The organism is Bacillus sp. CHD6a (genome assembly GCF_001293645.1).
Taxonomy (GTDB): domain Bacteria; phylum Bacillota; class Bacilli; order Bacillales; family Bacillaceae_I; genus Sutcliffiella_A.
The window spans coordinates 1-42,118 of sequence record NZ_LBMD01000034.1; the positions used below are offsets into that span (position 1 = coordinate 1).

Annotated in this window: 52 protein-coding genes and 1 pseudogene; 40 read left to right on the top strand and 13 right to left on the bottom strand. The window is 39.5% G+C overall.

Translation table 11 applies throughout. The annotated features are described in order from the left end of the window. Positions 1 to 45: 45 nt before the first annotated feature. Positions 46 to 255 carry a hypothetical protein gene (locus AAV98_RS18130; RefSeq protein ID WP_060666921.1) on the bottom strand — a complete coding sequence of 70 codons (210 nt, stop codon included), beginning with the start codon at positions 253 to 255 and terminating at the stop codon, positions 46 to 48. 165 nt (positions 256 to 420) lie between these two features. On the opposite strand from AAV98_RS18130, the gene AAV98_RS18135 reads away from it, so the two are divergent. Continuing rightward, on the top strand, positions 421 to 2,205 hold the full coding sequence (locus AAV98_RS18135; RefSeq protein ID WP_060666922.1) for a sulfatase-like hydrolase/transferase: 1,785 nt from the start codon (positions 421 to 423) through the stop codon (positions 2,203 to 2,205). Between the two features lie 48 nt (positions 2,206 to 2,253). Here the strand turns inward: AAV98_RS18135 and AAV98_RS18140 are convergent, their stop codons facing one another. After that, complete coding sequence (locus AAV98_RS18140) at positions 2,254 to 2,889, bottom strand: LysE family translocator (RefSeq protein ID WP_060666923.1); 636 nt, start codon at positions 2,887 to 2,889, stop codon at positions 2,254 to 2,256. 138 nt (positions 2,890 to 3,027) lie between these two features. Continuing rightward, positions 3,028 to 4,266: a helix-turn-helix domain-containing protein gene (locus tag AAV98_RS18145; RefSeq protein WP_060666924.1), complete on the bottom strand. Its 1,239-nt coding sequence runs from the start codon at positions 4,264 to 4,266 to the stop codon at positions 3,028 to 3,030. A gap of 146 nt (positions 4,267 to 4,412) precedes the next feature. Here AAV98_RS18145 and AAV98_RS18150 point away from each other — a divergent pair, with 146 nt between their 5' ends. Beyond that, positions 4,413 to 5,705 carry an MFS transporter gene (locus AAV98_RS18150; RefSeq protein WP_331456879.1) on the top strand — a complete coding sequence of 431 codons (1,293 nt, stop codon included), beginning with the start codon at positions 4,413 to 4,415 and terminating at the stop codon, positions 5,703 to 5,705. A gap of 184 nt (positions 5,706 to 5,889) precedes the next feature. On the opposite strand, the gene AAV98_RS18155 is transcribed toward AAV98_RS18150, so the two are convergent. Both AAV98_RS18155 and AAV98_RS18160 read right to left on the bottom strand, forming a co-directional pair. Beyond that, a complete protein-coding gene (locus AAV98_RS18155; protein ID WP_060666926.1) occupies positions 5,890 to 6,558 on the bottom strand; it encodes a class F sortase in 669 nt (222 codons plus the stop codon). A 70-nt stretch (positions 6,559 to 6,628) separates the two neighbouring features. Then, positions 6,629 to 7,987 carry a copper amine oxidase gene (locus AAV98_RS18160; RefSeq protein ID WP_060666927.1) on the bottom strand — a complete coding sequence of 453 codons (1,359 nt, stop codon included), beginning with the start codon at positions 7,985 to 7,987 and terminating at the stop codon, positions 6,629 to 6,631. A gap of 153 nt (positions 7,988 to 8,140) precedes the next feature. Between AAV98_RS18160 and AAV98_RS18165 the strand changes: the two genes are divergently transcribed. The 7 genes from AAV98_RS18165 (at position 8,141) to AAV98_RS18195 (ending at position 12,243) form a co-directional block, all read left to right on the top strand. Continuing rightward, positions 8,141 to 8,764 carry a YdcF family protein gene (locus AAV98_RS18165; protein ID WP_060666928.1) on the top strand — a complete coding sequence of 208 codons (624 nt, stop codon included), beginning with the start codon at positions 8,141 to 8,143 and terminating at the stop codon, positions 8,762 to 8,764. A 38-nt stretch (positions 8,765 to 8,802) separates the two neighbouring features. Beyond that, on the top strand, positions 8,803 to 9,387 hold the full coding sequence (locus tag AAV98_RS18170) for a hypothetical protein (RefSeq protein ID WP_060666929.1): 585 nt from the start codon (positions 8,803 to 8,805) through the stop codon (positions 9,385 to 9,387). 72 nt (positions 9,388 to 9,459) lie between these two features. Then, a complete protein-coding gene (locus AAV98_RS18175) occupies positions 9,460 to 9,897 on the top strand; it encodes a cell wall hydrolase (protein ID WP_060666930.1) in 438 nt (145 codons plus the stop codon). Positions 9,898 to 10,018: 121 nt separating this feature from the next. Further along, on the top strand, positions 10,019 to 10,777 hold the full coding sequence (locus tag AAV98_RS18180; RefSeq protein ID WP_060666931.1) for a hypothetical protein: 759 nt from the start codon (positions 10,019 to 10,021) through the stop codon (positions 10,775 to 10,777). Beyond that, positions 10,774 to 11,487, top strand: coding sequence for a hypothetical protein (locus tag AAV98_RS18185; protein WP_060666932.1), 714 nt, complete (start codon positions 10,774 to 10,776; stop codon positions 11,485 to 11,487). Before AAV98_RS18180 ends, AAV98_RS18185 begins: the two co-directional genes overlap by 4 nt. A 146-nt stretch (positions 11,488 to 11,633) precedes the next feature. Continuing rightward, the gene (locus AAV98_RS18190; protein WP_060666933.1) at positions 11,634 to 11,825 is read left to right on the top strand and encodes a hypothetical protein; all 192 of its coding nucleotides are present in this window, start codon (positions 11,634 to 11,636) and stop codon (positions 11,823 to 11,825) included. Then, positions 11,806 to 12,243, top strand: a complete 438-nt coding sequence (locus AAV98_RS18195) for a hypothetical protein (protein WP_060666934.1) — start codon at positions 11,806 to 11,808, stop codon at positions 12,241 to 12,243. Before AAV98_RS18190 ends, AAV98_RS18195 begins: the two co-directional genes overlap by 20 nt. A 22-nt stretch (positions 12,244 to 12,265) precedes the next feature. Here AAV98_RS18195 and AAV98_RS18200 read toward each other — a convergent pair whose 3' ends face one another. From AAV98_RS18200 to AAV98_RS18210, 3 genes are all read right to left on the bottom strand, one after another. Continuing rightward, positions 12,266 to 12,814 (bottom strand): CBO0543 family protein, encoded by a 549-nt coding sequence (locus AAV98_RS18200; protein ID WP_060666935.1) that lies wholly within the window; start codon positions 12,812 to 12,814, stop codon positions 12,266 to 12,268. Between the two features lie 136 nt (positions 12,815 to 12,950). After that, complete coding sequence (locus AAV98_RS18205) at positions 12,951 to 13,388, bottom strand: OsmC family protein (RefSeq protein ID WP_060666936.1); 438 nt, start codon at positions 13,386 to 13,388, stop codon at positions 12,951 to 12,953. Between the two features lie 94 nt (positions 13,389 to 13,482). Beyond that, entirely contained in the window at positions 13,483 to 13,701 is a 219-nt protein-coding gene (locus tag AAV98_RS18210; RefSeq protein ID WP_060666937.1) for a glutaredoxin family protein, read from the bottom strand. A gap of 159 nt (positions 13,702 to 13,860) precedes the next feature. Here AAV98_RS18210 and AAV98_RS18215 point away from each other — a divergent pair, with 159 nt between their 5' ends. After that, on the top strand, positions 13,861 to 14,541 hold the full coding sequence (locus tag AAV98_RS18215; protein WP_060666938.1) for a Crp/Fnr family transcriptional regulator: 681 nt from the start codon (positions 13,861 to 13,863) through the stop codon (positions 14,539 to 14,541). 41 nt (positions 14,542 to 14,582) lie between these two features. Here the strand turns inward: AAV98_RS18215 and AAV98_RS18220 are convergent, their stop codons facing one another. The 3 genes from AAV98_RS18220 to AAV98_RS18230 all read right to left on the bottom strand — a co-directional run bounded on the left by AAV98_RS18220 (position 14,583) and on the right by AAV98_RS18230 (position 17,642). Further along, the gene (locus tag AAV98_RS18220) at positions 14,583 to 16,022 is read right to left on the bottom strand and encodes a dihydrolipoyl dehydrogenase family protein (RefSeq protein ID WP_060666969.1); all 1,440 of its coding nucleotides are present in this window, start codon (positions 16,020 to 16,022) and stop codon (positions 14,583 to 14,585) included. Between the two features lie 16 nt (positions 16,023 to 16,038). Beyond that, positions 16,039 to 16,701: a TVP38/TMEM64 family protein gene (locus AAV98_RS18225; protein ID WP_060666939.1), complete on the bottom strand. Its 663-nt coding sequence runs from the start codon at positions 16,699 to 16,701 to the stop codon at positions 16,039 to 16,041. A 68-nt stretch (positions 16,702 to 16,769) separates the two neighbouring features. Beyond that, a complete protein-coding gene (locus AAV98_RS18230) occupies positions 16,770 to 17,642 on the bottom strand; it encodes an EamA family transporter (protein ID WP_060666940.1) in 873 nt (290 codons plus the stop codon). Between the two features lie 256 nt (positions 17,643 to 17,898). Here AAV98_RS18230 and AAV98_RS18235 point away from each other — a divergent pair, with 256 nt between their 5' ends. The 8 genes from AAV98_RS18235 (at position 17,899) to AAV98_RS18270 (ending at position 26,220) form a co-directional block, all read left to right on the top strand. Beyond that, on the top strand, positions 17,899 to 18,102 hold the full coding sequence (locus AAV98_RS18235; protein ID WP_060666941.1) for a hypothetical protein: 204 nt from the start codon (positions 17,899 to 17,901) through the stop codon (positions 18,100 to 18,102). 75 nt (positions 18,103 to 18,177) lie between these two features. After that, positions 18,178 to 20,073, top strand: coding sequence for a squalene--hopene cyclase (gene shc, locus AAV98_RS18240; protein WP_060666942.1), 1,896 nt, complete (start codon positions 18,178 to 18,180; stop codon positions 20,071 to 20,073). A 113-nt stretch (positions 20,074 to 20,186) separates the two neighbouring features. After that, the gene (locus AAV98_RS18245) at positions 20,187 to 21,164 is read left to right on the top strand and encodes a YncE family protein (protein ID WP_060666943.1); all 978 of its coding nucleotides are present in this window, start codon (positions 20,187 to 20,189) and stop codon (positions 21,162 to 21,164) included. Continuing rightward, a complete protein-coding gene (locus tag AAV98_RS18250) occupies positions 21,161 to 21,844 on the top strand; it encodes a response regulator transcription factor (RefSeq protein ID WP_060666944.1) in 684 nt (227 codons plus the stop codon). The genes AAV98_RS18245 and AAV98_RS18250 overlap by 4 nt, the downstream gene beginning before the upstream one ends. After that, on the top strand, positions 21,841 to 23,226 hold the full coding sequence (locus tag AAV98_RS18255) for a sensor histidine kinase (protein ID WP_060666945.1): 1,386 nt from the start codon (positions 21,841 to 21,843) through the stop codon (positions 23,224 to 23,226). The genes AAV98_RS18250 and AAV98_RS18255 overlap by 4 nt, the downstream gene beginning before the upstream one ends. 73 nt (positions 23,227 to 23,299) lie before the next feature. Next, a complete protein-coding gene (locus AAV98_RS18260; RefSeq protein WP_060666946.1) occupies positions 23,300 to 24,679 on the top strand; it encodes a PepSY-associated TM helix domain-containing protein in 1,380 nt (459 codons plus the stop codon). Positions 24,680 to 24,698: 19 nt separating this feature from the next. Beyond that, positions 24,699 to 25,169 (top strand): FixH family protein, encoded by a 471-nt coding sequence (locus tag AAV98_RS18265; protein WP_060666947.1) that lies wholly within the window; start codon positions 24,699 to 24,701, stop codon positions 25,167 to 25,169. Between the two features lie 328 nt (positions 25,170 to 25,497). Continuing rightward, positions 25,498 to 26,220: a D-Ala-D-Ala carboxypeptidase family metallohydrolase gene (locus tag AAV98_RS18270; RefSeq protein WP_060666948.1), complete on the top strand. Its 723-nt coding sequence runs from the start codon at positions 25,498 to 25,500 to the stop codon at positions 26,218 to 26,220. A 43-nt stretch (positions 26,221 to 26,263) separates the two neighbouring features. On the opposite strand, the gene AAV98_RS18275 is transcribed toward AAV98_RS18270, so the two are convergent. After that, a complete protein-coding gene (locus AAV98_RS18275) occupies positions 26,264 to 26,833 on the bottom strand; it encodes an MEDS domain-containing protein (protein ID WP_060666949.1) in 570 nt (189 codons plus the stop codon). Positions 26,834 to 27,055: 222 nt separating this feature from the next. On the opposite strand from AAV98_RS18275, the gene AAV98_RS18280 reads away from it, so the two are divergent. The 11 genes and pseudogenes from AAV98_RS18280 (at position 27,056) to AAV98_RS18335 (ending at position 33,661) form a co-directional block, all read left to right on the top strand. After that, on the top strand, positions 27,056 to 27,334 hold the full coding sequence (locus AAV98_RS18280) for a hypothetical protein (protein ID WP_060666950.1): 279 nt from the start codon (positions 27,056 to 27,058) through the stop codon (positions 27,332 to 27,334). A gap of 309 nt (positions 27,335 to 27,643) precedes the next feature. After that, positions 27,644 to 27,898 carry a hypothetical protein gene (locus tag AAV98_RS18290; RefSeq protein WP_060666952.1) on the top strand — a complete coding sequence of 85 codons (255 nt, stop codon included), beginning with the start codon at positions 27,644 to 27,646 and terminating at the stop codon, positions 27,896 to 27,898. A gap of 21 nt (positions 27,899 to 27,919) precedes the next feature. Next, on the top strand, positions 27,920 to 28,198 hold the full coding sequence (locus tag AAV98_RS18295; protein ID WP_060666953.1) for a hypothetical protein: 279 nt from the start codon (positions 27,920 to 27,922) through the stop codon (positions 28,196 to 28,198). A gap of 204 nt (positions 28,199 to 28,402) precedes the next feature. Continuing rightward, the gene (locus tag AAV98_RS18300) at positions 28,403 to 29,617 is read left to right on the top strand and encodes an MFS transporter (protein ID WP_060666954.1); all 1,215 of its coding nucleotides are present in this window, start codon (positions 28,403 to 28,405) and stop codon (positions 29,615 to 29,617) included. 12 nt (positions 29,618 to 29,629) lie between these two features. Then, positions 29,630 to 30,184 (top strand): annotated as a pseudogene (locus AAV98_RS18305) (histidine phosphatase family protein). A gap of 298 nt (positions 30,185 to 30,482) precedes the next feature. After that, the gene (locus AAV98_RS18310) at positions 30,483 to 31,004 is read left to right on the top strand and encodes a GNAT family N-acetyltransferase (RefSeq protein WP_197284330.1); all 522 of its coding nucleotides are present in this window, start codon (positions 30,483 to 30,485) and stop codon (positions 31,002 to 31,004) included. Continuing rightward, positions 31,004 to 31,429: an NUDIX hydrolase gene (locus tag AAV98_RS18315; protein WP_060666955.1), complete on the top strand. Its 426-nt coding sequence runs from the start codon at positions 31,004 to 31,006 to the stop codon at positions 31,427 to 31,429. Before AAV98_RS18310 ends, AAV98_RS18315 begins: the two co-directional genes overlap by 1 nt. 10 nt (positions 31,430 to 31,439) lie before the next feature. Then, on the top strand, positions 31,440 to 32,225 hold the full coding sequence (locus tag AAV98_RS18320; protein ID WP_060666956.1) for a phosphotransferase family protein: 786 nt from the start codon (positions 31,440 to 31,442) through the stop codon (positions 32,223 to 32,225). Positions 32,226 to 32,240: 15 nt separating this feature from the next. Continuing rightward, the gene (locus AAV98_RS18325) at positions 32,241 to 33,020 is read left to right on the top strand and encodes a phosphotransferase family protein (protein WP_060666957.1); all 780 of its coding nucleotides are present in this window, start codon (positions 32,241 to 32,243) and stop codon (positions 33,018 to 33,020) included. Then, on the top strand, positions 32,989 to 33,444 hold the full coding sequence (locus tag AAV98_RS18330; RefSeq protein ID WP_060666958.1) for an ASCH domain-containing protein: 456 nt from the start codon (positions 32,989 to 32,991) through the stop codon (positions 33,442 to 33,444). Before AAV98_RS18325 ends, AAV98_RS18330 begins: the two co-directional genes overlap by 32 nt. Before the next feature lie 16 nt (positions 33,445 to 33,460). After that, positions 33,461 to 33,661, top strand: coding sequence for a hypothetical protein (locus AAV98_RS18335; RefSeq protein WP_156317855.1), 201 nt, complete (start codon positions 33,461 to 33,463; stop codon positions 33,659 to 33,661). A 262-nt stretch (positions 33,662 to 33,923) separates the two neighbouring features. Here the strand turns inward: AAV98_RS18335 and AAV98_RS18340 are convergent, their stop codons facing one another. Further along, positions 33,924 to 34,571, bottom strand: a complete 648-nt coding sequence (locus AAV98_RS18340; RefSeq protein WP_060666960.1) for a C40 family peptidase — start codon at positions 34,569 to 34,571, stop codon at positions 33,924 to 33,926. Positions 34,572 to 35,031: 460 nt separating this feature from the next. Here AAV98_RS18340 and AAV98_RS18345 point away from each other — a divergent pair, with 460 nt between their 5' ends. From AAV98_RS18345 to AAV98_RS18395, 11 genes are all read left to right on the top strand, one after another. Then, on the top strand, positions 35,032 to 35,571 hold the full coding sequence (locus AAV98_RS18345) for a GNAT family N-acetyltransferase (RefSeq protein ID WP_060666961.1): 540 nt from the start codon (positions 35,032 to 35,034) through the stop codon (positions 35,569 to 35,571). Between the two features lie 172 nt (positions 35,572 to 35,743). Continuing rightward, positions 35,744 to 36,391 carry a 2OG-Fe(II) oxygenase gene (locus AAV98_RS18350; protein ID WP_060666971.1) on the top strand — a complete coding sequence of 216 codons (648 nt, stop codon included), beginning with the start codon at positions 35,744 to 35,746 and terminating at the stop codon, positions 36,389 to 36,391. A 290-nt stretch (positions 36,392 to 36,681) separates the two neighbouring features. Then, entirely contained in the window at positions 36,682 to 36,966 is a 285-nt protein-coding gene (locus AAV98_RS18355; RefSeq protein WP_082380953.1) for an NUDIX domain-containing protein, read from the top strand. A 20-nt stretch (positions 36,967 to 36,986) separates the two neighbouring features. Then, positions 36,987 to 37,448, top strand: coding sequence for an NUDIX domain-containing protein (locus AAV98_RS18360; RefSeq protein ID WP_060666962.1), 462 nt, complete (start codon positions 36,987 to 36,989; stop codon positions 37,446 to 37,448). Further along, positions 37,441 to 37,833 (top strand): nucleoside 2-deoxyribosyltransferase, encoded by a 393-nt coding sequence (locus AAV98_RS18365; protein ID WP_060666963.1) that lies wholly within the window; start codon positions 37,441 to 37,443, stop codon positions 37,831 to 37,833. Before AAV98_RS18360 ends, AAV98_RS18365 begins: the two co-directional genes overlap by 8 nt. Positions 37,834 to 37,839: 6 nt before the next feature. Beyond that, positions 37,840 to 38,289, top strand: a complete 450-nt coding sequence (locus AAV98_RS18370; protein ID WP_060666964.1) for a hypothetical protein — start codon at positions 37,840 to 37,842, stop codon at positions 38,287 to 38,289. A 126-nt stretch (positions 38,290 to 38,415) separates the two neighbouring features. Continuing rightward, positions 38,416 to 38,904: a hypothetical protein gene (locus AAV98_RS18375; RefSeq protein WP_060666965.1), complete on the top strand. Its 489-nt coding sequence runs from the start codon at positions 38,416 to 38,418 to the stop codon at positions 38,902 to 38,904. Positions 38,905 to 39,085: 181 nt separating this feature from the next. Continuing rightward, positions 39,086 to 39,562 (top strand): GyrI-like domain-containing protein, encoded by a 477-nt coding sequence (locus AAV98_RS18380; RefSeq protein ID WP_082380954.1) that lies wholly within the window; start codon positions 39,086 to 39,088, stop codon positions 39,560 to 39,562. A gap of 14 nt (positions 39,563 to 39,576) precedes the next feature. Next, on the top strand, positions 39,577 to 39,996 hold the full coding sequence (locus tag AAV98_RS18385; protein WP_060666966.1) for a VOC family protein: 420 nt from the start codon (positions 39,577 to 39,579) through the stop codon (positions 39,994 to 39,996). A 65-nt stretch (positions 39,997 to 40,061) separates the two neighbouring features. Continuing rightward, positions 40,062 to 40,637, top strand: coding sequence for a DUF4256 domain-containing protein (locus AAV98_RS18390; RefSeq protein WP_060666967.1), 576 nt, complete (start codon positions 40,062 to 40,064; stop codon positions 40,635 to 40,637). 143 nt (positions 40,638 to 40,780) lie between these two features. Next, the gene (locus tag AAV98_RS18395; RefSeq protein ID WP_060666968.1) at positions 40,781 to 42,070 is read left to right on the top strand and encodes a DUF2268 domain-containing protein; all 1,290 of its coding nucleotides are present in this window, start codon (positions 40,781 to 40,783) and stop codon (positions 42,068 to 42,070) included. Positions 42,071 to 42,118: the final 48 nt, after the last annotated feature.

Below are 42,118 nucleotides of genomic sequence, written 5' to 3' on the forward strand. Positions count from 1 at the left end.
AAACAAAAAAGTGCCAAATTTAATTGGCACTTCTAACAGTATCTATTAACGGGAAGCCTTTGGTGGCTGACACACGTCACATTTGCGTTGGTTATTATTTTTAAATTTTGTAAAAGTCTTTTCAAAATTGCTGCCACAGGCACATTTAAACTGTAACTTCTGAGAGAATCCGTGGTATTCAGTCGATAACAGTTTACTATCTGAATTCTTCTCCACGAATTCATTTATTTTACCAATAGTCCATCGTTTATTCATTTTCTAACACCTCACATCCGGTCTTATTATATCATTGTCGTGGGTAAAAGGGACAGGACAGGCAATTCGACTGTCTAAGCGTTACAGTGCCTGTCCCTGAAATAAGCTTAAAACACTGTGCATATAGTTAAGAAGAAACATAATGAACAGTAAAGGGGGACAACGATGGCTAAAGAATCACGGTCAATCAAGAAACCAAACTTTCTCATCCTTATGGTGGATCAGCAGCGTTATCCAAGTGTCTATGAAAATGAAGAGCTTAGAAAGTGGCAAAGGGAAAACTTGCACACTCAAGAGCTCCTGAAGAAGAACGGCTTTGAGTTTACGAAACACTATGCCGGAAGCACTGCCTGCTCTCCAAGCAGAACTACTTTATATACTGGGCAATATCCATCCCTCCATGGGGTGACACAAACGAGTGGTGCAGCGAAAACCTCGTTTGACCCAGACATGTTTTGGCTTGATCCTAATACTGTTCCGACGATGGGTGAATATTTCCGAGCAGCAGGCTATAAAACCTATTGGAAAGGGAAATGGCATGCTTCGGAGGAGGATATTCTCATTCCCGGAACCAAAAACTCTCTGCCAAGCTATACCTCTACAGGCAGACCGGACAAGAGGAATGTGGAAAAATACCTAGCTTCAAACCGCCTTGGTGGTTACGGATTTGATGGTTGGGTGGGACCGGAACCGCACGGCTCATCCCCTCGTAATTCAGGTAGCTCAGCAGCAATCGGATTAAGCGGAAGGGATGTAATCTATGCCCAGGAAACAGTGGAACTCCTTCAGTCATTGGAACATGATTGTGATAGAGATTCTCCTCCTTGGTTTGTGATGTGCTCTTTTGTCAACCCACATGATATTGCGATTTATGGCATTTACACAGAACTAAGTCCTTTGTTTAATTTTGAAATTGATCCGTCTGTGCCTTTCATCCCGCCACCGCCGACTGCCAATGAATCATTAAGTACCAAACCATCTGCCCAAGAAAGCTACAAAAAGATCTATCCAAAGGCACTTCAGCCAATAAGGGATAACGTCTCATACAGGCAGCTCTATTATTCCTTGCAAAAAAAAGCAGACCAAAACATGGGCAGAGTATTCCGTACCTTACAAGATTCCACCTTTTATGAAAATACCATTGTGATCTTCCTTTCTGACCACGGAGAACTGCTTGGTGCGCATGGAGGCCTTTATCAAAAATGGTATAACACTTATGAGGAATCTATCCATGTGCCATTGATTATCCATAGTCCAAAACTCTTTTCTGGAAAAGAAACCACTGATATGTTAACAAGCCATGTTGATGTACTGCCGACCATGTTAGGACTCGCAGACATCGACGTGGAAGAGGTTCAAAAACAACTAAAACGCGATCACACAGAAGTTCACCCTTTAGTAGGTCGTGACCTAACACCGCTACTCAGGGGGAAAAACAAATTTTACCGTGCCGATGAACCACTTTATTTTATGAGTGATGATGATGTCACCCAAGGTCTCAATCAAGTGTCTGCTACAGGGGAACCCTACCATTCTGTCATTCAACCAAATCACACCGAAGCTATTTTCACCAAACTCTCCACAGGTGAAAATGGAATGAAAGAAATTTGGAAACTTACACGTTACTACGACAACCCACAATTTTGGAGTGATCCTGGGGTCGAGAACGTCACAACTACTCAAGTTTCACAAACATCAACCGGTGAGCATGTTGACTGTTCATTATGTATCACTACCACTAAAACGAGACCAGTCCCGGACCAATATGAATTATATAATTTGACTAGTGATCCGTTAGAAGAAACCAACCTTGCATATCCATCCAATCGTACACCGGAAACAATAGCCATTCAGAAGCTCCTGATGGCGGGACTCGAGGAACAATGCAAGCAAAAGAGGTTGGAGCCTTCGAGCGGGGAAGTACCTGGAATGCCTTCATGTAAAAACTAAAAAAAGCCAAACGGCCTAATCACATAGGTTGTTTGGCTTATTATTATATTACTGAGAGCCCTTCTCCAATGCCAATTTCACCCCAAAACCAATCAACACGATACCTGTAATCGACTCAATTACAGTGGTTGTCCGTGGCCTTTTCATGAATGTACTTATTTGATCAACTAGATAGATATAAAGGACAAACCAAATGGCTGTCAAGATCGCGTAGGTAACTCCCATCAGGAGAAATGGTACAATGGTGTTCGTTCCTGGGTCCACAAATTGTGGCAGGAAGGTCAGGAAGAAGACGGCAACTTTTGGATTAAGCATATTCGTTAGGAAGCCTTGTTTAAAATGAGATTGATTGATAAATTCATTAGCAACGTTGCTGTCTATTGGAATTTCCTCTTTCTTGTTGCGAAGTGCCCAAATTGTCTTAACCCCTAAATAGACAAGGTAAATAGCACCAACATACTTGAAAACAGAGAACAAAAATGCAGATTTAACAATGAGTGCGGATAGACCAACCACTGCTGCAATGGTATGGATGAGAATGGCGCAAAAAGTACCTGATACGGTTTTGAATCCGCCAACTCTCCCGGCAGATAGAGTGTTTTTCGTTGCGATGGCAGTGTCAGGTCCAGGCAGAATGATAAGCAGCATACTCATAACAACAAACAGCAAAAAGTTCTCCACAATGAAAACCCCATTCCTCTTGAAATGTTTTAAAAATATCTTAACAGATTTTCGGAAATTTAAAATAGTCTTTCAGAAAAAAGGAGGTTCCTAATTTGCAAAATAAGAACCTCCTTCTATTGTGCAGCTAACTTATTTTTCCTATAAAGAATTCTTCTTTTCCAGAACTTTCTCCAACACCCACTTGCTGAAATCCTTCATTTTTGACTCGAGGAGAGGCTTGTAGTTGGCCACGGCTTTTTGGGCGGCTGTGACGGCTTCTTCCATTTTACCGAGCTCCATAAGGATGAGTGCTTGATAAGATTCTTTTACATATATGTTAGAGAGGTCGATTGGATGGTATACGTCTGGCATGACAACCATTTCAATTGTCTCCCATGCTTCTTTATATCGCCCTAGATAGTAGAGTGCTTTAGCTTTTTCTAGATAAAACCATGGGGAATAGAATTGTTTAAGTTCCTCTGTGGAAAGAGAATCATCAATTTTAGTGATCGCTTTTTCATATTCCTTTTTTTCGGCAATTAAATCCATGATATCGAACAAATCGCAGAAATAAAGGGAAGAGGAATGATCTGCAAACTCAGCATATTGCTTTAATTTATTAAGATAATAATCCTTTTCCTTTTCATTTCCCTCCATTAGCGCGTGGGCAGCTGCCAGCCGGTAGAGGTCATCTGTCAGATAAAATATTCGTTTTTCTTTGGAGTAGGTAAGTGCCTTTTCCATCGATTCTATCGCAGCCTTGGAATCCCCGACAGCATATAAAAAAATAGCCTCGCTATAATCAAGATCAAGTCTTGCCATTGGTTCCATGTAAGCGTGTTTGGCTTCAATTTCTTTCCGCTCTTTCAAAAATATGCGGAGCGCTTCCGTAAAGTTATGTTCCATGAAGGCGATAGAGGAACGAAATATACCAATCGATGTGCGGTTGGAAGAGATGTTCATCTCATCAAACATATCGGAAGCAGTGTTCAGCAGGGGTTCCCATCCCGGTTTATTCTCTCTTTGAAGGGAGTAAGAGTATATTTCCATTAGTCTTGCGCTCTCATAGCCTTTTGAAAGATTTCCGATATGAGGTTCAATTAGTTTAATTAATTGCTTATACTTATCAGGGAAATCAGGGTTCATCAACGGTTTGTTAAAAATATGTTCTACCCGTTCCAATGTTTTCCTTAATTCCTCGGTGCTAGCCGCTTCTCCCATTAAGTCTGCCATATCCACTCCAAGCTGCTGGGCAATATAGGAGAGACTTTCCATGGAAGGATTTGCTTTGTTGTTTTCAATCAGGCTGAGCATCCCTTTCGTAAGCTCTGTCCCAGCAAGTGCTTCTAATGTCATTTTCTTTTGTTTTCTTAATTTTTTTATCCGTTCTCCGAGCATGGATGTGTGCACTCCTTGAAGAAACAATTTATTTGTTTAATTATATTAAACTTTTCCTTGAATTGGAATACCTTAATATGGTACGATTTGTTTAATTAAATTAAACTTTTGAAAACGGGGTGCTTTTAATGGAGGAAACCTTAAAGTTGAAAAGAGCCACATATCATCTGTACACCTTTATGATAAGCAAATTAATCTCGACGTTTGGATCACAGGTGTATGCATTTGCCATTAGTTTTTATATTTTGCAGCTAACTGGATCTGCTACAAGTTTTGCGACAAATCTTCTATGTAATATTCTCCCTCGAACACTAGCTGGACCATTTGCCGGAGCAATCACAGACCGGTATTCCAGGAAAATGATTGTTATCGTCTCACAGATTGCCACCACACTTGCTATCACAGGACTTCTCATCTACACCCTTACATCTGGTCTTTCCCTCTTAGCGATTTACACAACAACTAGTATCCTTTCTTTGACGTCCATGTTCTCTGGAATTGCATTTACTTCATCTATTACAGGCTTAATTGATCAGGCTCGAATTCAAAAAGCAATGGCGATGAACCAGATGGCCATTTCCTTTGCCGCAATAGGAAGCCCAGCTGTTGGAGGCCTATTGTATGGGACTGTTCCAATTCCTGTATTTCTCGTGTTGTTTATTGTTGCATCCGTCATTGCAGTCATTTTAGAATCAACCATGAACTTCCGTTTGTTTGCTGCTGTAAAGAGTAACGAAGAAGCAGAGGAGAAAAAAGAATCGATGTGGCAAAGCATGAAAGCTGGTTTAAGTTATTTACGACTGCAAAAAACCATCTTGGTCATGCTTTGGATTAGCTTGCTCATCAATTTCCTATTTGGCGCTTATGAAGTGGGATATTCGTATATTCTGATTGAGGAATTAAAAATGAAGTCACAACATTTCGGTTTCACTCAAGGTGCTTTATCTCTTGGTATGTTAATAATGTCGGTGTATTTTTCTGCAAGGAAAGAAGTGCAGTTTCCACTGCTTGTTTCCAAGAGGGGCATTATTGGTCTCGGGACAGTGATGGGCGCAATCTCGCTCCCTCTTCTTTTGCCCATGAATTATCTGATGATGTTTTGCTATTATCTAATGTTAATGTTCAGCTTCGGTTCGCTAATTATTATCGTCAATACGCCATTACAAGTGATGCTTCAAAAGACCATTGCCGATGAATTCAAAGGGCGTGTATTTTCTATTATTGAAACGATGGCGATGGCACTTATTCCACTTGGTATGATAATTTACGGGGTATTGTATGATATCTTTCCTGGGGAGTGGATCTTGCTATTATCTGCGGGGATGCTCGTTATCATTACGGCGATCATGGCGAGACCGTCCGTCATTCGAAAAGTGCATCCGGAAATTGGTGAGAAGAAGGGGGGCCGTGTTGTAGAGGCGAGGAGTGTGGCTCGTTAAATTAAGAGAGTATGAAGACCTCTGTTGGCGAGAATAGAGGTCAGAGAAGTCTTGATAAACAGTATAAAGACCTGGGAGACAAAAAATCCAAGTCATAAAGGTCTTAATGAAGCTTACAAGATTTTCCTCACACAATAACAAACAAAACGAGGTCTTCAATACACACGAAGACCTCGTTCTATTCTTACTTCTTTAAACTACTATACACAACCAATCGGTCTGAATAATTCCTGCTTTCACGATTAAAGGTACCGGTACAGGTAATCAGGTTTAAATTACTTTGAAAAGAGTAATCAAAAATGGCTTCAACAGGTGACTCATCCTCGGGATAGGTTTCAATCTTATCCACCACATAGGTTATAGCTTCTCCCTCTTTGTTTGAAACAACAATCTCGTCACCGACCTCTAAATTTTTCAGGTTAAAAAACACTGCAGGACCATTGCGGCTATCCACATGCCCGGATATGACGGAGTTTCCGCGCTCTCCTGGCATGGGGCCTTCATTGTACCAACCAACAGTTTCAAAAGATTCAGGTACGCCCATCTGACCGTTTTCGATAACGCCTACTTGTTCCACAAGTGCATCGACTCCGATTGAGGGGATTTCGATTCGGTGAGGTTCGATGCTGATAGATTCGTCTTTAATAACTTTCCCGTTTTCATTCGTGGTTTGGGTACGGGTGGGGATGGGAATTTTTTTGTTGGTAGGGGCTGTTGTTTCGCTTGATGCAGTTGTTTCGTTTGTTGATTCTATTCCGGTAGATTGTTCAGCAGTTGTATCCGGAGTGTTCTCGGCACTGCATCCCACAACCAGTAAAAGAAGCATGAAGGATAAAGTGGTTAATAGTCTCATAGTTATACTCCTTCTAGAAAATGATAGTAGGAAAGAGAGGGATAAGCCCCTCTCTTCTTAGCTAAAACGATTATTCTTGTGTAGCTTTTCTTCTATATGCAATGATTTGGGTTAAAACAATCGCGGAAATCAGTCCAGCAACCGTCCATGCAATAGCAGCGTTCATTCCATTGTCCGCTGCACCACCCATACCTGCTGCAGGCATGTCAGTAGGCATATCTTTTTCAAAGTTCTCTGGGAATTGATCAACAATAGCACCAGACATCATTTCGCCTACACCGAACATGTGGGCATAGGATTCACGGATTGTGTTATAAGTAGTTTCATAGTCTGCTTCATTGTAGCTATTGAAAGCTAGAAGCAGCTCATCAACGTGCATTTGCAAGCCTTTTTCAAGGTCTGCGGCTTTCAAACGGCCCTCTGTAGCTGTGTCTAAGAATGCAGCTTGTTCAACTTTATACTCTTCTAATTCAGCGATTGCTGCTTCACGACCTTCTTCATTGTCCTCACCAGTTGCTACTACATAATCTACGAAATATCCGATATGGCTGCTCCAAATCTCTTCAAATGCAGCTCCGCCTTCTTCATCATAAACAGAAGCTACAGCAGCAGATAGGTCAGCTGTGTTTGCATTTAAAGCTCCAGCGGCATTTTCAAAATCTCCAGCTCCATCTATTCCTTTTTGCATTGCAAGTACTGCTAATGCAGCGTGCTCAGCAAAAAGGTGGTTCAAGTCAGCGCGTAAGTCTGCTGCTGGTGTGTCAACACTAGTATTCTCGAATTTTTCAGGGAATTGGTCTGTAATTGCCCAAGATAACCCTTTTCCAGGTGCGTACATGTGCTCAATTGCATGACGCATGTTTTCATATGCTTTTTCAAAATCACCTGCCACATAGTTGTCAAAGGCCCATACTAGCTGCTCGACATGCATTTTCAGTCCAGCTTCCAGTTCACTAGCTTTTAGGCGACTTTCTGTAGCAGTGTCAAGAAACGCTGCTTGTTCTACTGTATATTCATCTAATTCGGCTAACGCCTGTTGTCTGCCTTCTTCATTGTCTTCTGCAGTTGCTGTTACATAATCGACGAAGTAACCAATATGGCTGCTCCAAATTTCTTTAAATGCTGCTCCGCCTTCTTCCCCGTAAACGGAAGCGACTGCTGCGGACAAGTCATCTGTGTTTGCATTTAGTGCACCAGCTGCTTGATCGAAGTCTTCTGCTCCGTCAATTCCCTTTTGCATGGCTACGACTGCCAAGAAAGCGTGCTCTGATAATAATGCATCCAAGGAAGCTCTTAAGTCCGATGCCGGGGTGGATACAGATGCCTTGTGTTGATGTGCTCCATGGTCATGTGCACTTGCTACTTGAAAAGTCGGTACTAATAATCCTACGCTAAGTGGTACAGCTACCATTGCTTTTTTCCAGTTCATGTTCTAAGCACTCCTTTATAGTTGGTTTCACTTACCTAACGGAGTGGATTAGAAACTGGATCACTTTTTTTAAAAAAATAAAAAAGTCTCTAATTTAGTATGTATAATGGGAAGAAGAGCTAGTAAAAAAATACATATCGTGGGAGAAATACCATGAAACTACCTATATCACATTTGAATGGAAGTAATCTCACTGATGAGCAAATGACGGACCTTCTCTTTAAAAATATTAAAGATGACAACAGAAATGGTGACTGTATTTTCGTCCCAGGTAGTAGCAAGGCTGTCGTTTACCGTTTGCCTCCAGCTATTGAGCTGTACAAGGCAGGAAGAGCAGGGAAAATATTATTTTCTGGTGGGGTAGTTTGGAAAGGTAACCAGCTTAGCGAAGCGCAGCTACTGGCAGAGAAGGCCATGGAATTAGGGGTGCCATCTAAGGATATTATCATCGAGAACCAGTCCCTTCATACAAAGGAAAATGTATTGGCTTCTTTACTAGTATTGGATAGGGCGCTTCACCTCCACAAGATAAGACGGTTACTCGTGGTGACAAGTCATTACCATATGAGGAGAATGAGCCTCAGTCTAAAAACCTATATGCCAAATTGGATTGACTATACTCTTTGTCCTGTGAATGACAAGACTACTAGGGAAAACAATTGGTTTCTTAATCCTTATGGTAGACAACGGGTCGAGGCAGAGTCTGTTAAGCTCGTAAGTTATGTGAAACAGGGAATTATTATGGATCAGCAACTGGAATTTACCAGTCATCCATAAGAGGCGCGAACATTCTATAAGACATCAGGAGGTACACATTGAAAAAAAATATATCCTTTCAATTTCCAATTAAAAAACAAGATTACACCGAACTATCCCAGTATATGCCGTACACTAAGTCCATCTTTAAGATGGCCACTGTCGGAAACTTGATAGCACTCTTCTTTTTTTGCGGCTACAACATAATTGCCAACTTTCAAATTGCACAAGATGGCACGCAGTTTTTAACTTTAAACATCGTTACCGTTGTTATTGGATTTGTCATGTATTATGTCATTCTTTTCTTCATCCGTTTATTTTTTAGGAAGATTATAGAGAATAGAAGCAATAAACTCCACTCTCTATATTTTGACTCCAATCCTACCTATTATATTGGGTTCGATCCTCGTTTTGATTCCTTTATTCTTGGTAAGGAAAAGGTGAAAATTCCTGTTGACCAATCCTTAACGATCATTGAAACAGAACGTAATTTATTGTTTTATGTGGGAAAAGGAAAAGGGAAGGATGAGAAGTTCTTCATTTCAAAAGCAGTTGCATCTCCTGAACATGCGCTGAAACTCGAACGTGTCACCAATATGTTACAAGAGAAGGGACTTGCCATTCAATCAACAAAACCAATCTAATCCTTTTGGCTTTTTGTAAATATCAGAAACCAAACTAGGCGTTTTTTCATACTATGGTGTTGAGGTGAAATTATGGCTAGAGTTAAGTTTACGGAATCAGATGTAGCGTTGGTGGCAAGGATGATGAGAGCGGAAGCAGAAGGTGAAGGCAAGCAGGGAATGCTCTATGTCGGAAATGTTATAACTAATCGTGCAGTTGCCGATTGTTTGGACTTCAAAGAAGTAAGAACCATTCCTCAAGTCATTTATCAAGTACAGGGCGGAAACTATTCATTTGAAGCCGTTCAAAAGGGTAATTTATTTTATAACAGGGCAAGATCGGTTGAAAAAAACTTAGCTAGAAAAACGTTGACTTCTTGGAGAGAGCATCCGGCAAAATACGCTTTATGGTATTTCAATCCATACGCACCATGTCCTCCAACCTGGTATGATCAACCTTTTGCCGGTCAATACAAGCAGCATTGTTATTATGAACCAATTGCTGGGACATGTGCTAGTGTTTATTCGTAAAGTTTATTACTTATCAGGAACTCATTGTAGGCTTAATTGAGTTCCTTTTTTTATTTCCTGATATTGGGTTAATATCCCTGAAATGGTAGAATAATAGGGAGAGGTTTACAGGGGGATGGGAGTGTGGAAATTGGATTTTTATATGGAGTATGAGGGGAATATTATCGATTTGCTTAGTGTCATTTTTGCATGGGGAGTTATTGCTGTAATTATTGTTCGTATCTACCGTGTGCAAAATGCGGAAGAACGACCGAGAATATGGAAAATAGTAATGGCTGTTTTGTTGGGACTTTTTTCATTTTCCTTCACTTTTCCGCTGTTTAATGAAAATTTTTCTATTGCCATTCTTCCGCTTGGAGTCTGGATATTATATGGACTATTGAATAGAAGAGAGCGTTGGGAAGCATACAGTAAATATGCTTGGACTGGATTTTTAGGAAATTTCATATTCTTAGGAACGGCTCTTCTTGCCATTGGATTAGCTGCTGTGTATTATCCAAAGGATGAGGTAAGGACGTATCTAACAGATGTTTCAGATGTGGAATTGTTAGTGACTCATCCATCCGGTGAAGATGCTGTACTAGATATAACAAGGCTGGATGACGCCTTGTCAACTTTTAGGTATGAAGACTCAGATGTCATTCAGTGGTTTGAAGAAATTAGAGAACAAATTTGGTCAGAAGAAGAAAGCAAAGAGCCTGTGAACGTACAAGAGAAGTTTCCTTATTTGTTAACTGGCGTAAAAACGAAAACCAGAGAAAAAATGCACGTGTACCTGGAACAGGACGGTAAGGGATTGCTTATCACGACAAAGAGTAACCAATACTATTTTAAATCTAAAACTGCTTCCTTTTTAGAAGTTAGGGGGCATGCTGAATGAATAAAAAATTTGTAGTGATGATGACTTCATTTGCAGTTTTACTGATTGGTGCAATTGTCATGTACTTAATGATGACTCCCAAAGCATTTTATTCTAAAGATGAAATCCTTGATAACATGGGTGCTTTGACTCAAGAAATGGAAGTCCAAGATGTTATGCAGTTGGATGAAAAAACTTATTTTGTTCCCATACTTTCAAATAATCAAGCATATGGTACTAGCATATGGATTTGGAATGGTTGGAGATGGGAGTGTGTTAGTGAATCAAACGGTTCTGGTCCACAAATAGTAGTAAATGAAGGGAACTCTTATATATATTGGAATGTACACCCAAAAGACGAAATAAGACAATGGGAATTTTACTTAACACATGAGCGGAATTACAATGTGAGGTCGGTGGGCGATAATAAACAAGTGGAAGTTTATTATCCCAAAATTCAATTGAAACAGACAGTAGAGTTAGGAAAAGGAAGTTATGGGTATATAAAAATGCCAAGTGAATGGAAAGAGGTTATAGGATCCTTTGAGCTGTATCCAACTGAAACAGGTTACATTCCTTCTAGCCAATCTTATCATTTTCAATGGGTAGCTTATAATGATAAAGAGGACTCAGTCCGTCTTGAGCATACGTATCGTAATGGTGGAGGAGGAACTTCCACGGGAAATTATGTTCAATATATGCAACAGTTAGATCCTGTAGAGTTGGAATAAAGGCGGGGGTATAAGCCCAAAGCATCCAGCAAGACGATTGGTTCCTACAAATAATAATTAACAGAATATTTAAATAAAACGAAACTTTTCAACACCCACAACGTATTTAAGGTATATAAAAACGTTAGAAAAAGGGGGCACCTCTCATGATCTGGTTATTCATCATCGTACCATTATTACTTTTGATAGGAATCACGCTCTACATGGACAAAAAGAATAAAGGAATGAACCATCCCCCGGATGTAAACAGAGGAAATCAAAATATTGAATCGGAAACAACTAGGTATCAGTGGTACAACAACCACGGTGGGGGAAGTGATGGCGGAGGATCAAACTAATATGGATTGCGCAATCCAATATAACCATGAAAATTTGAAAATTTTGCAGGCTTCCAAAGATCATTTTGGAAGCCATCTTAAACTTGAAGTTACGTTTCCTGATGGGACTATAGTAATTCGGTGGGGGCTTGATGACATTGATTATTTAAAAATTATAGATATTGTCAAAAGTAACTATTTTGATAGTCTAGAAAAAGATTATTATTTTGAGTTAATGCCTTATGTTGTTGTAAGTCTCGACAAACCATATGGTCAGCAAAAGCTTCTTGCCAACCTCCGTTGCATAGAGCCGAAAAAGGCTGCAAAAATTCAATTTGAATGCTCCGATAGGTTTGCAGGAAATTTAGAATGGTTTAAAAAGGAAGTAAGATGTTTGCAAGATTTAGATCATCTTAGATGGGAGAAATTAAAAGATTAATGTAGTCTCTCGGCATTTTGTTTCAAGTTTTAATGTATCCATAAGCCTCTCTTGTTGTTAGCCAATTCGCTATTAGATAAATCACCATATAAAATGGCACAGAGAAGATATATTGCCAATTGTATGGGTTATAGACTTTTAGGAAATAAACAATAGGCTCTCCTACATATGCAGTCAGTATGCCGAATACGATAGCTTTCATTATTGGAGATGATTTTGGTTTAAATTGAATTAAACTCATTACTACTACGGGCATCAATGCTAGGTTATACGGAAGATAAGCTAAAATAAATGGAATCACTTCAAAGCGATAAGACCATAAGCCCAATTGGACTCCAATTGAATCCAAAATTAGTGAGGCAGTCATTACAAAGAACCCAGCATTTAATAATCGATACCTACTCTCTTTTTTGTGATAGACAACCCAAAACAGCCAAGAGAAGACGGTAAGACCTACCCCAACCCACCAACGCCAAGTAAATAACACTTCTTGAAACCATAAATCAATAACTTTATTATATAGTTCAGATTGACGGATAATTATTTGATCAATTTTTTCCAAGGTGTTCATTTGTTTCAACTCCTTCTTCCACCAGCTTTAGGACTAGTATTAGTTAATATGAAAATTTTATGATGTTACACAGGAACTAAATAATCTTCATTTCAAACAAAAAAACAGAAGGGACCCGCCCTTCTGTTTTTTATATTTACGCCTTTTTCCACTCCGTCAATAGCTCTACTCCTGCAGCTTTAAAGCCTGTATAGACAGGGCAGCGTTTATCTGTCATCTCTTTTAATTCTTGTATGCGTTCATTGGATTCTGTTGTTTTGACAAGAGCTTGGATGGAGATCTTTTCAAAATACGGTCGCACTCCTTCTTCTCCCATTAGACCACGTGTGTCTAATTCGCCGGTAATGGTAAATGACATACCTTGTAGGTCAAATCCTATTTCTTTAGCTACAAAATTTGCAATAACATTTTCACATCCAGCTAAAGAGGCAAGCATAGTGGAAAGGGGGTCAGCGCCAGTATCTTTACCGCCCATAGATGCAGGTTCATCAATGATTATTGTGTGTTTACCTGCTTTAATATCTGACCTCATCCCAGCTGATTCCGCTGTTACATTAAATGTTGCTTTTGCCATGGTTATCTTCCTCCTTCAACTAGTAACTTCACTTTTGATTATAGTGGGCATCACGCAAAAAAACTGTAAGATGGATTACGTTCAGGTTGCTACATTATTTTGTAATATTTAGCGAAAATATTTCCTGCTGAACTAAATATTTCTCTTTCACAACAAGAACTGGTAATAACATTTCTCCTACTTTTTGCTTAATGTCAACGATATATTCAGGGTTTTCCAGAACATCAACCTCTTTATATTGGACTTCTAAGGATTTCAGAAAGAGTTTTGCTGCATGACATTTATGACATCCTGGCATAGTATATAAAATCATGTGGTTCTACCTTACCTCCTCTGTTATCGTTATAGTCGTACTTTTACTATAATGAGAAATAGAAGTATATACTGTAAGTTAGCTTACAGTACTTAGATAAGAAGGATTCTACAATTAGGTTGCAAAATATTAGATGTAACATTTGAGGAAGGTGAGAAAATGGATGATAAATTGTTTTTACTTTCACAGATAAGTTTATTGGATGAGCTGCCGATAGATGATTTAAAAGTGATAGATGAAATGAGTCAAATGAAACCAGTGAAAAAAGGGACCATCATCTTGTCTCCAGAAAAACAAATGGAGGCACTTTTCTTGTTGAAAAAGGGACAGGTCCGTTTGTATCGTCTGAATTCGAAAGGGAAACAATTTACGGTGGATATACTCGTAGATGGTAATATCTTTGGTGAAACTTCTACCATGTCTCTAACAGATGATCAAGTCTATGCGGAAGCGATGACAGATACTTATTTATGCATATTGGGTAAGGAGGAATTTGAGGAGTTCATTGAAAATAACCCGAAGATCGCGTTGAAGTTTATCAATATCCTCTCTGCTCGGTTAAAAGAGGTTTACAGCCTCAGCGAAAAAATAGCATTAGGGGATGTAAAATATCGCATTCTCTACCTTTTACTCAAATTGAGTGAAAAGACGGGCAAAAGAAAAAAAGAATGGCAAACGATAGAAATGAGAGTAACACATCAAGATATGGCAAATATGATTGGTTCTACTCGTGAGACCACAAGTGCTGTTATCAGTCAGTTGAAAAAAGAAGGAATAGTCAAGAAAACGATACTTTTTTCTGTGCATGTGGATAAAGCTTTAGAACTATTAAATCGTTAGTAAAAGGTAAGCGTAGGCACTCGTTTGTCCTACGCTTAAAGTTATCTAAACCACCTAATATACTTTTCCATCACCTTAGGCAAGAACCCATCAAACAGCTTCTTCCTCCAAAATGCATCTGCTGTACGTTGAACCGCTGCACTATGATTTGGATATGGATGAATGACATTGGATATGCTGCCGATTTTCTTTTTAAACTGTTTAGAAAACACTACCTCTTGCATCCAATCTCCAGCATGGTTTCCAACGGCATGGGCGCCAATAATTCGGCCTTTTTTATCCGTTAGGATTTTTACAAATCCAGTGGTTTGATGATCTGTTACGAAACGATCAACTTCCGACAGATCGACCTTATAAGCATCATAATCCAGACTTTTTTCTTTTGCTTCTTCTTCTGTTAAACCTAGATGAAATACTTCTGGGGAAGTATAGGTGACCCAAGGAACATTGGAATAATCTATTTTTCTCCTTAGCCCAATGAGTGCGTTTTGAACGACTTGTTTACCTTCCATTCCTGCTACATGAGTAAAGGGTAATGTTCCGTTTACATCTCCTATAGCATAAATGTGAGGGATGTTGGTTTGTAGACGTTCATTCACTTTAATATGCCCTCTGTCATCCGTTTGTACATTGGCTCTATCTAGTTGAAGTTTGTCAGAATTAGGTGTTCTTCCTGTTGCAACCAGTATTTCATCGACTTCTATAGAGACTTCCTCTTCGCCATTGGCAGTTTCTATGGTAAGGTGGACGATTTTTCCGTTTTGTCCGGCCTCAATGGTGTTGACGTTAGCATGATAGAGTAACTTCATTTCATCGGATAGGACCTCGTTCATGAGATGCTGTACTTCCTTGTCCTCTTTTACTAAAATACCACCAGACCTCTCGATAACCGTCACGTCACTTCCTAATCTCGCCATCGCCTGAGCCAACTCGATTCCAATGGGTCCACCTCCTAACACTAACAGCCTTTTTGGTAAAGTGGATAAAGAAAAAATGGTTTCATTAGTGATAAATCCATTCTCTTTTAAACCCGGAACTGGTGGAACGAAGGGCCTTGAACCTGTTGAAATGACAATTCTCTTTCCATATACAATTTCACTATTGTTAATAATAATTTCGTTCTTGTTGTGAAAAGCCCCTGTTCCAATATAAACATCGACCCCTAGTTTCCGAAAACGATCGGCATCATCATGCACTTGAATATGGTCAATAGCTTTCTTCACTTTTTTCATGACAGATTCCATTTGAATATTCTCGTCTGAAACGTGAACTCCGAACTCTTCTAGGGAACGGGCGCTTTTGATGCGATTTGCAATCTCAATTAGAGCCTTGGATGGAACGCAACCGAAATGTAAGCAGTCACCGCCAGGTTGCTCTTCTTTTTCAATTAACGCAACTTTTCCTCCTAAAGAAGCGGCACCGGCTGCTACCGTTAATCCTCCGGCTCCTCCTCCAATGACAATAAGATCATACTTTTTCATCGTGAACATTCACCTCTCATCCTCCATTTTTAGTAAAACCTAATTTTCCACGTACCTTTTTACTGAAAATTAGTGGTAGTACACTTATTAAAACAAAAACGATAATTGCTAGGATAATGACAAGCTTATTATCGCCGACAAAACTAGACCCTAGAAAATTGTAAGCAAAAGTACCTGGAATAATCCCAATCACAGTCGCCAACATAAAATGCGACACCTTCACCTTGGAAAGCCCAGCTAAGTAACTTATTAGGTCGAAGTTGAAAAGGGGGATTAAACGAAGGAGGAGTACATAAAAAAATCCATTTTCCTCCATTTGCGATTGAATTTTTTGGACTCTTACATTTGAAGTTTGGCTTTTTACGATACTTTTACCAAACTTCTTTGCAACCAGGAAAGAAACGATTGCCCCTAATGTAGCACCAATGACTGTATAGACTGTTCCCCAAAGCGCCCCAAAAGCAAGTCCTGCTGCTAGAGAGAGAATAGAGGCTGGGAACAAGATAAGTGGGCGAATCGTATATAAGACAATGTAGATAACAGGTGCGAATATTCCAAAGGATAGAATCCATTGTCGAATTCCTTCTGGGCTGATATTTAGATAGTTGTGGTTAATGAACAATAAGGAGCCTACTAAAACTGCTATTATTATTCCTTTTATCCAATTTTTTTTCGTCATGGAATCCTTCCTCTCAAGCTTCTTTATTCTATCTTATAGAATATAAGTCACCAATGCTGTAAGCTGCCTTACATTTCTTTTTGTTTCACATTACTTACCCCAATACCTCCTAATATAATACCAACCCCAGCCCATTGATACATACTGATATGTTCTGATAATACCAAGGCGGACATGATTACTGCGACAGGGAGCTCTGAGGCTGTAAGAATGGTCCCAAGGCCAGGCCCCACATGCGGCATCCCGATGGAAAAGAGAATTGGGGGAAGCACTACACCAAAGATACCTAGAACAAACCCATAAGGAGCGATGCCTAATACTGCTGGTAGATCGACTAAAAAGAAAGGGGGATACAATATAAACGTAACAATTAAGCCCCCAGTGGAAAGCAGAGCACTTTTTTGAATGGCAGGAATGTCCTTACCGATGATACCGCTCAAAAATATAAAAATAGAAAATGTGAAAGCGGAAAGTATACCCCATAGTACTCCCAGGTATGAAATCGACTCTACCTTGTCCTCAAAAAGTCCTGCAGCTAAAACAGATCCGGAAAGTAATATCACAATAGAGAGAATCTTACCTGAAGAAGGACGTTTTTTATAAAAGATCCATTCCATTAATGTGCCAATCCAAATAAATTGAAACAAACAAATGATAGCAAGGGATGCTTCTAGTGTTTGTAAGGATTGATAATACAGCAATCCTGTTAGCCCCATTGGTATCCCTGCTAACACAAGCTTCAGTGTTTGCGTGATATGTAATTTTTTCTTTCTAATAAATATAGTGACGATCCAGATTATGAGGGTACCAACTAACACTTGGCTACCTGTTACCTCACTCGTAGAATAACCGGCAGCATAAGCAAGCTTCACAAATGTAGACAGTATGCCAAGACAACATCCTCCCAAAAATACCATTAACGCGTAATGCCAAGTTTTCATATTACTTACCCTCTTTCCATGATGTGAAATACAAAAAAACCACACAACTGCCCGGAGACAATTGTGTGGCGAAAATAGAGATAGCTCTAGAAAAATCCACAATAAACCATTTTATTATTCATTTCCTCACCAAATTATACTGGAATGATTGTTTCAGGGCAATTGATTTTTTCACGCTTCAAACAACACATTAATAGTTGTTTTTCTAGCAAAATAGGAGCAAAGTTAGAACTAACAGAAGAGGGGGGCGGATAGGGTGAATTATAAAAATTCCATAGCAGATACAAAGTTAAAGATGGTCCAATTAGAAAGAGAATTAAAAAGGCTGGAACATCTGAAACGAGAGCAAGATGTTAAAACATTACATGAGCGATTGAAAAGAATTAATAAAGAGATCGATTCGTTAATCCTTGAAGCAAATAAGCGAACGGGAAGAGTTAATGATGGAATGTTGATTTAAGGTTTATTGGTTAGTCTTCTAAATTGTGTAAACGTACATAAGTTTTAGTAAGACGTGAACATAGTGGAGGGAACTATGAAGCCAGTAGATAAAATAAACGAAAAGCTGAAAGATATGATTAACAATCTTCTCGATACACAAACGGAAAAAGGTACTTGGAATTTTTGCTTTGAAGGAAGCATTATGACAGATGCTTATATGATTATATTGATTAGAATTCTTGAATTGACGGACGAGGAATTATTGGTAAAAAGCCTCGTGGAACGAATCAAGTCAAAGCAAGAGTCCAACGGAGCTTGGAAAGTGTACCCGGATGAGGATGGAGGCAACCTTAGTGCCACTATAGAGGGGTACTTTTCTTTATTGCATTCAGGATACGTTGCCAAAGATGCTGCCAATATGCGCAAAGCGGAGCGCTTTATTCAAGAAAATGGAGGGTTGGCAGAGAGTGATTGGTTGACGAAAATGATGCTAGCGTTAACAGGTCAAATCAAGTGGCCGAGTATCATAAAAATAATACCGATAGAAATCATGTTATTGCCTAACTGGTCTCCAATCTCCATTTATCAGTTTGTCGGGTATGCAAGAGCGCACTGGATACCAATACTAATCTGTAGTAATCTGAATTATTCCTATCTCCATTCACGAACGCCGAACCTTATTCACTTACAGGGAGTAGGCAGTGATTCTGAGGATCAACGGTTTGTAGAAGATAGGCAGCACCTTCAACTTTATTTTAAAAATGCTTTAAAAAAGCTCACAGGCTCACCAGAAGTTCTCAAGCGAAAAGCTTTTATCAAAGCAGAAGATTATATTCTAGAAAGAATCGAAGAAAATGGGACACTGTATAGTTATTTTAGTGCAAGTTTCTTTATGGTTTTTGCATTTCTTGCCCTAGGTTATGATAAAAAGAATCCTCTCATACAAAACGCATTTCAAGGGATGAAAGCCTATCTTTGCCGAAATGCTGACCATGCTTTTATACAAAATTCTCCCTCCACTGTCTGGGACACTGCCCTGCTCTCAGCAGCTTTGCAGCAAGCTGGAGTTCCACATCAACATGCTTCCATCATGAAAGCAAGCAACTATCTTCTTTCTAAACAACAACAAAAATACGGGGATTGGGCTATCAAAAATCCAGATGTCACACCAGGTGGATGGGGGTTTTCGGACACCAACACCTTTGTCCCTGACATTGATGATACCACCGCTGCTTTGAGGGCTATCACTCCTTTGGCAGGTACAGAAAACCACTTCAAACATGCTTGGAATAAGGGAGTGGAGTGGGTCTTGACCATGCAGAATGATGATGGTGGCTGGTCGGCTTTTGAAAAGAATACGGATAACTATCTATTATCTTTCATCCCTTTTAAATATGAAGACAGGGTGCTATTCGATCCTTCAACTGCTGATTTAACAGGAAGAACTTTATATTTTCTGGGAGAGTATACAACCATTCCTCAGGAGTCCGATGTTTTTCGAAAAGCAATGGAGTGGTTGGAGTACAATCAGGAAGATAACGGTTCCTGGTACGGTAGATGGGGGAACTGTTATATTTATGGAACTTGGGCCGCCATTACAGGCTTGAAGGCAATCGGGGTATCAAGTGATGATCCTCTAATCAGACGTGCTGTGAAATGGCTGTTGTCCATACAAAATGAGGACGGTGGATGGGGAGAATCTTGTGAGAGTGATAGCAAGAAACGTTATATTCCTTTGCATCACAGTACTCCTTCTCAAACCGCCTGGGCTTTAGATGCTCTTATTTCTGCCTCAGAAAATCCAACACCTAAAATAGAAAAAGGAATTCACTCGCTATTAAGGTTGCTAAAAGCAGATGATTGGAGAACCACCTATCCAACTGGCGCAGGAATTCCAGGGGGTTACTATATCCATTATCATAGCTATCAGTATATTTGGCCATTGCTTGCGCTTAGCCACTATAAGAATAAATATGATGAAACGGAATGATGCAAGTGTAAAAGGTGATTCTAATAAACGGAATCATCTTTTTCTTTACTCACACTTTATTCACATTTTTGAAGTAAAATAAAGGTTAATATTTCTGTTTAGGAGTGTTACGGTTGAGAAATCCTTTTATCATAATTTCCTTTATCATGATACTGATGTTATCAGGGTGTACAAGCACGGATATTGCATTGCCGAAAATAAAAAACGAAGATTCCGTCCTATACATCAGCCATTTAAAAGAAAATGCTATAACTGCACTAGATTTATCAACAGGAAGTGAAGAGAAAGTAAATTTGCCAATACGTTTTTCCTCGATTGTGGAAATAAAATCAGGAATATATGTGGCTTCTGTCAAGGAAGAAGAAAGCCTTTATGAAATAAATACTAATGAAGATAAAATTTCTCCATACATGGATATAGACGAAGGAATTCTGGAATTAACATATGATCAAGATAATGGTCTTCTTTACACGTCAAATGGTAAGACCGATCACATACAAGTGATAAATGCGGAAAAGAAAAAAATTATTAACGAAGTAAGTGTGGGAGAGTATCCTTCAAAAATGGTGCATCACGGAAAGCGTTTATTTGTACTTGCTGCGGGAAGCGGGGAAGTGTATGTGATGGACACTTCTACGAACAAAATAACGAACTCTTTTCCAGTGAATGAGAGGCCGGAAGGGTTGCACTTCGATGGAAGGTATATATGGACAGGCGGCCATGGAGCTACAGGTGAAATGAATGAAAATGTATTCGCCTATGACCCGGAAACAGGCAAGGAAGTAAAAGCTGTGACAACCGGACTGATGCCCATTCAAATTGCACAGGTTAACGAAAATTCCTCCATATATGTTCTTAGTCATGGGGACCACAGCCTCACCAAATTTAACGCAGACACCTATGAGGTAGAAAAGAAAATACCTGTTGGGGATAACCCAAGCTATATGATTGCTGATGGAATCCACTTGTATGTTTCAAGTCTAGATGGAGATGAGATACTTGTACTAGATCAAAATAGTTTAGATGTTGTAAATAAATATGCCATTACAAATGGTCCCTATCTTTTATTTAAAGGAGGCGAGGAAAGATGAGAGATGCCTTTCAAGTATTGGTGGTGGACGATGAAGCGGATATGAGGGAAATGCTAGACATGTACCTTCAGAAGGAAAACTATCAAGTACTTCATGCGGAAAATGGAGAAGAGGCGCTTGATTTGCTTTACGATTACGAGGTAGATCTCATCATCCTGGATGTAATGATGCCCGTTATGGACGGCTTTACTGCCTGTAAAAAAATCCGTGAAAAATACATGATTCCTATCTTGATGCTGACAGCTAAAAGTGATGAATGGGATAAGGTTAGAGGCTTGAAGCTTGGGGCGGATGATTATGTTATGAAGCCATTCAGTCCTAAAGAACTTTTAGCCAGGGTGGAGGCATTGCTTCGCCGCTCCAATCAAGCATTCTTTGATGTGGTTTCCCATTCCGAAATAACCGTTCAGAAAAGCGCTCGGCAAGTGCTTTTAGGAGGGGAACGGGTGAACCTTGCAAGAAGAGAATATGACCTCTTACTGTTTTTAATGGAGCATGAAGGGAAGGTATTTTCAAGAGAACAGCTGCATGATGTCATTTGGGGGCTAGATACTGAAAAGGGCTCATTCCGTACAGTGGATACTCACGTGAAGACGTTGAGATTTAAGCTTAAAGATGCAGGAGCAAAAATTAAAACAGTATGGGGCATTGGTTATAAATTTGATGGAGAAGATGCATGAAGACTTTATCCATTCGTAATAAAATCTGGTTAACCATCTTATCTGTCTCTTTATTGACTATCATCCTTGTGGGGGGAGTCTCCTACTATCTTTATCAAACATTATATATTGAAAAGCAGACGGATATGTTGATGAGGCAAGGTCAATCTCTGGAACAGGTATACGATAAAGAGAGTCGGAAGACATTTCTAGATCGTCTGGAGTGGTTGGAGATCAGTTCAGAAACTTCTATCATCTTCTCAGATGATCCTATGCTGCTTGCTAGTGGGGCTCCTTTTGATTCGTTTGCAGAAGAGAACCTTATTACTTTTGGTGAAAGGCAGGAATTGATGAAGGGAGAAACCTTGACCTTTACGAAATACCATACAGCGTTAGAACAGGAAATTCGTGCAGTTGTTATTCCGTTAAGAATAGATGACAGACTGGAAGCTGTTATTTTCCTATATATGCCTCTAACAGCAATTACCGAGGCTTTTCAACCAATAAGAAACTTACTATTGATTGGAATGATTATACTGATTCTACTTCTTACGTATGTTGGAACGAAGATGACCAATAGAATTGTTCGTCCTATTAAGCAGATGGAGAAAGTAGCAAAAGACATTGCCCAAGGGGATTTTTCTAAAAAATTATCCATAAAAGGCGATGACGAGATTGCAAGCCTTGGCAGGTCCATTAATAAGATGTCATCTAATCTTGATGAAGTCGACAGGAACAGACGTGAATTCTTAGGCAATGTATCCCACGAGTTAAGGACGCCAATCAGCTACCTTAAAGGATACAGTGAAGCATTGGAAGAAGGTTTGATTCCCACTGAAAAGTTTGCAGAAACTATAAAGAAAGAAACGGATAGAATGGAGCGCCTTGTTCATGATCTGTTAGATCTTGCTCAACTTGAGGGAGACTCGTATCCGATGAACAAAGAACCGGTCATCCTTGCCGAACTGGTTAAAGAGGTGCTGGACCGTTTGCGTTTAAAGCTTGATGACAAGAATCTTGCTACAGAAGTCCAACTGGATGAAGGGGTAGTCGTAGATGGCGATTATCGGAGACTCGATCAAGTAATGGAAAACCTTTTAAGCAATGCAATAAAATTCACTTCCAATAAGAAAACGATCCGTATCTCAGTCCAAGAAGGAAAAACGATGGGAGTCCTGAAAATCGAAGATGAAGGCATAGGGATTCCTAAAGAGGACCTTCCATATATTTTTGATAGGTTTTACCGAGTAGATAAAGCCCGGACTAGGAAAAGCGGTGGAACAGGATTGGGGCTTTCCATCGTGCAACAGATTGTCAGCAAGCATGAAGGAAACATTAAGATGGACTCACAACTTGGGAAAGGCACCGTTGCCACAGTAGAAATTCCATTGTTCCTTTTTTAATCCTCCTTCATTCTTTCTTCACATTTGCCCGTCAGAATATAAGCATACGAAGAAAATTTGAAGGAGTATGCTTATGGAGAATACTGAACATCAAGATAAAAGCAAAAACCAGACCAGAAATGGCCTCTATCAAACCATGTGGAGATGGCATTTTTATGCTGGAATTATTTTTGCTCCTTTTTTAATCATCCTGGCATTTAGTGGTGCCGTTTACTTATTTAAACCTCAGATTGAATCCTATTTGTATCAGGATCTTTATTATGTGGAAGAAACAAAAGCGACAACCTTTTCTGTAAATGCACAAGCTGAAAAAGTTCGCGAAGAATATCCTGATGCTTCCATTAGCAGAGTGTCCATTTTGGATGAAGAAGATCGTACAACTAAGTTTTCTACCATACAAGATGGGCAACCTGTCAGTGTTTTTGTAGATCCCTATTCCGGTAAGGTATTGGGAGATCTTCCTGTTGAGAAAGAATGGATGACGATCTTTGTGAAATTGCACAGTGAATTGCTTATAGGAGGGACTGTAGCGAACCGTATTGTGGAGCTTGCGGCTTGCTGGGCCATTATTCTTATACTAACAGGACTCTATATTTGGTGGCCTCGCAACCGTGCCTCCATTTGGGGAACCATTCTTCCAAGATTAAGAAGCAAAGGCCGTGTGTTCTGGCGTGACATGCATGCAGTACCAGCATTCTGGCTGTCTATTGGACTTTTAGTCTTAATTTTGACAGGTCTACCATGGTCAGGTGTCATGGGAGAACAAATTAATCGGTTGGCAACAGCGACGAATACCGGATATCCCGCTTTCTCTTTTAGCTTTGGACCGAAGCCAGAATCTGTTACGGTGACAAAGGATGTTGCAGAAGATGTACCATGGGCTACTGAGAATGTGCCCGTTCCTGCTTCGGAAAATAATCAATATGTCCCATTAACTCTAAATGATGCAGCAGGAATTGCAGAGATGAAAGATGTTCAAAAGCCATATTCCATCTCCATGCCTCAAGGGGAAACGGGAGTGTTTACCATTTCTACTTCCCACTCCAAGCCCTTTGATAATGCTACGTTGCATGTGGATCAATATAGTGGAGCGGTACTGACAGATGTCAGGTATGCGGATTATGGATGGATGGGGAAAGCAATTACGCTTGGAATCGCCCTCCACGAAGGAAAATTATTCGACTTTGCTAACCAACTGATAGGCCTTTTACTATGTATCGGACTTATTGGAATGATGGTAAGCTCCCTGATTATGTGGCGAAAAAGGAAACCGGAAAACAGTTCAGGTGCACCAGGTCGACACGTGGATATCAAGATAAAAAGGGCTGTTACCATTATTATGCTGCTTCTAGGACTGGTCATGCCGTTGGTTGGAATCTCTATTATTGTGATACTTTTATTAGATAAGCTTGTATTTGTTAGAATAAAACGTCTAAAAGCCTGGTTAGGGTAAGAAAGGTGTCTTGTTTATAATGAAGAAATTATGGTTTGTTGTTCCGTTTTTATTATTGTTGGTCGGGTGTACAAGTGCACCGGAAGAAGAAACATCACTGGAAATTGTAGAGGTTCAAATGGAACTTCCGGAAAATGTGCAAGCACAAGAGGAAGTTGCAGTTAAAACCTTAGTAACGCAAGGTGATGAAAAAGTGGAAGATGCAAAAGAAGTGCAATTTGAGATTTGGAATGTAGAAAAAGGAAAAGAAAACAGTGTCCTACTGGATGCGGAACATGTTGGTGATGGGGTTTACGAAGTGAATCATTCCTTTGAAGATAAAGGAGTGTACCGAGTACAATCCCATGTGACCGCTCGTGACATGCATGTGATGCCTACCAAGCAAATGGTAGTAGGGGATCTGAGTCAAGAAGAAATTGACGCTATCTTGGCAAGTGAAGTGGAAGAGGAAGAACATGAAGATCATGGAGATCATGATCATCATCATTAAGAGTATCGAAGGGACAGGCACGTCGACCCACATATTATTATGTGAGTCGCGGTACCTGTCCCTTTCATTTTACCAAGGTACTTGAAAAACGACAGATGCGCGAAAAATTTTCCATTCTTATAGGAATAAATGAATTTTTTTTATTTGAAATACTTTACTATGTTAATAGAATACCGAATGTAAATGCCAGTATTCAAAAAATAGAGTAAAGGAGGACTTCATACATACTTTTTATAATCTCTAATTCTAGCAATCAATCGTTGTCGCAGCTTCAGTTTTATTTGAACAAATCATTCAAAAAACTATTGTGATTGGGAGAGATGGAAAGATGGTAAAAGTGTATCAGAAGATGTTGGCGTTCAGCTTTACTTTAATGTTTGGGTTGATTTTGTCCTTGGTAACGGCAGAAGAGGCTTCGGCATATAACTGGACAAGAACTTTAAGTGAAGGTTCTAGTGGTTCGGATGTGCAGGAGTTACAGATTCGTGTAGCGGGTTGGGCAGCGGATTCACCTCAACAAACAGTTGTAAGTGTAGATGGACAGTTTGGAGCAGGAACAAAAGCTGCGGTCATACGTTTCCAACGTGCATATGGATTGACGGCAGATGGGGTAGTCGGACCACAGACGCAAGCCAAGTTAAATGAGTTGGAATCGCCAAATGGAACGAAACACTTCAATTACACTGAATTTTATTCTAAAGACGGAAGCGGATTTAACGGAGGGAATGTATCGGCTGCTACTGTAAAAGAGAACGTGCGTCGAATGATGTACAAACTTGAGGCAGTCCGAGTAAAAATTGGAAACCGTTCAATGAATGTTAACTCCGGCTTTAGAAGCATCTCTCACAATCGCAATGTAGGAGGAGCATCCAATAGCCAACATACGTATGGGATTGCGGCAGACATCAGCGTATCTGGTGTGAGTACTACTACTGTTCGAAATGCGGCAAAAAGCTCAGGATTCAGCGGAATCTACAGCGAAGGCAGCTTTACACATATGGATAGCCGAGTCGAGTATCCTTATGGCACGCAGTCTTGGTGGTGGGAATAAGTAATAAAAAGGGGGGCTTATCATTTCGGTAAGCCCCCTTTTCTCAGCCTTTTATAGTAGGTTTGTAGAAATCTGATTCAACCAATTTATCTTCCACTAGTATATAGGGGTGTGTTTCTAATAATATATTTCTTAGATAATCCGGCATTTTAGCTCCTTCATAAGCACACACCAAAGGAAAATCAAGCTGATGGACGGCATCATCCACAATACGCTCAAGGTCTTCCACGATATGCAAAGGACCGTCCATAGTTGCCCACTCTACATGTGCCCATGAGCGGAACGGAAGCTTTTTATCTACTAAATGCTGAACACTACTTACGAAGTAATTATAGATGGCCGGGGGATGGTAACTTCCACTAGAAAAATAGAAATCAAAATTGTTCACCCATTGAACTAACGTCATTTGCTCTTCTGATAAGCAAGTTCTCAGCTTCTGTTTTAGCATGGGATAAATCCGTTGATTTTCAATAACAATGACATAATCTCCCGCAGCTACCCCAGATTGAACAAAATCTACTAACTTCTTCAAGTATTCTTCTCGTCCTTCATAGGAATAAAGAACATGGATATTTCTGTGCTCTTTAAACAGATCGTTCATTCTGTTTTTCAAGTAATCACCCCTTTATATCTTTTTTCTTACTACTTACTACTTACTACTTACTACTTACTACTTACTATACTACTAGAAATCATAGGGAATAGCGATGGGTAGAGGATAGATAAATCTATTCCCCAATAGCAGGAAAAATCAACCACTTTATGGAATATATATAGGTTGGATTCATTTAAAAATAGAGAGGCTGTGAACATAAATATAGAGGGAGTTGTTGAGATGCCATTTATCGTGATTGTATTGGTATTGTCTATTGGGTTGGGTGTCTTTCTAAGTCGGAAATATCATAATAAGGTGTTAATCATCTGGGGACTTATTACCATGCTTTCCATTGCGCCATTTTTCAGCTGGATTGTTGCAATGCTAGTTGCAGTAAATGCAGGAGATGGATTTGCCGGAGTGGCAGTTATGTGGTTAATGTTTCCGGTTTTGTTTTTGATCGGAGTTGGGATGGTAGGTGCTGGGGTGTATAAGAAGGTGACGGGGGAGAACCTGTAGGGGGATTTAATCTTTTTTATTAATAATTGCACCAATTCTAGCCCAAATTCTCCTTTAAAAAATGGTTTGGACATTTTAGAGGCAGCTTCGGACATTTCGGCTACGTTTTAGAAGGTGGTTTGGACAATTATTTTGGGGCCTTCGGTCAATATATTAGTATGTTCGGTCATTTGAAAAATTGGTTCGGTCAATTTTCCCGAATCTTCGGTCAAATTTCAAAAATGTTCGGTCAACTTTCAAAAAACTTCGGTCAAAATCACGAAAACTTCGGACATTTAACAAAATGTTGGTCCGAGGAAGGACAAAAAAATGAGCAATATAGATAAAAGAAACCGTTTGGATGGATCACCTTTCAGCTACCGCGTCTCCAAGGACAATACCGTTTTCCTTGATTATGAAAACCGCCAAGTGAAAATTCTAAAAGGAAAAGAAGCGAATAAATTTCTTGAGAGGATGGAAGCTGCCGAGGGTGATAAAGCGAAACAATTGATAATGGCAAAAATAACAGGAAATTTCAAAAGAGGCAATGAGAGAAGTGCAGACTCTGATAAACAAAATAAGTAGGGAATAGGGGAGGAATTACAATTGAATCTAAAAATCCGTTGGGTAGTCTCTATCTTACTGGTCATTTTCACGATTTTATTTATTTCAAAAGGTCTCCAACTTTGGTCATACGGATCAAATGTTGATGGAGGAGGTATTGGAGTGTATTTCCTAGGATTGGAAATTAACGATAAAGTATTAGAAGTCAACATCCCAGTTTATGCGATTGGATTCTTTATTGCAGGGCTATCCACATTACTAATGAGCATAATAAATATTACAAGATTAATATTAAAGTTAACTTCACGGACGGCAGTTTAATAACTGGGGAATTTCATTTATGAAAAAGAATCTAATCATACTACTCTCTCTAATTGGTATTCTTCTCTTGCTGCACTCAACTCCCCACACGGCTCTAAGTACCTACGTCTTTTTCAGAGGCTATCCCTTGTAAAATGAGAGACATACGCATCGGGGGACCTCCGATGTTTTTATTTTGAGTGATTATTAGAAAAGGGTGATCGCATGTCTTCTTGGAAGTACCCCGTCTTATTGATTTCCGGAATCGGTATATCTTATTTGGGGAGTTGGATTTACTTAATCGCACTAAATATATCCATTTTAACTATGACTGGTTCTGCAGCGGCGGTTGCGGGATTATACATAATCAGGCCTATCGCGATTTTATTAACCAATACGTGGGCTGGAAGTGTCATTGATAGGGTGAACAAAAGGAAGCTGATGATCTGGGTGGATGTTGCTCGTGGGGGATTGGTGTTCCTCATTCCATTCATTGATTCCCTTTGGACTATCTACTTTATTTTATTAATGATCAATATGGTCGGGGCATTTTTTGGTCCGAGTTCTTCTGTCTACATAACGAAACTTATTCCAATCACCGAACGTAAAAGATTTAACTCATTCATGAGCATGACAAGTTCTGGGGCATTCCTTTTGGGACCGGCTATTGCCGGATTCTTAATCCTGTATGTGAGTACAGACATTTGTATCATAATCAATGCTGTAACGTTTTTAGTATGTGCATTCTTCATTTTCTTGCTGCCGGATGTGGATGAAAAGATGGAAAGCGTGCGGGAACCTATCCGTTTTGCTACGCTGTTGAGAGATTGGATTGTAGTTAAGGATTTCTCCAAGAAAGCCAGATTTTTCATAACCGTCTATCTCTTGTTTCAATCTGCTATGCTACTCGGATTTGCTTTGGATTCGCAAGAGGTGACTTTTATCAAACAAGTCCTAGAATTGTCCGACCGTGATTATGGATTAATTGTTAGTCTAACTGGACTCGGGGCCTTGGGCGGTGCGTTTGTGTCGGCACTCGTCGCAAAAAAAGTGCCATTAAAGGTTTATTTGGGAGTCGGCATGTTTTTAACCTCAGTGGGATATTTAGCCTTCTATGCATCTTATAACTTTTTAACCGCTACCGCTGCCTTTGTTTTCCTCGGTTTCTTTATGGCATTTGCCAATGCAGGGTACGCGACATTTTTCCAGAACACTGTCCCTGTTGACATCATGGGAAGATTCGCGAGTTTAACAGAAATGTTCCAAGGTATCGTACAAATAGTACTTACCTTGCTCCTGGGATTTGCAGCTGAAGTGTTCACTTTACAACTTGTATGCTTGATATTTTCAGCTGTATCTACCCTTTTTGCATTAGGTTTATTACTTACTATTTTAAGACCGTCGAAAGCAAGTTATTTTAGCGAAGAGATTTCCGTTTAATAAGGGGGAGATATGTTGACTAATTTGTATTTTATTAGGCATGCTGATTCCATTTACACACCTGATGAATGGGAGCGGCCCTTATCAGAAAAAGGTTACAGAGATGCTGAGAAAATACTAGCTTTCATTCAACCTGACAATATTGATGTGGTAGTTTCCAGTCCTTATAAAAGAGCTGTTCAAACAGTGGAAGGCGTGGCGAAACACTATAATCTGGAGATTGAGATCTTTGAGGACATGAAAGAACGCAAGTTGACAGCTAAGCCTGCTACAGATTTCACAGCTGCCATCACAAAAGTCTGGTAGGAACCGAACTTTGCATGGAAAGGCGGAGAATCTAATTTGGAGGCACAGGCTAGGGGTGTGAAGGTCATTCATCATCTACTTAAAAAGTACGAAGGAAAGAATATAGCGATCGGAACGCATGGAAACATCATGGTACTAATCATGAACTATTTTGACAAACAGTATGATTTCTCATTTTGGAATAGTTTGGACATGCCAGATATTTACAAGCTAACTTTTGATGGAGATGTGTTGGTTAGGGTAAGGCGGTTGTGGAATTAAACAGTAGAATGAAGAAGGTGTGGGGGATATATGTTATTACATACTGAAGTTTTTGGAGATGGAGAACCAATCGTCTTTTTACATACAGGCTTGCAGCGTGGTTAGTGCAAGTAATTAGTGAAAATAGCCTTTAATCGGAAGGAGCCTACCTCAACCTGAGAGGGAGCAGAGTGTCAGGGCAATATATCAAGAAATCTGGCAATATATCAATAATTCTCGAAAATATATCAATAAAATTTAGGATATATCAAGAAATCTAGGGATTTATCAATAAATCAACCGAGAGGGTGTGTAATCAGTGAAGCCTACCGGAACCAAGTATCAGCCTATTACACTAAGAGCCCTTCTAATTGAAGATTTCCCTGTAGTAGTAAAATGGAGCAAAGATAATGCGTTCTGCCTTGCGAATGGATGGGCAATTGGTAGAAACGAGGATGAACTTTCTTCATGGTGGGACAATTGTGTACAGAACCCGTCCCAAACCTTTTTAAGATTAGGAATCCTATATGAATCAAGGTTAATTGGATATGCAGATCTGGCATACATCAAAGCTAATAGCGCCGAGCTTGGCATCGCAATAGGGGACAGCAAAGTATGGGGACATGGAGTCGGTACGGAAGCTTTGAAGCAATTAATGAACTATGCAACCGAAGAGTTTGGCATTGAACATTTTGATGTAGAAACGCATAAAGCCAACACGCGCCCAAGAAAAATGCTAGAGAAACTAGAATTCATGGAGATTAGTAGAATTGGGTCTGAAGTATACATGGGGATAGAAAGTCAGTTGATTCAGTATAGATATAACAGGGGGAATAAATAATGGTACAAACAGAAAGAGTGACACCAAAACACATCATTTCGGCAGCGACAGTTGTTTTAAATGACAAGAATGAAGTCTTGTTAATAAAGGGTCCACACCGTGGATGGGAGATGCCCGGCGGACAAGTGGAAGAGGGAGAATCACTAAAGGATGCTGCCATTAGGGAAACGAAGGAAGAGTCGGGAATCGACGTGGAAATCGTGAAATTTTGTGGAGTTTTCCAAAATGTCAGTGACTCCATATGTAATACGCTATTTTTGGCAAGAGCAGTTGGCGGTACACCTACCACTTCACCGGAGAGTTTGGAAGTTGGTTTCTATCCAGTGGAGCAGGCATTGGAGATGGTGACTTATAAGAATTTTAGAGAGCGGATTGACTATTGTTTAAAGGAAGAAATGACACCTTTTTACATTGAATTTAATTAGAGTGATTACGATGAAACCAATTCTACTTAAAGAAGTTCCAATTGAAATAAAAGAACATGTAAAAAAAATTCATACTTTCACCTTCCCCCGCCAAGGGTATACATCTGATGTTGGCATCATTCAAAGTGACATTGGTAAATATGCTCTAAAACGGACCAAAAAACCACTATTCAATGCGTGGTTAAAAAAAGAGATAATGGTATTACGGAGCTTGAATCAGGAAACCTCCCTGCCTGTTCCGAAAGTGGAACAATTTATTGAGGTGGAAGGACAATCTTGGGCTTTATTAGAGTTTCTAGAAGGAGAAACGGTTAGGGCTGCTCTAACCAAAACTCATCATAAAGGGAAGCGGGAAGAGCTGTTAATGAACTTTGGCAAAGTCGTATCTGAAATCCATGCTACCCCGTGCCCCAACTCCTTAAAATACGAGGGAATTTGGTTGGATGATATGCTGATTCAAGCAGTATACAATCTACAAAACTACGAGGTGGATGGTTCAGAAGACTTGTTGGAACAAATTAAGGAAAACCGACCTGGTAAAACGAAACAAACCCTAATCCATGGCGACTTAACAATTGATAATGTTTTAGTACATAATGGCGAGGTAACAGGAATCATTGACTGGAGCGGCGGAGCATTTGGCGACCCAAGGTACGATGTATCTCTAACTATCAGGCCGAAACCACACATCTTTGAGTGGGAAGGGGATAAGTTATGTTTTTTTGAAGGGTATGGAGGAAGCATGTTGACTAAAGAGGATTATGAATATTTCATCAACCTTTATGAATTTTTTTAACAGGGGGAGTGTGTAATGAACCTAAGGGACCCAATTGCATCTGGCAACACTGCCAATATATATCTTTATAAAAATAAAATCATTAAAATTTTTAAGGATCATCTTCCCAAGACCGCATCTGAATATGAAGCTCGTAAACAAAGGGTTGCCTTTGAAAGTGGTCTGAGGGTTCCTAAAATACTCGAAGTCACAAAAGTAGACGGAAAACAGGCAATCATCATGGAATATGTAGAAGGGAAAACGCTAGGTGAACTCGTGAAAGAGAACATGGATCATGTAGAGTCTTTGCTGGAAATGTCGGTTGATATTCAGATGGAGGTTCATACGGTGGTTGCTGAATCGTTGGAACCTATGCGGATCAAACTTCAGCGTCAAATAGAAGCAGTTGAAGGATTGGATAAGCAAGTAAAAACGTCATTGTTAAAGAAATTGGAGTCTATGACCGTGGAAAACAGGCTCTGCCACGGAGACTTCCACCTCTATAATTTAATAAAATCAGATGAAGAAGTTTTCATCATTGATTGGGTAGATGCCAGTGCAGGTAATCCACGGGCAGACGTTTGTCGTACATACATACTTTATTCCCAGATTTCAAGGGATATCGCTGAATTATATTTGAAACTATATTGTGAGAAAAGCGGCTGGAGTCAAAATGAAATATTGGAATGGGCACCGGTCATCGCAGCAGCAAGGCTTTCTGAAAATGTCGCCACAGAAGATCCGGATAGATTAATGAAATACTTATTTATGGAGGAGCATAATCATGAATCAAGCAACTTTAGAATACTGGAATAAATATTGGGAAAATCAAGATAAGCCAGATAAGCCAGAAAGAGTAACAGCTTGGCAGTTCGGAGGCAGTCCGGACTATCTGGCACAGTTAGTGATAGATGGGGTGAAAACAGCGACTTGTTCTGGTCACGTCTTTTATGAAGTGGAAAATGAACCTCTGCCAACAACGGAAGATTATAGTGTTATTCTGAACAGTAAAGACGATCCGGTTGCCATCATTAAGACGGTGGATGTTCAGATCATGCCAATGAACGAAGTGCCAGAAGAATTCGCAATTTCAGAGGGAGAAGGAGACCGTACATACAAATACTGGTGGGACGCACATGAGCGCTTTTTTACAAAAGAGCTGCGTGAAATCGGGAGGGAATTTTCTGAGGATATGATGTTGGTTTGTGAACGGTTTGCATTGGTGGATGTCAAAAGATAAGAAATGGGGTGTTTACATGGATGTTAAATATTACTGCGACGGTGAGCTAATCTATGAAACGCACACATCTGATTTAAGCGGACTTATGATGGCCATTGAAAAATCAAACAGCATTCATTTTGAGAATGACACATATTCGTTCGATGCTTTCTTCTTAAATCATTATGAACAAGATGGGATTTGGTATGAGGAATTAGTGGTTTATTTAGTGAAGTAAAATAAAAGAAAAAACACACGAGATAGGACGTGGCCACTGAAAAAGTCTTGATTTTAGTATTTTTATAGACACCGCTGTTGATTTGCGCAAATGGCTTCGCTTCCTAGGGGCTGACGTGAGCCTCCTACGCCTGCGGGGTCTCCACCTAGCGCTATCTCCCTCAGGAGTCTTCGCCTTTTGCTCCAATCAACAGCTAGGAATCAATATGAACTTTAGGTTATCAGTTTTTCAATGGCTTCGATAGCACTCGTGTGTTTTTTTGTTAGTAATTTTTCGCACCAATATATTTGTCCTTCCAGTAGGAACTTCCGATGTCACTTGTTGTAACACCTTCTGTGGAAGATGCGTGGATAAATTGATTATCACCGATATAGAGTCCTGCATGACTCGGCCCGTTTCCTTCAATATCAAAAAATACAATATCACCGACAGCCGGTGACTCTACTTTCGATCCTTCTGCATAAATGTCCTTCACCGTTCTTGGAAGGTCTTTGTTTTCTGCTTCAGCAAAGATATAGTTTAAGTAACCACTGCAATCAAAGCCTTCTTCTGGTGTTTCCCCACCCCATTGGTAAGGCGTGCCCTCATATTTCTTCGCCACTTCGACAATGTTTGATTGATTACTTTCAATACCTAACGCTTCGAATGTTTCTTCTCCAGTTACTCCATTTACTTCAATACCATTATCAGCTTGGAATTTCTTCACTGCTTCTGTTGTATATTCACCATAATATGTAGTGGTTTCTGAATAACTAAAATATCCTTTATCGTCCAAAACTTGTTGTAGTTCTTTTACATCTTCATGATCCATTTCAGGTTTGAGCGTTTGATCTCCAAGCTCTGCATGACCTATCACCGGATTGAACGCCAATACACCTGCTAATGCTAACCCTGCTGTTAAACGTTTCAAACTATCATCCCCTTATCTATGTAATCTGACCTGTCCAATATTAACAGGCGGAGATGACAGCGAGGTGTTAAAGAAGTTACATAGGGATAACACTTTATGGGGCGGAATGTAATATTTACTACTATTTTATGCTGATTCTACACCTTTGTCCTCATATTCCATATTCAGATTAGACAACCAGCCTCATTCGTTATGATGATTTTTTAATAGCTTAATAACTACTTCGTTTTGTTTAATAATTATCTCGTTCTGTTTACTTGTTTTATGGATTCCTTTTGATATTTTAGGTAAATAGTATACTACGAAGACACCAACTATTAATAAAAATAAAGCAATAATTATTACCAATGTTTTCATCTCCTCATAATTTAAATCAAACTGTCATACAAAAGTTCTATGCCATTGTAAAGTTTACGGTAGTATATACTATTTATTAAAAAAAGAGGAAGTGATTATTAACATGAATAAGTATATTTTTGAATCTGAACGATTAATTTTAAGGGTCTTTGAACCTGAAGATGTTAAATACCTTGAAAGAATCTGGGGAGATGAAGAGGTAATGGGACTCTGTGCAGGTGCCACTCCTCATGAGATGCTCCCTAAAGTAATAGAATACTATGCAAGGTGCCAGGAAGAAAAAGGACTATCTGTTTACGCGGTTGTAGAAAAGGTTTCAGGGATTGTCATCGGAACAGCAGGCTTTAATGTTAAGGATTCCTTAGAAAAAGTGGAATTGATTTATCATTTTGCAAAATCTTACTGGGGAAGGGGGTATGCGTCTGAAGCCGGTTCGGCATGTGTAGATGTGGCGAAGTCTAATAATTCTGCCCTTTGCTTATTTGCTTCTGCTGATCCAACAAACAAAAGCTCACTGAGGATATTGGAGAAGATAGGGTTTGAATTCAAAGGACTCCAATGGTTTGATGATACCAATCAAGAAGAACCATACTACGAAATGGTGATTAAAGATAAAAATTCCGATATAATGAACAAAAATTAGGATAGCAAATATACATGTGACAGTGTAAAATAATCTCAAATCAATTTGATTTAATTTCTGTTAACAGGGGGAAATGCACGCAAATACAATACAGTTGACTATCGTTGCACAGGTTCAGGTTATTTTTTCAGAATATTAATAACACGATAAAAGAGGTTGATGTTAGTTGGCGATGGATACAAAAGATTTAACTGTTAAGGAACAGACTATTTTCCCTCATGTTGGCAATAAAATAAAAACAGAAGATAGAGAGATTGCGATCATTGCACGTATGGAAGAGCCGCTGATTGTGGTGCTTGCAAATGTACTCAGCGATGAGGAATGTGATGCACTGATTCAATTGTCCAAGGATAAGATGAAACGTTCGAAAGTTGCTAATGGTATGGAAGTGGATGCTATTAGGACAAGCAGCAGTACTTTTTTCCAAGAAGGCGAAAATGAGCTGGTGGCTAGGATTGAAAAAAGAGTTTCGCAGATTATGAATGTACCTGTGGAACATGGGGAAGGTTTACAAATCCTGAACTATCAAGTAGGACAGGAATACAAGGCACATTTTGATTTCTTCAAGTCTTCAAACAAGCCGGTAAGCAATCCCCGAATCAGTACGCTTGTCATGTACTTGAATGATGTGGAAGAAGGCGGAGAAACGTATTTTCCTAAGCTCACATTCTCTGTTTCTCCTCAAAAGGGAATGGCCGTTTATTTTGAGTATTTTTATGACGATCAAGAATTGAATGAGTTGACGTTACATGGAGGCTCTCCTGTGGTGGTTGGGGATAAATGGGCGGCCACGCAGTGGATGAGAAGGAAGAAATACTAGAATTGGGAACGCTAATCTCTTGGGAGGTTAGCGTTATTTGCATTTTTGGGAGGATTGTAGGGAAAATGGGGCTTCCTTGAAGCGTTATTTTCCATTACACGAGTTTTATTTTCCGAAACAGACACTTTATTTTCCGTTACGGAAATATACGAGCCAAATCTCGCAACTTATTTTCCAGTTCAAGGATTTACGAGCCGTTCGACAAACTCTCAGAAAATTCGACACACACCTCGTAAACTTATCCCCCATCCTATACGTCATATAAATAAACAGAAAAGGACTGATACGAAATGGATTACATCACTCACCTAAGATCAATGGTAGGCAACGAAAAAGTAATTATGGTGGTTGCGGGAGCCTTTGTTTTTGATGAAGAAGGAAAGCTGCTATTACAACAACGTTCAGATAATGCACAATGGGGGCTGCCAGGAGGTTTCATGGAACTTGGAGAAAATATACGTGAAACTGCACGAAGAGAAGTCCAAGAGGAAACCGGTCTCCACTTAGAACAACTCGAGCATCTAGTTATCATGGATGACCTTCTGACAAAAAAGAGCCTCCCGATCGTTAAATGAAGATAAGGGGATGAAAAGGAATGCCTATATCAGATTACTATCGTAAGTTACGTCAAAAAGTGGGGACCGACCTTTTGCTTCTCCCGAGTGTTGCCGCAGTCATCAGAAACGATAAGTCGGAAATTTTGTTTCAATATCCTAGGAACAGTGATGACTGGAGTCTGCCAGCTGGTGCGATTGAGCCTGGAGAGTCGCCAGCGGAAGCGGTAGTTAGAGAAGTCCGGGAAGAGACAGGGCTCGAGGTAGAACCAATAAATATAATTGGTGTTTTTGGAGGAAAGGAATTTCGACACGCCTACGCAAATGGTGATCAAGTAGAATATCAAGTAACAGTATATGAATGCAAAATAATCAGTGGTACCTTGGAATCGGTGGATGGAGAGTCGGAGAAATTAAAATATTTTGAAGAAGACAATATCCCAAAACTCGCGTTGCCCTATCCAGAAAGGGTATTTAAAAAAATGTGTGAGAGATATGCATAAATTTTACATAGCATCAAGCTTGGGCAATATAGAAAAAGTACGAGAAGTGAGTAAACGTCTCAAAGATAAAGGCTTCATCCATACCTATGATTGGACTAAAAATGAGCGCGCCGCTACTTTGAAAGAGCTAAAAGAAATAGGCGAGAAGGAACTTATTGCGGTGTTAGAGGCGGACTTTCTGATTGTCTTATTGCCTGGGGGAAAAGGCAGTCATATAGAATTTGGGATTGCCCTTGGTCAAGGTAAGAAAATATTTTTGTATTCACAGAATGATGATATAAATAACGTTGAAACGACCAGCACTTTTTATCATCTAGACAACGTAGAGAAGATTGTGGGGACTGTTGAAGATCTGTTGGAGAGAGTAAGTCTAGAAAAGGAGTGAACCAATTTGCAAGATTTTATTATAGTTGTTGTTATACTCTGTATTATCGCAAGCCCCGTCATGTTATTCCTAATAGGTCAAAAAAAAATCGGCTATATTAATCTATTCACCGTTGCTCTTTTTTTGGCGACTTGGATAACGGCTTTAGCGAGAGGGAATGAGTTTAATTGGAATATCATCACATTTCTATGGGTAATATCCTTACTAATATCTACTCTATTTCTACTAGTGGTATCTGGATTTATTTTCTTTAAAGTGGCTCCGGAAATTAATCATGTCCTGTTACCGCTGATCATTTTGGCTGTTTTAGTTATAAGTGCCCTTATGATAAGATACGAAATTTTTCTTGATGTTTTTATATTCTTCGAAATTATCCTTGTATACCTTACACCTATGTTTCTCTTCACTATTTTAGTCATCGGAGCTTTCCAATACGACCGAGGAGTGGGCAGGTAAAAAGCGTAATCTCTCATTCTATTTATTTCCATAAATACGTCACATCTTCTAACTAACCCACCACCTCTTATTTAGTAAAATAAGGATATAAAGATAAATCCTAACATACGAAAAGAGGAGATATGGTTGGAAGCTAAGCTTAATTCCAGTAAATTTTTATTCTATTTTTTCGGTGGATATTTGTTTTTAATGGTGACGCTTATCTTTTTTTCTTCGTCTGCAGATATTTCCGGTGGAGGAAGCAAAAATGATATCGTACCATCCTTTCAAGAAGGGATGGCGCATACGGAGAAGAAGAATGAAGAAAAAGCAAATAAAGAGCTATTATGGGATGTGCCAAATCACATTGCTGCACCAATTCTAATTATGGCATCCATACTCGATATTGTCATAATCCTCCTTTGGGCACGTAACGAAAACAGAAAACGGGAGGCTCAAGAAGCTGGTATTATCCCAGTGAAGAAAAGATGGACGGATAGTAAATGGTTTTGGAATCTCATAGCATTGGGTGTTGTACAACCCAAAAATGGTAGGATTGTTGTAAACTGGCGTAATTTAATCGCTGCAGGAATACTGTTGACCGTTTTGAAATTTGCTATCTTAGACCAACTGTAAAAGCTTGAAGGTAGAGTGGAGTTATTGTCTCTACTTTCAAGTTTTTCTTTTGTTAGCAACACAGCAGTATACAGGTTGCAAATTCTTCCCTAGGTTTTATCACTAAATACAAAAATGGATTGAATTTACAGATAGTATTTGAAATAATCAGAATAATAATACTGGTAAGGAGTGACTTTTATTGAAAGGGAAAAAGATGAAAGAACCCGTTATCAAAGATCTGAATCTATTAAAACTAACAGGGTTCCGGGTATTATGCGCAGGGAAAGACTATCCAGTTAAAATACCTAACGCTTCAAAGCTACTTGAATCACGCTTGTCTGAAATTAAGAACGTGAAGAATAAAGATATTCAGTTTGGGGCTTTCCTTGTAGATACCCTTTCACAAGAGGAAGACGGGTATTGGGTGGCAGTTGAAGTGGAAGAGTTTGAAGATACACCTGATGGGATGGTCACGCTGACAATTCCTGCACAAAGGTATGCAGCAACAAAGTATGAGGGACCTACCTCTGGCATTTTCAATGCGTATGACGAGTTACATAGCTGGGCGGCAGAGCAGGGGTACAAACGACTTAAAAACAAATGGCATCTGGAAATCTTTGAATCATGGGGAGACCCTAATCATATAGTAGTTGATTTATTAGATACCATTGAATAAAGGAGGCCGCTGAAATGACAGAGAGATTATGGAGAGTGGGAACAACGTATATCCCAGTTGCAGATGTTGAAGCTTCTGCCAATTGGTATATAAGTAAGTTAGGAGCGGAATTGAGTTATCAGGATCAGGACAAAGCGATCATCAACCTTGCAGACCAAAGTATGTTTCTTGTAAAAGCAGAGGAAGGGCAAACTTCGAATTTTACGGATGCAAACGGGCAGGTGCGCTTCTCTTTAACATTTGAAGTAGATGGTTTGAGCGCATTAGAGAATATACAACATGATTTTGTTAAGCAAGGAATCAAGGTAGGTGAAATAGAAAACAGAGGGCATGCCGGAAGAAATTTTGTGTTTGAAGATCTTAATGGGAATAAGTTTGATGTGTGGAGCGAGCTGAGTGTAAAGTTTAAAGAAAAATACTTAAAGCAACGATAATGGTTCAAGACATGTTTTCTAACGGTAGAATGTATTGACCAACTTATATAGAGGAGTGAACTCATATGACTAATAATACTACTAGTGAAAAGAGTCTATCATCAGAACAAATGGATGAATTAATATCCGTTTTAAAGAAGCGGTTTGAGAAAAACTTGCATCGTCATGAGGAGCTCGAATGGGATCAAGTACAAGCGAAGCTGGAAAGTAATGCGGAAAAGCTTTGGCCCCTCTCCGAAATGGAACGTACCTCAGGAGAGCCTGATGTCATCAATTATGATAAAGAAACAGATGAGTACCTATTTTGCGATTGCTCAAAAGAAAGTCCAAAGGGGCGCAGGAGTGTTTGTTACGATCGAGAAGCACTTGAAGCAAGAAAGAAGTTTAAGCCAGAAAATAGCGCAATGGACATGACAAATGATATGGGAATCGAAATGTTAACAGAAGAACAATATAGAGAATTACAAAAGCTTGGTGAATTCGATTTAAAGACATCCAGCTGGGTGCAAACACCCGAGGAAATTAGAAAGCTTGGCGGTGCATTATTCTGCGATCGTCGCTTTAATCACGTTTTCGTGTATCACAATGGAGCTGATTCTTATTATGGTGCAAGGGGATTTCGTGGGTTGCTAAGGGTATAAAAAATGAAATTTTAAAAGACGTGCAAGGTACAAATCTTTTGCGTCTTTTATTTTTTTATAATAAATTGGAAACTTTTTCATTTTCAACTCGTATATAGAAAAAAAGAATACACAACAAGAAGTAAGGAGGCATTACATATTTATTGAAAACAATAGTCAGCAAGATATTAATAGTAGTAAGTATACCGCTACTTTTCGTTCTCTGGTTTTATAATCATAAAGTAATAAATGGAGATTATTCTAAACTAACAATTAAAATGCCAAATGAAGGTGTCGCTGTTATTGAGGAGAAAGAACGCATCGAAGAAATCATTCATGCCATTAATAACAGTCCACGAAATTTCGGTACAGATAAACCTTGGCACAACTATGAACTAGCTAGTCTTATTTTTGAAAATGATAGAGGAGAGAGCAAAGCGGTTCATTATTTTACAGAGAACCAAAATATAAAGATTAGGTTTGGTGAGATTGATACGAGTCTAGTGTTTGAGGATTTTCAGGGGAGTGGGATCGCAACAGAAGCTGTGATAAATGACGTTCAGGAAAAAGTGACACTAGAACATGGAACGGTGGAAACATATAGCATTAATGGTCAAACCTTTGAAATTATTCCTTATCATCAACCTTACTTAGATTTTATAGATGAACTTGAAGGGACACAAGGTAATCGGGAGGGTCTGTTTTCAACCTATGTCGTTAAACCTTTTAGTAAAGAGCTATATGGACATGAATATTACGGTGAGGAAGATCCGTTCTACGTTGCTCCAGTCAATACGGATATAATGAAAGAAATGATAATACAGCTGGATGAGCAGTATGAGGAGATTAGTAGATTAATAAAAGAAGGGTTAGAAGACTCCACCGCTTTACTGACCGGTACAGAAAAGGTCAGAATCTACCTTCAGCCACACAGCCCGGATTTTAATTACTTAGAGATGGGAGGAGTTTTGGCATTTGCGGCAGATAAGGATGTCATGGTCCTGCAAATTGATCCGAGGAAATATACGGAAAAAAGCATTAAACAAACTATTGCACACGAATTCCATCATGTAGTAACCATGGAAGTTTCCGACTGGTCCTTTCGGAAGCACCATCTCTTAGACAGGGTAATCATGGAGGGGAAGGCAGACACTTTTGGAAAAATGGTGTACCCGGACTATGATGTTGCATGGATTGAACCTTTAAGTCCTGAATCAACTAATATTGTTTGGAGCTTTATTGAAGAAAACAAAGGCTCTTATGACATGGGAAATTTGACCATGCTTCATATGGGTCACCCTTCTTCGGGGATTCCTAAATGGTCTAATTACAGAATTGGTTATCGGATTATGGAAGATTTTTTGGAGGGGAATCCCGAGGTTACTCTAGAGGAATGGACGGAGATGAGAGCGGATGAGATTTTGGAGTTAAGTGAATTTGGAGCGGGAGAGTAGACAGAAGACAGAGCTAGGGGGTATAGAGCTGTTCTCTACCCCCTAAAA

What these genes read in the sequence shown, in the direction of transcription:
- AAV98_RS18130 (WP_060666921.1), bottom strand. Translation starts at nt 255, where the DNA reads ATGAATAAACGATGGACTATTGGTAAAATAAATGAATTCGTGGAGAAG.
- AAV98_RS18135 (WP_060666922.1), top strand. Translation starts at nt 421, where the DNA reads ATGGCTAAAGAATCACGGTCAATCAAGAAACCAAACTTTCTCATCCTT.
- AAV98_RS18145 (WP_060666924.1), bottom strand. Translation starts at nt 4,266, where the DNA reads ATGCTCGGAGAACGGATAAAAAAATTAAGAAAACAAAAGAAAATGACA.
- AAV98_RS18155 (WP_060666926.1), bottom strand. Translation starts at nt 6,558, where the DNA reads ATGAGACTATTAACCACTTTATCCTTCATGCTTCTTTTACTGGTTGTG.
- AAV98_RS18160 (WP_060666927.1), bottom strand. Translation starts at nt 7,987, where the DNA reads ATGAACTGGAAAAAAGCAATGGTAGCTGTACCACTTAGCGTAGGATTA.
- AAV98_RS18165 (WP_060666928.1), top strand. Translation starts at nt 8,141, where the DNA reads ATGAAACTACCTATATCACATTTGAATGGAAGTAATCTCACTGATGAG.
- AAV98_RS18175 (WP_060666930.1), top strand. Translation starts at nt 9,460, where the DNA reads ATGGCTAGAGTTAAGTTTACGGAATCAGATGTAGCGTTGGTGGCAAGG.
- AAV98_RS18185 (WP_060666932.1), top strand. Translation starts at nt 10,774, where the DNA reads ATGAATAAAAAATTTGTAGTGATGATGACTTCATTTGCAGTTTTACTG.
- AAV98_RS18190 (WP_060666933.1), top strand. Translation starts at nt 11,634, where the DNA reads ATGATCTGGTTATTCATCATCGTACCATTATTACTTTTGATAGGAATC.
- AAV98_RS18195 (WP_060666934.1), top strand. Translation starts at nt 11,806, where the DNA reads ATGGCGGAGGATCAAACTAATATGGATTGCGCAATCCAATATAACCAT.
- AAV98_RS18200 (WP_060666935.1), bottom strand. Translation starts at nt 12,814, where the DNA reads ATGAACACCTTGGAAAAAATTGATCAAATAATTATCCGTCAATCTGAA.
- AAV98_RS18205 (WP_060666936.1), bottom strand. Translation starts at nt 13,388, where the DNA reads ATGGCAAAAGCAACATTTAATGTAACAGCGGAATCAGCTGGGATGAGG.
- AAV98_RS18210 (WP_060666937.1), bottom strand. Translation starts at nt 13,701, where the DNA reads ATGATTTTATATACTATGCCAGGATGTCATAAATGTCATGCAGCAAAA.
- AAV98_RS18215 (WP_060666938.1), top strand. Translation starts at nt 13,861, where the DNA reads ATGGATGATAAATTGTTTTTACTTTCACAGATAAGTTTATTGGATGAG.
- AAV98_RS18220 (WP_060666969.1), bottom strand. Translation starts at nt 16,022, where the DNA reads ATGAAAAAGTATGATCTTATTGTCATTGGAGGAGGAGCCGGAGGATTA.
- AAV98_RS18225 (WP_060666939.1), bottom strand. Translation starts at nt 16,701, where the DNA reads ATGACGAAAAAAAATTGGATAAAAGGAATAATAATAGCAGTTTTAGTA.
- AAV98_RS18230 (WP_060666940.1), bottom strand. Translation starts at nt 17,642, where the DNA reads ATGAAAACTTGGCATTACGCGTTAATGGTATTTTTGGGAGGATGTTGT.
- shc (WP_060666942.1), top strand. Translation starts at nt 18,178, where the DNA reads ATGAAGCCAGTAGATAAAATAAACGAAAAGCTGAAAGATATGATTAAC.
- AAV98_RS18250 (WP_060666944.1), top strand. Translation starts at nt 21,161, where the DNA reads ATGAGAGATGCCTTTCAAGTATTGGTGGTGGACGATGAAGCGGATATG.
- AAV98_RS18255 (WP_060666945.1), top strand. Translation starts at nt 21,841, where the DNA reads ATGAAGACTTTATCCATTCGTAATAAAATCTGGTTAACCATCTTATCT.
- AAV98_RS18260 (WP_060666946.1), top strand. Translation starts at nt 23,300, where the DNA reads ATGGAGAATACTGAACATCAAGATAAAAGCAAAAACCAGACCAGAAAT.
- AAV98_RS18265 (WP_060666947.1), top strand. Translation starts at nt 24,699, where the DNA reads ATGAAGAAATTATGGTTTGTTGTTCCGTTTTTATTATTGTTGGTCGGG.
- AAV98_RS18270 (WP_060666948.1), top strand. Translation starts at nt 25,498, where the DNA reads ATGGTAAAAGTGTATCAGAAGATGTTGGCGTTCAGCTTTACTTTAATG.
- AAV98_RS18280 (WP_060666950.1), top strand. Translation starts at nt 27,056, where the DNA reads ATGCCATTTATCGTGATTGTATTGGTATTGTCTATTGGGTTGGGTGTC.
- AAV98_RS18290 (WP_060666952.1), top strand. Translation starts at nt 27,644, where the DNA reads ATGAGCAATATAGATAAAAGAAACCGTTTGGATGGATCACCTTTCAGC.
- AAV98_RS18300 (WP_060666954.1), top strand. Translation starts at nt 28,403, where the DNA reads ATGTCTTCTTGGAAGTACCCCGTCTTATTGATTTCCGGAATCGGTATA.
- AAV98_RS18315 (WP_060666955.1), top strand. Translation starts at nt 31,004, where the DNA reads ATGGTACAAACAGAAAGAGTGACACCAAAACACATCATTTCGGCAGCG.
- AAV98_RS18320 (WP_060666956.1), top strand. Translation starts at nt 31,440, where the DNA reads ATGAAACCAATTCTACTTAAAGAAGTTCCAATTGAAATAAAAGAACAT.
- AAV98_RS18325 (WP_060666957.1), top strand. Translation starts at nt 32,241, where the DNA reads ATGAACCTAAGGGACCCAATTGCATCTGGCAACACTGCCAATATATAT.
- AAV98_RS18330 (WP_060666958.1), top strand. Translation starts at nt 32,989, where the DNA reads ATGAATCAAGCAACTTTAGAATACTGGAATAAATATTGGGAAAATCAA.
- AAV98_RS18335 (WP_156317855.1), top strand. Translation starts at nt 33,461, where the DNA reads ATGGATGTTAAATATTACTGCGACGGTGAGCTAATCTATGAAACGCAC.
- AAV98_RS18345 (WP_060666961.1), top strand. Translation starts at nt 35,032, where the DNA reads ATGAATAAGTATATTTTTGAATCTGAACGATTAATTTTAAGGGTCTTT.
- AAV98_RS18350 (WP_060666971.1), top strand. Translation starts at nt 35,744, where the DNA reads ATGGATACAAAAGATTTAACTGTTAAGGAACAGACTATTTTCCCTCAT.
- AAV98_RS18355 (WP_082380953.1), top strand. Translation starts at nt 36,682, where the DNA reads ATGGATTACATCACTCACCTAAGATCAATGGTAGGCAACGAAAAAGTA.
- AAV98_RS18360 (WP_060666962.1), top strand. Translation starts at nt 36,987, where the DNA reads ATGCCTATATCAGATTACTATCGTAAGTTACGTCAAAAAGTGGGGACC.
- AAV98_RS18365 (WP_060666963.1), top strand. Translation starts at nt 37,441, where the DNA reads ATGCATAAATTTTACATAGCATCAAGCTTGGGCAATATAGAAAAAGTA.
- AAV98_RS18385 (WP_060666966.1), top strand. Translation starts at nt 39,577, where the DNA reads ATGACAGAGAGATTATGGAGAGTGGGAACAACGTATATCCCAGTTGCA.
- AAV98_RS18390 (WP_060666967.1), top strand. Translation starts at nt 40,062, where the DNA reads ATGACTAATAATACTACTAGTGAAAAGAGTCTATCATCAGAACAAATG.